Annotated in this window: 59 protein-coding genes and 1 tRNA gene (2 of these 60 running past the window's edge); 47 read left to right on the forward strand and 13 right to left on the reverse strand. The window is 54.5% G+C overall.

Annotated features, from left to right (window positions below; genetic code table 11):
• On the reverse strand, window positions 1–1,363 hold the 5' portion of the coding sequence (gene gndA, locus AINA4_RS01765; RefSeq protein ID WP_281787255.1) for an NADP-dependent phosphogluconate dehydrogenase. Its footprint begins 86 nt before the window's first position; the window shows 1,363 of its 1,449 coding nt (coding positions 1–1,363); it begins with the start codon at window positions 1,361–1,363; its stop codon lies beyond the left edge, outside the window.
• Window positions 1,364–1,653: 290 nt separating this feature from the next.
• On the opposite strand from gndA, the gene AINA4_RS01770 reads away from it, so the two are divergent.
• Genes AINA4_RS01770 through mfd form a run of 4 tightly spaced genes read left to right on the forward strand, consistent with a single transcriptional unit; the run spans window position 1,654 to window position 7,734 of the window.
• A complete protein-coding gene (locus AINA4_RS01770; RefSeq protein ID WP_281787256.1) occupies window positions 1,654–2,367 on the forward strand; it encodes a 50S ribosomal protein L25/general stress protein Ctc in 714 nt (237 codons plus the stop codon).
• 8 nt (window positions 2,368–2,375) lie between these two features.
• A complete protein-coding gene (gene pth, locus AINA4_RS01775) occupies window positions 2,376–2,957 on the forward strand; it encodes an aminoacyl-tRNA hydrolase (protein ID WP_281787257.1) in 582 nt (193 codons plus the stop codon).
• A gap of 42 nt (window positions 2,958–2,999) precedes the next feature.
• Window positions 3,000–4,118, forward strand: a complete 1,119-nt coding sequence (locus tag AINA4_RS01780) for a hypothetical protein (RefSeq protein ID WP_281787258.1) — start codon at window positions 3,000–3,002, stop codon at window positions 4,116–4,118.
• Window positions 4,119–4,137: 19 nt separating this feature from the next.
• Window positions 4,138–7,734 (forward strand): transcription-repair coupling factor, encoded by a 3,597-nt coding sequence (gene mfd, locus AINA4_RS01785; protein WP_281787259.1) that lies wholly within the window; start codon window positions 4,138–4,140, stop codon window positions 7,732–7,734.
• Here the strand turns inward: mfd and AINA4_RS01790 are convergent.
• Both AINA4_RS01790 and AINA4_RS01795 read right to left on the reverse strand, forming a co-directional pair.
• Complete coding sequence (locus AINA4_RS01790) at window positions 7,697–8,857, reverse strand: Na+/H+ antiporter NhaA (RefSeq protein ID WP_281787260.1); 1,161 nt, start codon at window positions 8,855–8,857, stop codon at window positions 7,697–7,699. The two genes, mfd and AINA4_RS01790, sit on opposite strands and share 38 nt — an antisense overlap.
• Before the next feature lie 33 nt (window positions 8,858–8,890).
• Window positions 8,891–10,330: an XRE family transcriptional regulator gene (locus AINA4_RS01795; protein WP_281787261.1), complete on the reverse strand. Its 1,440-nt coding sequence runs from the start codon at window positions 10,328–10,330 to the stop codon at window positions 8,891–8,893.
• A gap of 134 nt (window positions 10,331–10,464) precedes the next feature.
• Here AINA4_RS01795 and AINA4_RS01800 point away from each other — a divergent pair, with 134 nt between their 5' ends.
• From AINA4_RS01800 to AINA4_RS01850, 11 genes are all read left to right on the forward strand, one after another.
• The gene (locus AINA4_RS01800) at window positions 10,465–12,339 is read left to right on the forward strand and encodes a phosphoenolpyruvate carboxykinase (GTP) (protein WP_281787262.1); all 1,875 of its coding nucleotides are present in this window, start codon (window positions 10,465–10,467) and stop codon (window positions 12,337–12,339) included.
• A gap of 102 nt (window positions 12,340–12,441) precedes the next feature.
• Complete coding sequence (locus AINA4_RS01805) at window positions 12,442–12,870, forward strand: hypothetical protein (RefSeq protein ID WP_281787263.1); 429 nt, start codon at window positions 12,442–12,444, stop codon at window positions 12,868–12,870.
• The gene (locus tag AINA4_RS01810; protein WP_281787264.1) at window positions 12,867–13,520 is read left to right on the forward strand and encodes a MazG family protein; all 654 of its coding nucleotides are present in this window, start codon (window positions 12,867–12,869) and stop codon (window positions 13,518–13,520) included. The genes AINA4_RS01805 and AINA4_RS01810 overlap by 4 nt, the downstream gene beginning before the upstream one ends.
• Before the next feature lie 4 nt (window positions 13,521–13,524).
• A complete protein-coding gene (gene hisS, locus AINA4_RS01815; protein WP_281787265.1) occupies window positions 13,525–14,832 on the forward strand; it encodes a histidine--tRNA ligase in 1,308 nt (435 codons plus the stop codon).
• A 57-nt stretch (window positions 14,833–14,889) separates the two neighbouring features.
• Window positions 14,890–16,170, forward strand: a complete 1,281-nt coding sequence (gene eno / locus AINA4_RS01820) for a phosphopyruvate hydratase (RefSeq protein ID WP_281787266.1) — start codon at window positions 14,890–14,892, stop codon at window positions 16,168–16,170.
• Window positions 16,171–16,185: 15 nt separating this feature from the next.
• Entirely contained in the window at window positions 16,186–16,677 is a 492-nt protein-coding gene (locus tag AINA4_RS01825; protein WP_114128613.1) for a septum formation initiator family protein, read from the forward strand.
• A gap of 11 nt (window positions 16,678–16,688) precedes the next feature.
• On the forward strand, window positions 16,689–17,201 hold the full coding sequence (locus AINA4_RS01830; RefSeq protein ID WP_281787267.1) for a DUF501 domain-containing protein: 513 nt from the start codon (window positions 16,689–16,691) through the stop codon (window positions 17,199–17,201).
• Window positions 17,177–18,457 (forward strand): S8 family serine peptidase, encoded by a 1,281-nt coding sequence (locus tag AINA4_RS01835; protein ID WP_348773305.1) that lies wholly within the window; start codon window positions 17,177–17,179, stop codon window positions 18,455–18,457. Before AINA4_RS01830 ends, AINA4_RS01835 begins: the two co-directional genes overlap by 25 nt.
• 16 nt (window positions 18,458–18,473) lie before the next feature.
• Window positions 18,474–19,886, forward strand: a complete 1,413-nt coding sequence (locus tag AINA4_RS01840) for an FAD-dependent oxidoreductase (protein ID WP_281787626.1) — start codon at window positions 18,474–18,476, stop codon at window positions 19,884–19,886.
• A 63-nt stretch (window positions 19,887–19,949) separates the two neighbouring features.
• Window positions 19,950–20,023: transfer RNA gene (locus AINA4_RS01845), tRNA-Leu, on the forward strand.
• A 90-nt stretch (window positions 20,024–20,113) separates the two neighbouring features.
• Window positions 20,114–21,238: a YncE family protein gene (locus tag AINA4_RS01850; RefSeq protein ID WP_281787268.1), complete on the forward strand. Its 1,125-nt coding sequence runs from the start codon at window positions 20,114–20,116 to the stop codon at window positions 21,236–21,238.
• A 22-nt stretch (window positions 21,239–21,260) separates the two neighbouring features.
• Here AINA4_RS01850 and AINA4_RS01855 read toward each other — a convergent pair whose 3' ends face one another.
• The 4 genes from AINA4_RS01855 to AINA4_RS01870 form a co-directional block, all read right to left on the reverse strand.
• Entirely contained in the window at window positions 21,261–21,536 is a 276-nt protein-coding gene (locus tag AINA4_RS01855; protein WP_281787269.1) for a type II toxin-antitoxin system RelE/ParE family toxin, read from the reverse strand.
• Window positions 21,533–21,817, reverse strand: coding sequence for a type II toxin-antitoxin system Phd/YefM family antitoxin (locus AINA4_RS01860; RefSeq protein WP_281787270.1), 285 nt, complete (start codon window positions 21,815–21,817; stop codon window positions 21,533–21,535). The genes AINA4_RS01855 and AINA4_RS01860 overlap by 4 nt, the downstream gene beginning before the upstream one ends.
• A 49-nt stretch (window positions 21,818–21,866) precedes the next feature.
• The gene (locus AINA4_RS01865; RefSeq protein WP_281787271.1) at window positions 21,867–23,795 is read right to left on the reverse strand and encodes an alpha-amylase family protein; all 1,929 of its coding nucleotides are present in this window, start codon (window positions 23,793–23,795) and stop codon (window positions 21,867–21,869) included.
• Between the two features lie 91 nt (window positions 23,796–23,886).
• On the reverse strand, window positions 23,887–25,167 hold the full coding sequence (locus AINA4_RS01870) for an MFS transporter (RefSeq protein WP_281787272.1): 1,281 nt from the start codon (window positions 25,165–25,167) through the stop codon (window positions 23,887–23,889).
• Window positions 25,168–25,264: 97 nt separating this feature from the next.
• Between AINA4_RS01870 and AINA4_RS01875 the strand changes: the two genes are divergently transcribed.
• Genes AINA4_RS01875 through ilvA form a run of 3 tightly spaced genes read left to right on the forward strand, consistent with a single transcriptional unit; the run spans window position 25,265 to window position 28,012 of the window.
• Entirely contained in the window at window positions 25,265–25,834 is a 570-nt protein-coding gene (locus tag AINA4_RS01875) for a LemA family protein (protein ID WP_281787273.1), read from the forward strand.
• Between the two features lie 22 nt (window positions 25,835–25,856).
• On the forward strand, window positions 25,857–26,738 hold the full coding sequence (locus tag AINA4_RS01880; protein WP_281787274.1) for a M48 family metalloprotease: 882 nt from the start codon (window positions 25,857–25,859) through the stop codon (window positions 26,736–26,738).
• A gap of 29 nt (window positions 26,739–26,767) precedes the next feature.
• Complete coding sequence (gene ilvA / locus AINA4_RS01885) at window positions 26,768–28,012, forward strand: threonine ammonia-lyase (RefSeq protein ID WP_281787275.1); 1,245 nt, start codon at window positions 26,768–26,770, stop codon at window positions 28,010–28,012.
• Window positions 28,013–28,064: 52 nt separating this feature from the next.
• Here ilvA and greA read toward each other — a convergent pair whose 3' ends face one another.
• Together greA and AINA4_RS01895 are read right to left on the reverse strand one after the other, a co-directional pair.
• A complete protein-coding gene (greA, locus tag AINA4_RS01890; protein ID WP_281787276.1) occupies window positions 28,065–28,556 on the reverse strand; it encodes a transcription elongation factor GreA in 492 nt (163 codons plus the stop codon).
• Between the two features lie 10 nt (window positions 28,557–28,566).
• The gene (locus AINA4_RS01895) at window positions 28,567–28,974 is read right to left on the reverse strand and encodes a DUF4307 domain-containing protein (RefSeq protein ID WP_281787277.1); all 408 of its coding nucleotides are present in this window, start codon (window positions 28,972–28,974) and stop codon (window positions 28,567–28,569) included.
• Between the two features lie 96 nt (window positions 28,975–29,070).
• Here AINA4_RS01895 and AINA4_RS01900 point away from each other — a divergent pair, with 96 nt between their 5' ends.
• Window positions 29,071–29,277: a hypothetical protein gene (locus tag AINA4_RS01900; protein ID WP_096381996.1), complete on the forward strand. Its 207-nt coding sequence runs from the start codon at window positions 29,071–29,073 to the stop codon at window positions 29,275–29,277.
• A gap of 12 nt (window positions 29,278–29,289) precedes the next feature.
• The gene (locus AINA4_RS01905) at window positions 29,290–29,628 is read left to right on the forward strand and encodes a TipAS antibiotic-recognition domain-containing protein (protein WP_281787278.1); all 339 of its coding nucleotides are present in this window, start codon (window positions 29,290–29,292) and stop codon (window positions 29,626–29,628) included.
• Here AINA4_RS01905 and AINA4_RS01910 read toward each other — a convergent pair.
• Window positions 29,625–30,311, reverse strand: coding sequence for a hemolysin III family protein (locus tag AINA4_RS01910; protein ID WP_281787279.1), 687 nt, complete (start codon window positions 30,309–30,311; stop codon window positions 29,625–29,627). The two genes, AINA4_RS01905 and AINA4_RS01910, sit on opposite strands and share 4 nt — an antisense overlap.
• An 87-nt stretch (window positions 30,312–30,398) precedes the next feature.
• Between AINA4_RS01910 and AINA4_RS01915 the strand changes: the two genes are divergently transcribed.
• The 5 genes from AINA4_RS01915 to AINA4_RS01935 all read left to right on the forward strand — a co-directional run bounded on the left by AINA4_RS01915 (window position 30,399) and on the right by AINA4_RS01935 (window position 34,852).
• Window positions 30,399–31,175: an isoprenyl transferase gene (locus AINA4_RS01915; protein ID WP_281787627.1), complete on the forward strand. Its 777-nt coding sequence runs from the start codon at window positions 30,399–30,401 to the stop codon at window positions 31,173–31,175.
• A gap of 88 nt (window positions 31,176–31,263) precedes the next feature.
• Window positions 31,264–32,625, forward strand: coding sequence for a PhoH family protein (locus AINA4_RS01920; RefSeq protein WP_096381988.1), 1,362 nt, complete (start codon window positions 31,264–31,266; stop codon window positions 32,623–32,625).
• A gap of 102 nt (window positions 32,626–32,727) precedes the next feature.
• The gene (locus AINA4_RS01925) at window positions 32,728–33,231 is read left to right on the forward strand and encodes a prepilin peptidase (RefSeq protein WP_281787280.1); all 504 of its coding nucleotides are present in this window, start codon (window positions 32,728–32,730) and stop codon (window positions 33,229–33,231) included.
• A gap of 13 nt (window positions 33,232–33,244) precedes the next feature.
• Window positions 33,245–34,027, forward strand: a complete 783-nt coding sequence (locus AINA4_RS01930; RefSeq protein WP_281787281.1) for an alpha/beta fold hydrolase — start codon at window positions 33,245–33,247, stop codon at window positions 34,025–34,027.
• Window positions 34,028–34,036: 9 nt separating this feature from the next.
• Window positions 34,037–34,852 (forward strand): CoA ester lyase, encoded by an 816-nt coding sequence (locus tag AINA4_RS01935; protein ID WP_281787282.1) that lies wholly within the window; start codon window positions 34,037–34,039, stop codon window positions 34,850–34,852.
• Here the strand turns inward: AINA4_RS01935 and AINA4_RS01940 are convergent.
• On the reverse strand, window positions 34,849–35,091 hold the full coding sequence (locus AINA4_RS01940) for a hypothetical protein (RefSeq protein WP_281787283.1): 243 nt from the start codon (window positions 35,089–35,091) through the stop codon (window positions 34,849–34,851). The genes AINA4_RS01935 and AINA4_RS01940 overlap by 4 nt on opposite strands.
• 93 nt (window positions 35,092–35,184) lie before the next feature.
• Between AINA4_RS01940 and AINA4_RS01945 the strand changes: the two genes are divergently transcribed.
• The 11 genes from AINA4_RS01945 (at window position 35,185) to AINA4_RS01995 (ending at window position 46,186) form a co-directional block, all read left to right on the forward strand.
• Entirely contained in the window at window positions 35,185–35,691 is a 507-nt protein-coding gene (locus tag AINA4_RS01945; protein WP_281787284.1) for a hypothetical protein, read from the forward strand.
• Between the two features lie 121 nt (window positions 35,692–35,812).
• Window positions 35,813–36,580 (forward strand): IclR family transcriptional regulator, encoded by a 768-nt coding sequence (locus AINA4_RS01950; RefSeq protein ID WP_197702051.1) that lies wholly within the window; start codon window positions 35,813–35,815, stop codon window positions 36,578–36,580.
• 139 nt (window positions 36,581–36,719) lie between these two features.
• Window positions 36,720–37,946: a cytochrome P450 gene (locus AINA4_RS01955; protein ID WP_281787285.1), complete on the forward strand. Its 1,227-nt coding sequence runs from the start codon at window positions 36,720–36,722 to the stop codon at window positions 37,944–37,946.
• Window positions 37,947–37,955: 9 nt separating this feature from the next.
• Complete coding sequence (locus AINA4_RS01960; protein WP_096381970.1) at window positions 37,956–39,026, forward strand: PEP/pyruvate-binding domain-containing protein; 1,071 nt, start codon at window positions 37,956–37,958, stop codon at window positions 39,024–39,026.
• 74 nt (window positions 39,027–39,100) lie between these two features.
• On the forward strand, window positions 39,101–40,948 hold the full coding sequence (locus AINA4_RS01965; RefSeq protein ID WP_281787286.1) for a PEP-utilizing enzyme: 1,848 nt from the start codon (window positions 39,101–39,103) through the stop codon (window positions 40,946–40,948).
• Window positions 40,949–40,973: 25 nt separating this feature from the next.
• The gene (locus AINA4_RS01970; protein WP_281787287.1) at window positions 40,974–41,687 is read left to right on the forward strand and encodes an HD domain-containing protein; all 714 of its coding nucleotides are present in this window, start codon (window positions 40,974–40,976) and stop codon (window positions 41,685–41,687) included.
• Window positions 41,687–42,445 (forward strand): 3-oxoacyl-ACP reductase family protein, encoded by a 759-nt coding sequence (locus tag AINA4_RS01975; protein ID WP_096381965.1) that lies wholly within the window; start codon window positions 41,687–41,689, stop codon window positions 42,443–42,445. The genes AINA4_RS01970 and AINA4_RS01975 overlap by 1 nt, the downstream gene beginning before the upstream one ends.
• Window positions 42,446–42,482: 37 nt before the next feature.
• Window positions 42,483–42,803, forward strand: a complete 321-nt coding sequence (locus tag AINA4_RS01980; RefSeq protein ID WP_096381963.1) for a 2Fe-2S iron-sulfur cluster-binding protein — start codon at window positions 42,483–42,485, stop codon at window positions 42,801–42,803.
• A 5-nt stretch (window positions 42,804–42,808) separates the two neighbouring features.
• Window positions 42,809–44,053: an FAD-dependent oxidoreductase gene (locus AINA4_RS01985; protein ID WP_281787288.1), complete on the forward strand. Its 1,245-nt coding sequence runs from the start codon at window positions 42,809–42,811 to the stop codon at window positions 44,051–44,053.
• Window positions 44,054–44,064: 11 nt separating this feature from the next.
• The gene (locus tag AINA4_RS01990) at window positions 44,065–44,721 is read left to right on the forward strand and encodes an HD domain-containing protein (protein ID WP_281787289.1); all 657 of its coding nucleotides are present in this window, start codon (window positions 44,065–44,067) and stop codon (window positions 44,719–44,721) included.
• Window positions 44,722–44,728: 7 nt separating this feature from the next.
• Window positions 44,729–46,186, forward strand: coding sequence for an aldehyde dehydrogenase (locus tag AINA4_RS01995; RefSeq protein ID WP_281787290.1), 1,458 nt, complete (start codon window positions 44,729–44,731; stop codon window positions 46,184–46,186).
• Between the two features lie 7 nt (window positions 46,187–46,193).
• Here the strand turns inward: AINA4_RS01995 and AINA4_RS02000 are convergent, their stop codons facing one another.
• Entirely contained in the window at window positions 46,194–46,484 is a 291-nt protein-coding gene (locus AINA4_RS02000; RefSeq protein WP_281787291.1) for a DUF2218 domain-containing protein, read from the reverse strand.
• A gap of 79 nt (window positions 46,485–46,563) precedes the next feature.
• Window positions 46,564–47,757 carry a 4-hydroxybenzoate 3-monooxygenase gene (locus tag AINA4_RS02005; protein WP_281787292.1) on the reverse strand — a complete coding sequence of 398 codons (1,194 nt, stop codon included), beginning with the start codon at window positions 47,755–47,757 and terminating at the stop codon, window positions 46,564–46,566.
• A gap of 111 nt (window positions 47,758–47,868) precedes the next feature.
• On the opposite strand from AINA4_RS02005, the gene AINA4_RS02010 reads away from it, so the two are divergent.
• From AINA4_RS02010 to AINA4_RS02060, 11 genes are all read left to right on the forward strand, one after another.
• Window positions 47,869–48,630: an IclR family transcriptional regulator gene (locus tag AINA4_RS02010; RefSeq protein ID WP_281787293.1), complete on the forward strand. Its 762-nt coding sequence runs from the start codon at window positions 47,869–47,871 to the stop codon at window positions 48,628–48,630.
• 65 nt (window positions 48,631–48,695) lie between these two features.
• A complete protein-coding gene (locus AINA4_RS02015) occupies window positions 48,696–49,181 on the forward strand; it encodes a nucleotidyltransferase family protein (protein WP_280799184.1) in 486 nt (161 codons plus the stop codon).
• A complete protein-coding gene (locus AINA4_RS02020; RefSeq protein ID WP_281787294.1) occupies window positions 49,178–49,510 on the forward strand; it encodes a HepT-like ribonuclease domain-containing protein in 333 nt (110 codons plus the stop codon). Before AINA4_RS02015 ends, AINA4_RS02020 begins: the two co-directional genes overlap by 4 nt.
• A 9-nt stretch (window positions 49,511–49,519) precedes the next feature.
• Window positions 49,520–50,308, forward strand: coding sequence for an IclR family transcriptional regulator (locus AINA4_RS02025; RefSeq protein WP_281787295.1), 789 nt, complete (start codon window positions 49,520–49,522; stop codon window positions 50,306–50,308).
• Window positions 50,309–50,407: 99 nt separating this feature from the next.
• Window positions 50,408–51,088 carry a 4-carboxy-4-hydroxy-2-oxoadipate aldolase/oxaloacetate decarboxylase gene (locus AINA4_RS02030; RefSeq protein WP_096381943.1) on the forward strand — a complete coding sequence of 227 codons (681 nt, stop codon included), beginning with the start codon at window positions 50,408–50,410 and terminating at the stop codon, window positions 51,086–51,088.
• Window positions 51,085–52,185, forward strand: coding sequence for a 4-oxalomesaconate tautomerase (locus tag AINA4_RS02035; protein WP_281787296.1), 1,101 nt, complete (start codon window positions 51,085–51,087; stop codon window positions 52,183–52,185). Before AINA4_RS02030 ends, AINA4_RS02035 begins: the two co-directional genes overlap by 4 nt.
• Window positions 52,182–53,201 carry an amidohydrolase family protein gene (locus AINA4_RS02040; protein ID WP_281787297.1) on the forward strand — a complete coding sequence of 340 codons (1,020 nt, stop codon included), beginning with the start codon at window positions 52,182–52,184 and terminating at the stop codon, window positions 53,199–53,201. Before AINA4_RS02035 ends, AINA4_RS02040 begins: the two co-directional genes overlap by 4 nt.
• A complete protein-coding gene (locus AINA4_RS02045; RefSeq protein ID WP_281787298.1) occupies window positions 53,198–54,085 on the forward strand; it encodes an amidohydrolase family protein in 888 nt (295 codons plus the stop codon). Before AINA4_RS02040 ends, AINA4_RS02045 begins: the two co-directional genes overlap by 4 nt.
• Before the next feature lie 2 nt (window positions 54,086–54,087).
• The gene (gene ligA, locus AINA4_RS02050) at window positions 54,088–54,486 is read left to right on the forward strand and encodes a protocatechuate 4,5-dioxygenase subunit alpha (protein ID WP_281787299.1); all 399 of its coding nucleotides are present in this window, start codon (window positions 54,088–54,090) and stop codon (window positions 54,484–54,486) included.
• A complete protein-coding gene (locus AINA4_RS02055) occupies window positions 54,486–55,331 on the forward strand; it encodes a class III extradiol dioxygenase subunit beta (protein WP_096381930.1) in 846 nt (281 codons plus the stop codon). The genes ligA and AINA4_RS02055 overlap by 1 nt, the downstream gene beginning before the upstream one ends.
• Window positions 55,332–55,333: 2 nt before the next feature.
• Window positions 55,334–56,202 carry the 5' portion of a Gfo/Idh/MocA family oxidoreductase gene (locus tag AINA4_RS02060; protein ID WP_281787300.1) on the forward strand. 82 nt of this gene lie beyond the right edge of the window, so the window shows 869 of its 951 coding nt (coding positions 1–869); the start codon lies at window positions 55,334–55,336; the stop codon falls past the right edge of the window.

Below are 56,202 nucleotides of genomic sequence, written 5' to 3' on the forward strand. Positions count from 1 at the left end.
AGGTGTGTGCACCAAAGAAGTCACGCTGACCCTGAACCACCGAAGCAGGCAGACGCTCAGCACGAAGTCCGTCGTAGTAGGACAGCGAGGAAGCAAAAGCAGGGATGGGGTATCCAGCTAGTGACGCACCTGCAACAATGCGACGCCATGCACCTAGTGACTTCGCAACAGCATCAGTGAAGTAGTCATCGAGCAGGAGGGAGAGCAAGTTTGCGTCCTTACCATAAGCCTCAGCAATGCGGTTGAGGAACTGTGCACGAATGATGCAACCACCGCGCCAGATCTTGGACACAGCACCGAGGTCAATGTTCCAGTTGTATTCCTTAGCACCGGCGCGAATCGCGTCGAAGCCCTGAGCGTAGGCAACAATCTTGGATGCGTAGAGTGCGCGGCGAACGTCCTCGACAAATGCGGCCTTGTCGGCGACGTTGTAAGCAACAGTGTCTCCAGGCAGGTTGTTGGCAGCATCGCGCTGTGCGCGCTGTGAAGACAGCGAACGAGCGAATACTGCCTCGGCAATACCGGAAACAGGAACGCCCAAGTTCAGTGAGGTCTGCACAGTCCACACGCCAGTGCCCTTGGAGCCTGCCTCGTCGAGGATGACGTCAACCAGTGGCTTACCGGTCTTGGCATCCACCTGCTTGAGAACCTCAGCGGTGATCTCGATGAGGTAGGACTCGAGCTCGCCCTTGTTCCATTCGGTGAAGATGTCTGCGATCTCTGCTGGAGAGAAGCCACCAATGTTGCGCAGCAGGTCATATGCCTCAGCGATGAGCTGCATGTCTGCATACTCAATACCGTTGTGAATCATTTTCACAAAGTGACCAGCACCGTCGGTGCCGACGTGGGTCACACAAGGCTCACCCTCTGCAACAGCTGCGATGGAAGAAAGGATGGGGCCAAGGGTCTTGTAGGACTCTGCAGATCCACCAGGCATGATGCTGGGGCCTTTAAGCGCACCCTCTTCACCACCGGAAATACCAGCACCGACGAAGTGAATTCCGGTGGGGGAGATAGCTGCCTCGCGGCGAAGAGTGTCGGTAAATAGAGCGTTACCGCCATCGACAATGATGTCACCGGGCTCGAAACGTTCAGCGAGCTGGTTGATTACAGCATCAGTTCCAGCACCGGCTTGAACCATGATGATGGCAGTGCGGGGCTTAGCCAGGGAGGCCACAAAGTCGTCGATAGTCTCAGAAGCAATGAAGCCTGCTTCAGGGTGCTCGGTGATGAGCTGTTCGGTGCGTGCATAGGAGCGGTTGTAGACAGCAACGGTGTTGCCTTCGCGGCTGGCAAGGTTACGTGCCAAGTTTGAACCCATAACGGCGAGTCCTACGACTCCGATGTTTGCCTTCGCGCTCACGAATGCGTCTCCTAGCTTGAGAAATGAAAAAGGTGGGAAAAGGTAGAGAAAAAGTCGTCTCAAAGAAAAAGTCTCTGAGCTCAATCGTACCCGAGTTGAGTAAGCCTTCTTCCTCGATTTCGCGCTGTTACGGCTTTCCCGCTACAGTAAATACGTACTTCGGCGAGGGATATCTCTTGGATATCCGTTATCGACGCGGTGGAATGTGGCTCTTGCCGTTTCCTCACGCTGACATGCGTTCGAGTTGAAAACACGAGACGAGGCCACGGCCTCACGAGAAGGAGGCCATCATGGCTGAAATTGATAACAAGGTTCCTGCAGAGGTCCGTACACAGTTCGGCAAGGGTTTTGCTCGCCGTCTTCGTGCAGCTGGCCAGATTCCTGCGGTTGTATACGGTCACGGCTCAGAGGTTCTGCACGTTGCTCTTCCTGCACGTCAGGTATCTCTGCTTCTTCGTAAGAAGAACGCAGTTCTCGACCTGCAAATTGATGGCAAGAGCCAGCTCGCACTGGTGAAGGATGCTCAGAAGGATCCCGTACGTCAGATCATCGAGCACATCGACCTCGTTGTCGTCACCAAGGGTGAGAAGGTTGTCGTTGACGTCCCCATCCACATTGTTGGCTCTCAGCAGTCTGGTGCAACCCTTGAACTCGACGCCAAGTCGGTTCACCTTGAAGCTGAAGCAACTCACATTCCTGAGTTCATCGAGGTCAACATCGACGGTGCTGTACCTGGATTCCGCGTAACCTACGCTGACCTGAAGCTGCCAGCCGACGTTGCTGTTTCTGGTGACTCAGACCGCCTCGTTGTTCACGTCCACGGCGCTAAGGCACGTGACCTTGCAGAGTCTGGTGAAGAACTGGCAGCAGAGCTCGCTGATGAGGCAGCTCACGCTGAGCACAAGGCAGAAATTCACGCTGAGCAGCACGAGGCAGAGAAGGCTGAAGCACTCGCTGACGCTGAGCTCTCTGGTGCAGCTGCAGCAGCTGAGGCTGCTGAGTAATTACTCCAGTGAGTAATTCCTGGCTTGTAGTCGGGCTCGGTAACCCCGGGCCCGACTACGCCGGCCATCGCCACAACGTGGGCCAGATGGCATTGTCGCAGTTAGCCAGCGACATTGGGGCAACGTTCAAGTCCCACAAAGCCAACGCGCTTGTTGCAGAAGGTTGGGTGCGCCCCGGAGGCCCCAAACTGATTCTGGCCAAGCCCAACACCTTTATGAACCTCTCGGGTGGACCAGTTGCCAACCTGCTGAAGTTTTATGGCATCGAGCCATCGAATCTCATCGTCCTACATGACGAACTCGACATTGATTTTGACGTGGTGCGCCTGAAAAGCAATGGCGGCCACGGCGGCCACAATGGCCTCCGAGACATTATTGCCGCCATTGGCACGAACGAATTTGACCGCGTCCGCATCGGCATTGGGCGTCCGCCTGGACGCCAGGATGCCGCCGATTTTGTGTTGTCTAACTTTAATTCCTCTGAGCGTGAGGTGTTGCCACACGTTTTAGCGCACGTCTGTGATGCGGTGGACATGATTGCTACCGAAGGAATTCTTGCCGCGCAGCAGCGCTTCAATTCCCCGGCCTAACTTTTCAGGCCACACAAAGCTTCACCGTTTACGCTTAACGCCGTGAAGTTCTCAGCCCGCACCCAAATGATTGCCGCGTTGGCAGTCAGCGCTGTGCTGATTGGTTCCACTGCAAGCTGGGGTTCCCAGGTTTATGCAGAAACCCGAGCTTCTGCACTGAAACAAACCCAGCAGGTTATCTTTTCCGGCAACGAGCAGATTAATGCCCTCACTGAACGCGCTGCTGATCTTGAATTGGCCATCTCCAATGCCACAACCATCCTGAATGACTCCAGCGGGAAAGTTCTTGATGAGAATGCACGGCAGGTCCTAGAAAAGAGCATCTCAACTGCCCAAGCGACACTTGTGGCAAATAAAAAGACTGTGGCAAAGCTAAAGTCTCAACTGAAATCGCTCTCCAGTGGCGATATGTGGGAAGAAATACTGCCAACGCTTAAACGTGACCGGGCAGAAAACTCGGTCAGTATCAATAAAAAAGATGTTGAAGCCCTTGCCAATAACGTCATAGCACTGGGTCAAGGTATTCAAGCCGTTCAGGCAACACAGGCAGCGTGGCAGGCAGAGCAAGACCGTATCGCGGCAGAAAAAGCAGCTGCTGAAGCTGCTGCGGCAGCACAAGCTGCAGCTGCAGCCCGACGAGCTGCACAGGCAAAGACCTTGGAAAAAAATGGTGGATCAACAACCCCCACTGCTCCGGCCCCTCCGGTAACAGCTGCTGCTGCGGCACCGGTTACTCAAGGCTTTAGCGCAGAGGCCTACATCGCAGCCTTAGCTCCCAACGCCTATGTGGTGTGGGATAGCGGAATGTGTGCACGTCAGTTCGGCCCCAATGTGTATTTGTGCGGATTTGCCACGGTTAACTTGGCAGGTAGCAATACGGATCGTGTACCTATCACCCTCGACAGCAGTTTGACTGAACGCTATTCCAACAGCGTGGGAGTTTCCGTGCTTGTTCATGAAGCGGCACATGCCAGGCAGTGGTGGAAGTATGGGCCTTCCATCATGACTGCCTACAACGCGCTCGTTCCAGGTCAAACCGGATCCATGCCTGTGGAGTGGATGGCTGATTGTGCCACCATCGTAAAACTGGGTTACAGCACCGGTGCCTACACACGTAGCTGCACTGCTGAACAGTTAGCTGAAGCCGCCACCCTCTGGTGACCTGCGTAAACTAGCTTGCATGGTATTTCACGGGCTTTCGCGCGCCCTTTCGCGTACCCGAAATATCGCTGAGGCTCTGAACTACGCCAACAAAGATGCGGATTTTTCTCTTGTAGAAGGTCTCAATGCTCCTCTGCTCACCTCCTTGATTGAGGCCCGCATTGTCCGCGGCGAGCCACCTGTGGTCTTGGCTGTCACCGCAACTCAGCGTGAATCTGAACGACTTGCTGCCGCTTTAGGAAGTTTGCTTCCTCACGCGATGGTGGCGGAATTCCCTGCCTGGGAAACCCTGCCCCATGAGCGTCTGAGCCCCAGCCCAGAAATTGTGGGTCGACGTTTCGATGCCATTCGCCAGTTGCGGGATTGGGACGGCAATACTCCGCTTGTCATGATCACCTCAGTCAGAGGTGTGCTGCAACCAATCGCCGACAATCTCGCCGAAGTGGACCCCATCCTTGTCACGGTGGGCTCACGCGGAAATGATCTGCACGAGATTGCCTCACGCTTAGTGGACCTTGCTTATGTCCGGGTTGACATGGTCACCCGTCGAGGTGAGTTTGCCGCGCGCGGGGGCATCTTGGATGTTTTCCCCCCGGTGGCGGACCATCCCATTCGTGTGGACTTCTTCGGTGATGAGATTGACAGCATTCGGGCATTCTCTGTCGCTGACCAAAGATCCCTCGACGGTGATCTGGACACTGTCGCGCTGCCACCCAGTCGTGAACTTCTCCTGACTGAACCCGTGCGTCAACGTGCCCGGGAGATGGAGCACGAATTCCCGGGTATATCCCAGATGCTCTCCAAGATTGCCGAGGGCATTGCGGTGGAGGGAATGGAGTCCCTCACCCCAGCACTGGTAGACAACCTTGTGCCAATGACGAACTATCTGCCCAAGGGTTCCGCTATCGCACTGCTGTCACCAGAACGCATCGCCACTCGTGCCATCAACCTCACCGAAACGAATCGTGAATTCCTCGATGCGGCATGGAATGCAGCAAGTGCGGGCGCACAAGCACCCATTGATCTTTCGGCGGGAGATTTCCTCACCATCACACAACTGCGTGAACACTACTCGGGCGGTCCCTGGTGGACATTCAGTGCCTTCCAACACGGTCCTGAAGCGTCAGAACCTCTGCCTGAAGAGCTCGACCTTGATGAGATCCTGGCTGTGCGGATCAATGCTGAAGCTGTCCCCAGCTTTGCCGGGAACATTGATGGTGCTGCTGAACACGTGGAGTCCTTACTCAAGAACAACTGGACCGTCATCGTAGCGGCCGAAGGTCACGGACTCGTTGAGCGCGCAGGTCAGGTTTTAGCTGAACGAAATCTTGCTGCCCGCATGGTTGAGCAGCTTCCTGGCGAGCTCGAACCCGCGGTGGCATACCTCGTTCAAGCATCTGTGGAGGCAGGGTTTGAGCTCGAGGAAGCCAAGCTTGCCGTTATTTCCGAATCAGAGTTTTATGGCCGCGCTGCCAGCTATGACGCCAGAGCTCCTCGCAAACTGGCCAGCAGGCGCAAGAACGTGGTTGACCCACTCAAACTTGAAGCTGGCGACATTGTGGTTCACGAAACTCACGGAATTGGTAAGTTCCTTGAGCTTGTTCAGCGTGAAGTTTCCACCGGTGGACGAAACGCCGTGAAGACGATGCGTGAGTACTTAGTAATTGAGTACGCACCCAGCAAACGAGGTTATCCCGGCGACAAACTGTATGTCCCCACAGATCAGCTTGATCAACTCACTCGTTATGTTGGCGGAGAGTCTCCCGCGCTCTCCAAGATGGGTGGAAGTGACTGGGGCCAAGCCAAGAATAAAGCACGCAAGGCTGTCCGCGACATCGCGGTTGAGCTCGTCAAGCTCTACAGCGCACGCATGGCAAGTAAAGGTTTTGCGTTCAGCCCGGATACCCCCTGGCAGCGCGAACTCGAAGAAGCCTTCCCCTATGTGGAGACAGTCGATCAACTCACCACCATCGACGAAGTCAAGGCAGATATGGAGCGGCCCATCCCCATGGACCGTCTTATCTCAGGTGATGTGGGTTTTGGTAAAACAGAAATCGCGGTTCGCGCAGCGTTCAAGGCTGTCCAAGATGGCAAGCAAGTTGCCATCTTGGTGCCCACCACGCTGCTGGTGAAGCAACACTTCGAGACCTTCCAAGAACGCTTTGCCGGATTCCCCGTTCACTTACGTGCACTGAGTCGTTTCCAAACGGATAAGGAAGCCAAAGAAACCTTGGCTGGCATGGCCGAGGGCACCGTGGACGTGGTCATCGGAACTCACCGCCTCTTAGCCCAGGGAGTTACCTTCAAAGACCTTGGCCTCGTCATCATTGACGAAGAGCAACGCTTTGGTGTGGAGCACAAGGATGCGCTCAAGAAACTCAAGACCAACGTTGACATTCTTGCCATGAGTGCGACCCCCATACCTCGCACACTCGAAATGGCTGTGACCGGTATTCGTGAAATGTCGACCCTGGCAACGCCGCCTGAGGATCGTCACCCTATTCTCACCTTCGTGGGGCCCTACTCCGAGAAGCAAGCCGCCGCTGCAATCCGACGAGAAATCCTGCGCGAAGGCCAAGTCTTTTTTGTGCACAATCGTGTCTCCAGCATCAATAGAGTCGCTGCGCAGATAGCAGAGCTTGTTCCCGAAGCGCGCGTGGGCGTTGCTCACGGTCAACTCTCCGAACACCAACTCGAGCAAGTCATTATCGACTTTTGGGAACGCAAATTCGATGTGTTGGTCTCTACCACCATCATTGAGACCGGTCTTGATATCGCCAATGCCAACACGCTCATTGTTGATCGAGCAGATAAATATGGCCTGAGCCAATTGCATCAGTTGCGTGGTCGTGTTGGCCGTGGCCGAGAACGTGCCTATGCCTATCTGTTCTATGACGAAACAACGCCCCTGAGTGAAACAGCCCACGACCGGTTGAACGCGCTCGCAGCCAATAACGAACTCGGCTCCGGAATTCAGATTGCTCTCAAAGACCTCGAGATTCGTGGTGCCGGTAACCTTCTCGGCGGAGAACAGTCAGGCCATATTGCAGGTGTGGGCTTCGACCTCTACCTTCGCATGATTGGCGAAGCGGTCTCTGCCTTCCGCGTCGACGTCGCAGAAGGCCAGACAGAGCTTCGCCTCGAACTGCCGGTTGATGCTCGCATTCCTGATGATTATGTCAATTCAGAGCGTTTGCGTCTGGAGGCGTATCAGAAGCTGTCGGTTGCCAGTGGTCCCCTCTCACGTGAAGAACAGATTGATCAGGTCTTCGAAGAACTCTCTGATCGCTATGGTGAACCACCAGCCCAGGTTCACAACCTGATAGCTATTTCCAGGCTTCGTCGCAGGGCTCACCAGTCCAGCTTGAGTGAGGTTGTTGTGATGGGTTCCAACCTGCGCATTACCCCGGTTGATCTTCCGGACTCGCTGCAGGTGAGATTGGCGAGGATGTATCCAGGAGCAAAATATGTTCCCGCTGCTCGGGTGATGACTGTTCCTCTTCCTGAGGATGTTGATCTGATTGCCTGGACAGGGAACCTGCTCGAGGCTATCTTCCCCGTTCCAGCAAAGTCAGATGCTAGTTCTTCTTCCGATAGTGACGAGAGCGCCACATAACCAAGCTTCCACCGATCACGATGGAAATTGCAGATCCAATTAAGACACCCAATACACCTTCATCTCTGATGAGGGCATTGTCGGCAAAGGCTAGTTCGTTCATCAAGAGCGAGACGGTGAAACCAATACCAGCCACTGCAGAGACAGTGACCACATCCCAGCCTTTGACGATTGTTTCGGTTGCTTCACCGCGCTGAATAATCGCGGCAACGATGCTGCCAGCAAGAGTAATTCCAATAATCTTCCCCAGCGGCAAACCAACAGCGATACCCCAGAACGCAGGACTGAGCTCACTGGGTGCAAGATCGGGAATCACTACCAACGCGGAGACGAAGGCAAAGAGGGGGAGTATCACAGCATTTGTTGTTGGCTGCAGGGCGTGAGCGGCTTTACCAGCCAAGCGAGGTTGAAGGACCAGACCTAGGGCAACTCCAGCGATGGTGGCATGCACGCCGGAAAGGTAGGTGAAATACCACGCAAACAACGCAACAACGACCAACAAAGTTGCTTGAAGCTGTGAATTCATTCGCCCTTGGCAACTAATGAACCGGAACAAGTACACGGCGATAACAGCCATGCCTAAAGCAATGAAGTCAATGCTGGATGTAAAGAACACGGCGATGATCAAGATCGCGATGAGGTCATCAATGACGGCCAAGGCAAGTAGAAAGACTCGCAGACGCCCGGGGAGACCTCGCCCCACAAGTGCAATGAGCCCCAATGCAAAAGCAATATCTGTCGCGGTGGGGATTGGCCAGCCTCGGGCATATTCTGCTCCAGCGATGGCGAAATAAACAGCCGCAGGGATAAACACTCCGCCTAGAGCCGTAATTCCTGGAGCGAGAGCTTTTTTGAATGAGCTCAGTTCGCCCACGGTTAATTCATGTCGAAGTTCAACAGCAATGATGAAAAAGAACACTGCCAGCAAAGCATCAGTAATCCAGTGAGCGATGCTCAGCTCAAGCCCAATGGCAGGAAAACCGACGTAGGAGTGGCTCAGTTCAATGAGTCCAGGGCCTGCCAATGAATTGGCCAGAAATAAGCCCAGCGCTGCGGCACCAGCAAGAGAGATGGCGGCATAGCGTTCGGATCTGAAGATCGTCTTCATGCTGACTCTGGCCATGCATCAAGACTACCTGCCGTGAAAAATAGCCGACTATGCCCCAGCGTTGGCGTGCTTTTCCAAGAACGCAAACAGTTCTGTCTCCTCCACACCGGGGAAGGTTCCTGAGGGCAGGGGAGAGAGCACGTGAGCATGCATGCGCGCACTGGGCCACGCTTTCCCGGACCAGCGCTGGGCAAGTTCGTCACTCGGAACACGGCAGCAGTTCTCATTGGGGCAGGTCGATACTTCACGGCGTTCGGTGTCGCGACCTCGGAACCACTTTGCGTCGTCGAATGGAACGCCGACGCTGATGGAGAATTCTTCCTTTTCCCCAGTACCTGTTTGGGTGGAGTCCCAGAAAGTTCCGCCAGGGGTATCGGTGTATTGATAAAACTCGTTTGTGCGGTTGGTGCGCTCGAACGCCATTCGTGCTGGCCACTTCCTGCAGATGACTTGGCCTTCGATCGAACCGTTCACATCCGCGGGAATCCGCAGACCATCGTTTTCGTAACCTCGGAAAAGACCCTCACCCTGGTTGACTCTGAGGAAGTGTGTGCGCAAACCAAGATGTTCTGTTGCCAGGTTGGTGAAGCGCAACGCAGCTGCCTCGTGAGTAACACCAAAGGCATCTCTAAAGTCTTCAATCGCAATGTTGCGGTCCTTTTTGGCATTTTGTAAAAACGCTACAGAGCGTGAGCGAGGCATGAGAGCCGCGGCTGCAAAGTAGTTGATTTCCAGGCGCTGCTGCAAGAATTCGGCGTAGTTCGAGGGCTTCTGATGGTTGAGCAATCTATGTGCGATGGCCTGCAGTGCCATGGCACGCAACCCGTGACCACCCGGGATGGACGCAGGGGGCAAGTAGATACGACCATTGGCGAGGTCAGTGATGGAACGAGCTGAACTGGGAAGGTCATCCACGAAGATGAGTTCAAACCCGACAAGGTTCGCCATCTCTGCCACCGTGCGGTGCATGAGAGCACCACTTTCGTGGCCTGCACGTTTGACGAGATCTTCAGCGAGCTCATCGAGTTCAGGAAGGTAGTTGTTTTTCTCGCGCATCACCGCTTGCAATTCGGTGTTTGCGCGACGGGCTTCCTCGGGCGTGGCAATGGAGAGGCGTTCGCGCCGCTCCATTTCTTTGTGTAGTCCCACGATGGCCTCGAGAGCTTCATCGCTAAGCCCTTTAGTGCTGCGGACAGCTGGCAATTGCAAGGAAGTGTACAGCTCAGATTGCTGGAGTCGTTCAAGTTCAATCTCGAGTTCCGAGCGGCGGTCTGGGGCCTCGGTGCTCAACAGTTCTTGCACGCTCACACCTAAGGTGGCGGCGATGGCATTAAGGAGTGAGAGCTTGGGCTCACGCTTACCGTTCTCAATGAGGGAGAGTTGGCTGGGCACAACCCCCACGCTGTCCCCGAGTTGTTCGAGGGTCATTCCCGAGTTGATACGGAAATGTTTGATGCGTTTGCCTAAAATCATCATGTCTGCGGCCATTTCTTTACAATACGAGAAAAAGCTCACTTTTTTCTAGTGAAATTTGTGAATGTTTCTCTTATCTCTCCTCAATACTTGAAATATCACCAAGTTTTTTCTTCCCTCGAGACTTGGATGAGACAAAGGAGACTCAGATGTCGATCGCAGACCTCACTCGTACCGAGCCCATCGCTCAGCCTGAGGTGCCCATCGCTACTGAACTCAACGCACCTCCCTTTGTCACTCAGCGTGCCCTGCTGCACTGGGTTGCAGACATTGCCAAACTAACCAAGCCGGAACGAATTGAATGGTGCGACGGTTCGGATGCCGAATGGCACCGCCTGACAAAGCTCCTCGTTGAGGCGGGATCCATGATTCCTCTCAATGCAGAGAAGCGCCCCAACTCGTTCCTGGTTCGCTCTGACCCAGATGATGTTGCACGTGTTGAAGACCGTACGTTTATTTGTTCCGTCAAGAAAGAAGATGCAGGTCCCACAAACAACTGGCGTGACCCAGATCTGATGAATGAAGAACTGCGTGGACTCTTCGATGGGTCTATGCGCGGACGCACTATGTACGTTGTCCCCTTCTCAATGGGTCCCTACGGCGGACCTATCTCGCAGGTCGGCATTCAGCTCACGGACTCTCCCTACGCTGTGCTCAACCTGCGCATCATGACCCGCATGGGTTTTGATGCTCTGGCTCAAATCGATGAAAAGACCCCCTGGGTTCCTGCGGTTCACTCGGTTGGTATGCCACTGGTTGATGCAACCGGTCGTCGCATCGAGGACATTGCTTGGCCTTCAAACCCCATCAAATACATCTGCCACTTCCCAGAAACTCGCGAGATCTGGTCCTTCGGTTCTGGTTACGGCGGAAACGCTCTTCTCTCTAAGAAGTGCTTCTCGCTGCGGATTGGTTCCTACATGGGTCTGCAAGAGGGCTGGCTCGCTGAGCACATGCTCATTCTCAAGCTCACCTCGCCTGAGGGTAAGGCGTACCACATGGCTGCTGCGTTCCCTTCAGCGTGTGGCAAGACCAACCTAGCCATGCTGCGCCCCACCATCCCCGGATGGAAAGCAGAAACCATCGGTGATGACATTGCCTGGTTGCGCCAGGGAGCAGACGGCCGCCTCTACGCCATCAACCCTGAAGCAGGTTTCTTCGGTGTCGCACCAGGAACTGGTGAAAAGACCAACCCTGTGGCGATGGACACCGTCAGTGGCAACACCATCTTCACCAACGTGGCGCTCACCGATGACGGCGACGTCTGGTGGGAGGGTATGACCGAGAGCGTTCCTGAGCACCTCATCGATTGGCGGGGCAACGACTGGACTCCTGATGCAGGACGCCCAGCGGCTCACCCCAACTCACGGTTTACTGTTCCAATTCAGCAGTGCCCCACCCTCTCAGATGAGTGGTACGAAACTGCTGGTGTACCCCTGGACGCCATCATCTTTGGTGGACGACGTGCAACCAACATTCCATTGGTCGCTGAAGCCTTCGACTGGCAGCACGGTGTGTTCATCGGTGCAACGATGTCGAGCGAGCAGACCGCGGCAGCAGAAGGTGTTGTCGGTGATCTTCGCCGCGATCCTTTCGCCATGCTTCCCTTCTGTGGCTACAACATGGCTGACTACTGGGGTCACTGGCTCGAGATTGGCAAGCAACTTGGAGACAAGGCCCCTGCAATCTTCCAGGTCAACTGGTTCCGTAAAGACGCTGACGGTTCATTCCTCTGGCCAGGGTTCGGAGAGAACTCTCGTGTCCTGGAGTGGATTGCACGCCGCGTAGATGGCGACGTGGCAACCGAAAACGCCCCCATGGGTCGTGTTCCCGCAGCAGGAACACTCAACCTCGATGGCGTGGATGTCTCAGAGGACGCCCTAGAAAAGTTGTTCCATGTTGATCGCAATATGTGGACTGCGGAGTGTGACCTCACCGAGGAATACTTCGAACAATTTGGTAACCGTGTTCCTGAAGCACTAACCGAAGAATTGGCTCAGCTACGAGGACGTCTCACCACGTAGAGTCCTGAGCCAAAACCGACAATTTATTGTCGGACGAGTGAACCGGGTCTGTGTCTCTCAGTCTCGGTGAGAAGATGGGGTTGTACATCTGGAGGGAAACTGATGACCAACCCCATCTTCTCCTCACTTCGTGAAGTGAAAAGCCCGCGCTATCTTGCAGCGATATGGGTTTCTCGCATCCTTGCGTTAGCCGTCGCCGCCCTCTACTTCACTGCATGGTGGGATGAGTCACAAGCACGGCAAGAACCCATGCTTGGGGGAGCATCCAACCCCAGCTTGATCTATACCTGGGCAGTATTCACTCACCTCCTGCCGGCTGTTGCTCTCGTATTCTTCATCGTTGTGGGCTGGAATAAGCCTGGAATATCTGGAATTGGGTTTGCCCTTTTCGCCTTCCTACAGGCATTTACTGTGGGCGGAGAATTCGCTTACATCCCCATCGTTGTTGCCCCCGCACTCATCGTGGCCCTTGCCTATGTGACCGCATATCGCTGGGGTATTCGTGAGAAGTTCCTCAAGAGCAAATCATGAGCGAAGAGCAGAAAGACCAATCCAAACTCGATGAGCTCATCGAAGTCATGGCCGTGTTGCGGGCACCAGGGGGCTGCCCTTGGGATGCCGAGCAAACTCACGAGTCCCTGATCAAATACCTCATCGAGGAAACCTACGAACTCATTGACGCTATTGAGTCGGGTGACCGCGACGCCATGATCGAAGAGCTCGGGGATGTGCTCTATCAAGTCATCTTCCACGCTGATCTTGCCTCCACCACACCAGGTGAAGAATTCGATATTCAAGATGTTGCCGCCCACATGACCGCCAAGATGGTTGGGCGCCACCCACACGTCTTCGGCGAGAACAAACTCGAAACTGCTGACGAAGTCATTCAAGTCTGGGATGAACTCAAGAAGGCAGAAAAGCCCGGAAGAACCTCCACGCTCGACGGCATCCCAAAATCCATGCCCGCCCTCGCGCTTGCCGAGAAACTTCTGGGCAAAGCTGAAAAGGTCGGTTTAGAGAAGCAGCACCTGCCTGATCCGCCCATCTGGGAAAGTGAAGACGAGGTGGGCAGTATTTTGCTGAGCATTGTCTCTTCTGCCCGCGAGCAAGGTATCGACGCTGAGAAAGCACTGCGTGTGCGGCTGCGTGAACTGCAGGAAGACATTCGAGAGGCAGAATAGATACATGGCTCGTGACGTTTCTCCTCCCCGTGGAATGCGGGATTTCCTTCCCGCAGATAAGGCCAAGCGCGAACGCGCTTTGCGCATCATCCGGGATGTGTACTCCAGCCACGGTTTTGAAGAAATCGAAACTCCAGTCGTCGAAGATTTTGAACGTTTGCACTCAGGTCTGGGCGGAGATAACGAAAAGCTCGCCTTCAGCGTGCTCAAGCGCGGACTCGACCGTGAGGCGCTCGAGGCTGCAGCACAATCTGGAGATGCGCACGACCTGGCCGATTTGGGTCTGCGATTTGATCTCACGGTTCCTTTGGCCAGGTTCTATGCCAGCCACCGCTCAGAGCTCCCCACTGTTTTCCGCGCCATCCAAATAGCTCCCGTGTGGCGGGCAGAGCGACCCCAGAAGGGCCGCTACCGCCAGTTCGTCCAGTGCGACATCGACATCATCGGTGATGGAACACAACTAGCTGAGGTTGAACTCATCACGGCAACCTCCGCAGTTCTCTCCACCCTCGGACTCCAGGGCTGCACCATTCGCATCAACGACCGTCGTATTTTGTCAGGCATTCTTGACTACTGCGGTTTTGCCCCAGAGCGCTTTGGTTCCGCTCTGATCTCTATCGACAAACTCGACAAGATTGGCGCCGAGGGTGTCGTCAAAGAACTGTCAGAAACCGGCCCTGATGCCGCCGCAGTACTGGGCGGACTGCTGGAGCGCATCGAACCGCACCTGGCTTCAGGCGGGGTTCCAATGACCACTGCAGATATTCTTTCTGTTCTGCCCGAGGGCATTGATTCCGATGCTGTGGCAGATCTGGAAACCTTGGCGCAGGCACTTACACAATTGCCTTCCGGTGTTGAGGTGCGCTTTGATCCCACTTTGGTGCGCGGCATGGGTTACTACACTGGCACCATCTTTGAGATAGCTCACCCTGAATCTGGATCTTCAGTTGGTGGCGGCGGACGCTATGACGGCATGATTGGCCGATTCCTTGGTCAAGACGTTCCCGCGGCGGGTTTCTCTATTGGTTTTGAACGCATCGTTGATCTCATTGAAGTTGATGCCTCAGGTGCACAAGACAGTGTCGTGCTGGTTCACGATGCCGTCTTGGACAGCGCTGATCTGAGTCTTTCAACATTGATGGGGATTAAGAGCGAGCTCATTGCTGCTGGCAAGCGTGTTCGCCTTGAGAAGCGTGCGAAAAATCTCACACCCGTGCTTGATCGTGCTCGCGAGGCAGGATTTGGCTCCTTTGCCTTTGTTTCTGCTGAGACTACGAGTGCCAAGGACCTGGTCTTCAAGGACCTCGCCTAGAATTAAGACTGTTTCCCTCCCTCTTTACTTATAAAACAAACATCACAAGGAGATACTGTGGCACTGATTGACGCCATTGGCGCACGCGAAATTCTTGACTCTCGCGGTAACCCCACCGTCGAGGTTGAGGTTCTGCTCGAAGATGGCGTGCTTGCCCGCGCTGCAGTTCCATCGGGTGCATCCACCGGAGCTTTCGAAGCATATGAGCTTCGTGACGAAGACAAGAACCGTTACCTCGGTAAGGGTGTTCAGAAGGCAGTCGACGCTGTCATCGACGAAATCGGTCCCGCAATCGAAGGTTTCGATGCCGCTGACCAGCGCCTGATTGACTCCGCCATGATCGAGCTCGATGGCACAGAGAACAAGAAGCGTCTGGGTGCTAACGCCATCCTCGGTGTTTCTCTGGCTGTGGCCAAGGCCGCTGCAGACTCCGCAGATCTTCCTCTCTTCCGTTATGTTGGCGGACCCAACGCACACACCCTTCCTGTTCCCCTGATGAACATCATCAACGGTGGGGCTCACGCAGACACCGGCGTTGACATTCAGGAATTCATGGCTGTTCCCTATGGTGCAGAAAGCTTCTCTGAAGCACTGCGCTGGGGTGTTGAGATTTACCACTCACTCAAGTCACTGCTGAAGAAGAACGGTATGGCTACTGGCCTCGGTGACGAGGGTGGTTTCGCTCCTGACCTGCCCAACAACCGTGGTGCACTCGAATTCATTGTTGGTGCTATCGAGCAGGCTGGCTTCAAGCCCGGCAAGGACATTGCCCTTGCTCTGGACGTTGCTTCCTCCGAGTTCTTCAAGGATGGCGCGTACCACTTCGAGGGTCAGAAGCGCTCCTCTGAAGAGATGACTGCCTACTACGCCGAGCTCGTTCGTGACTTCCCACTGGTCTCCATCGAAGACCCACTGGACGAAGACGACTGGACCGGCTGGACTCACATCACCGCTGAACTCGGCGACAAGCTCCAGCTTGTTGGTGATGACCTGTACGTAACCAACCCTGTCCGTTTGCAGAAGGGTATCGACCTCAAGGCCGGTAACTCCATCCTCGTGAAGGTCAACCAGATTGGTACCCTCACCGAAACCCTCGATGCTGTATCGCTGGCTCAGCGTCACGGCATGAAAGCCATCCTCTCTCACCGTTCCGGTGAGACCGAGGACACCACCATTGCTGACCTCGCGGTTGCAACCGACTGTGGTCAGATCAAGACTGGTGCACCTGCACGTAGCGACCGCGTCGCGAAGTACAACCAGCTTCTTCGTATCGAGGAAGAACTGGGAGAAGCAGCCGTCTACGCAGGACGCAGCGCTTTCCCCCGTTTCTCCGCCTAGGAGTAGCACGCCGACATGGCCAAGAAAAACGTCCGCGTTCGTAAGGTTCCGGTGGCTTTGGTCACCGGAACCACGAAAGCAGGCGTCTGGCTTGGCAGTATTCGTGTTTCTGGTTTCACCATCTTGGTCATGTCCTTGACCTTGCTGGGTGTGGGCATTTTGGCCCCGCAGCTGAAAATCTTGATCGAACAACGCCAAGTTGTTGCAGATCTCCAAGCAGAGGCGGCCCAGAAGCAGGCTGATCTCACCGAACTAGAAAAGCAGCGTGCTCGCTGGGATGACCCCGCCTATGTTCGCGCCCAAGCCCGTGACCGCTTGTACTACGTGATGCCCGGTGAGATTAGTTACCTCGTGATTAACGACACGCAGGTGGAAGACCTCAAGCGGGAGAAAGCAACTGCTGAACTCCAAAACACCCAAACAGACTGGGTTACTGGCCTGTTGAAGTCTTTCCTCATCGCTGGGCTGGGAACACCCACTCCTGACCAAGTTCAGCCAGTTCAGTAAGAAAGTTTTTCATGCGTCCCCCCTTTGATCCCGTCAGTGACGAAGACATCCGGATTGTTTCGGCACAACTGGGCCGCCAGGCACGTGATGTGGTTGGTATTCCGGCCCGTTGTGTGTGCGGTGCGCCCACCGTGGTGGCTACCTCGCCCCGACTTTCTGATGGAACACCGTTTCCTACCTTCTACTACCTCACACACCCGGCAGCCACTGTCGCCATGAGCGATCTTGAAGCAACCCAGGTGATGGCTGAATTCACTGAGGTGTTGAACGCGGACCCTGAGATGCAAAAGCAGTATCTTGCCGCGCACGAACAGTTCATTGCGGACCGTGAAAGCTTTGGAGTTGTTCCAGAAATTGACGGGATATCTGCTGGGGGAATGCCGGTGCGCGTGAAGTGTCTTCACGCGCTGGCCGGCCATGCCCTGGCAGCAGGACCGGGAGTCAATCCCATCGGGGACCTTGCTCTAGCCCGTTCGAGTTGGTCTCCTGAGGTGTGCCAGTGCGTCGTCTACGACGAGGACTAATTCTTCTTGCAACATTTGCCGTCACCATGATGACGGTATTGCAGGCTGTGCCTGCCCGGGCTGACTACATCCGTGACATGGAGTATTGGCTTTCGGATTACAACTTCTATCAAGCCTGGGATATCACCCGCGGTGAGGGCGTCCTGGTTTCTGTCATTGACTCCGGTATTGGGTATGCGCCAGATATCAATGCTGCTGTGGTCGGCGGAGCAGATTTTTCCGGCATTGGGTCCCCAGATGGTCGTACTCCGGTGGGCGCCTCGCCTGATCACGGAACGTTAGTGGCTTCTGTTCTTGCAGGCCGTGGCACCGGAGGAAACAACGGAATTTTAGGCACAGCACCGGCTGCACAGCTTCTTTCGGCTTCGGTCGCCTTCGGTGTAGACACGGCTATCCCTTCGGACGAGCAGATAGCCAATGCCATCAAATGGTCGGTGGATCAGGGCGCCAAAGTAATCAACATGTCCCTGACCAGAAACTCACTGGAATGGCCAAAGAGCTGGGACGAGGCATTCCTTTATGCCTTCGAGCATGATGTCGTGATTGTTGCTGCTGCGGGTAACCGTGGCTCTGGTACCAATGAGGTGGGAGCACCGGCAACAATTCCTGGAGTCTTGACCGTTGCCGGGTTGGATGCCAACGGAGAAGCCAGCTATGACGCTTCCAGCCAGGGAATCACCATCGCGGTTTCTGCCCCCAGTGAGGCACTCGTGGGTGTTGCCCCGGGCGGCCAATACATGAAGTGGTCTGGCTCCAGTGGTGCAGCCCCCATCGTCTCTGGACTGGTGGCATTAGTGCGAGCATCACACCCTGAACTTGATGCCAACAATGTGATTCAGCGCGTTATCGCTACCGCCACGCCTGTTGGTGAGGTTCCGAGCCCTATTTATGGCTTTGGAAAGATCAACGCCTACGCTGCCGTGACAGCAGAGGTGGCACCCGTGAAAGCAAACCCACTGGGTGATCTCACCGAATGGATCAAGTTGTATCGGCGCGGAAGTTCCACCTCAACTCCCATCCCATGGGATACCTCGACAGCAACCCCCGCTCCCTTGCCCTTCGACAGCGGCAATATTGCGGGTCTTCCCACGCTCTATCAGCTGACCACCGTGGGTGTTCCGTTACTGTTTTTCGCTGGATTCGGTACGATTGTAGTTATCGGGTACATCGGAGTTACTCGAAGACTTCGTCCTGTTGTTCCCCGTGATCATTCCCGTCACGAAACAGACGAGACGCCCCAACCCCCCAATGTCTAGCTGGAGACGTATTACTGTGCCCAAGATTCTGATTGTCGGTGCTGGTTACGCTGGTTTCTATACCGCGTGGAAGCTCGAAAAACTCCTCCGTAACGGAGAAGCAGAAGTCACCATTGTTGACCCATTGCCCTACATGACTTATCAGCCCTTCCTTCCCGAAGTTGCTGCAGGTTCCATCGAGCCTCGCCACGCAGTTGTTGGTCACCGCTCTCACCTGCGTAAGACCCGAGTTATCTCCGGCAAGGTCGTAGGAATCAATCACGCCAAGAAGACTGCCACCATCGTTCCTAACGCAGGTAAGCAGTTCGACGAGAAGTATGACCAGGTTATTTTCACCGCTGGTGCCGTCTCCCGTACCTTCCCCATCCCAGGTATTGCTGACAACGCTATTGGTTTGAAGACCATCGAAGAGGCTGTTGCCATTCGCGACCGCCTGCTCTCTAACTTCGACAAGGCAGCACAGCTTCCTGCAGGTCCTGAGCGTGACCGCCTGCTCACCGTCACCGTTGTTGGTGGTGGATTCGCAGGTATTGAGGTTTTCGCTGAGCTTCGCTCACTGGCTTCCGACCTCATCAAGGACTACCCAGAGCTCACCTTCGATGACACCCACTTCCACCTCATTGAGGCTATGGGTCGCATCATGCCTGAAGTTTCGCTGGAGACCAGCAAGTGGGTTCTGAACAACCTCGCAACCCGCGGTGCTCAGGTTCACCTGGACACTCAGCTTCAGTCAGCAGAGAACGGTGTTATCCAGCTCTCCACCGGTGAAAGCTTCGAATCCGACCTCATCATTTGGACCGCAGGTGTCATGGCTAACCCCATGCTGCGTGCAACTGACTTCCCCCTCGACGAGCGTGGACGACTGCGTGTGCGCGCCGACCTGCGTGTTGAAGGTGACAAGGGAGTTATCGAAGGCGCCTGGGGTGCAGGAGATGCAACCGCATGTCCTGACCTTTCCGGTGGCGGCGTAGGTGGCTACTGTGTTCCTAACGCTCAGCACGCAGTCCGCCAGGGCAAGCTCATGGCACGCAACGTTGTTGCCGTGCTTCGTGGCGAAGGACCCACTGACTACTTCCACAAGAACCTGGGTGCTGTTGCAGGCCTCGGTTTGAACATCGGTGTATTCCAGTCCGGCAAGATCGCCCTCAAGGGTTACATCGCATGGCTTGCGCACCGTGGCTACCACGGTCTGGCTATGCCATCCTTCGAGCGCAAGTTCCGCGTCATCTGGGGATGGTGGAACAACTTCTGGCTCGGACGTGACATCGTCTCTCTCGAAGCTCGTGAGACTCCTCGCGCCGCTTTCGAAGAGTTTGCTTCACGCCCTGCAGCTCCAGCTAAGGCAGCAGCGAAGCCTGCTGCTAAGAAGGTTGCTGCAAAGCCAGCTGCAAAGAAGGCTCCTGCGAAGAAGCCAGCAGCCAAGAAGTAAAACTTCTTTCACAAGGGAGGCCGTCCGCGGCCTCCCTTGTGCTTTGCTAGCCTTGAGAGGTACGCCCCCATAGCCCAATCGGCAGAGGCAATCGACTTAAAATCGATCCAGTGTGGGTTCGAGTCCCACTGGGGGTACCGTGAAAATCAAACACATAAACCACGCCTGAAGATAGGCTGAACACATCGCCGGAAACCTGGCTTTATTCACCCAACACTGGAGCAACGTTGCTGACTAAGTCCACATTCCGAGCTGGCCTCACCTCGTTGCTTGCTCTTTTCCTGGTTTTCTTTGTTACAACACCAGCACACGCGACTATTGATAACGTCGTTGCTACCATTGCCGTCGGCGATGAGCCTTGGTCAGTTGCAATAACACCTGATGGCTCGAAAGCTCTCGTGGCAATCTCTAATGCCAATCGTGTGGATGTCATAGACACAGCAACAAATACTGTGCAAACTTCCATCACAGTCAGCGGCAGCCCTACAGACATTGCCATCAATTCGCTGGGAACATATGCCTATGTTTCCAAAAACACAGGTGACGCAGTTGCCGTAATTAGGCTTTCTGACCTTACAGTGGTTGCTACTGTAAACGTTGGTTCTGCTCCACTCGGTATTTCTGTTTCACCAGATTCCAGCAAAATTTATGTAGCCAATGTGATTAGCAACACCTATTCCGTTATCAGAGCTAGCGACAACACTGTTACGAACACCGTTTCAACTGCGACGAGCCCTCTGATGGTTGCTGTTTCGCCAGATGGTAGCAAGCTATATGTCACCAATTACGCTGCGAGTTCATTACAGGTTTTCACTACATCAAACAACACTCTCGCAAACACCATTTCAATCGGTGCTGAGTCCCGCTCCATGGCCTTTAGTCCAGACGCTTCGAAGCTTTATGTGGTGAACAAGGGCCCTAACACTGTCAGCGTTGTAAATACTGCGACTAATACAGTCACTGACACAATCAGTGTTGCAAGCGGTCCTATGGGCATGGCAATCACCCCTGACGGAGCAAAGCTCTACGTTGCCTGTTTTGATACAGGTCAGGTTCAAGTCATTGACACTGCGACCAAGGCAGTGATCTCCACAATCAACGTTGCATCCGGTATGACCGGGATTGCTGTTACCCCGAATGGACGTAGCGCCTATGCCACGTCGCTGTTGAATGACACTGTGAGTGTCATCAACTTGGTCGAACCAACTCCTACACCTACCCCGACTCCGCAGGAACTTGCAAAAACTGGTAGCTCCTCTGAGGCAGGTGCTGTTCTCTCTGTCGTCGCAATAATTTCCTTATTTGGCGGAGCCCTTTTCCTGAGAAGAAAAAACTCACTCAGCACACGTTGAGATAAGACGCAACCGTACGCGTTTATCGACGCATATATGCTGTGCGTCGATGCGACACCAGCACAATCTCGATCATGATTTCATGATCGAAGATTTCATAAATCACTCGGTATTCTCCGCGCCTGGCAACCATCATTCCCGCCAGGTCTCCGCGCAGCTGTTTACCTAGTCGGTGAGGGTTTTGTGCAAGTGGGCCATAAATGAACTCGATCACAGCGGAAGCAACTTTTTGAGGTAATTGAACCTCAATTGCTGTTCGTGCGGCAGGAAGAATGTTGACGGTGTAGGGCTGATTCATTCGGGCATTCTGGCAGCAACGCTCGCAAGGAGTGTTTCTTTATCCACAGCAACGCTCATGCCAGCTTTTTGCTGGGCCAAAGCTACGCGAAGTTGACTCATCGTTTCTTCATCGCCCAGGATGTCGATGGTCTCGATGAGGGAGTCATATTCGTCAGCGCTCATGAGAACTGCGTCACGATTTCCGTTACGAGTAATCTCAAATACTTCTTGGGTGGTGACAGCTGCCTCTACCAGCTTTGAGAGGTTAGCTCGTGCTTCAGCGAGGGAAAGAGTCGTCATGTACAGAATTCTAGCGTCATAGAATCCAGCATGACAGGGCTGTGAATATCTACGCCTTGCTGAACCAGCGCACTTCATAGGGTGCTAACGGAACACCGTTACCTATCTCGAAGGTGTGCCCGGTGAGGTGGTCTGTCACTTTCCCAGTCATTCCACTGAGTTCTTGTGAACCGAGCCATCGTGAAGATTCGGAGAGGTTGTAAACCTCGATGAGATCTCCGGCAGGGTGCTTGCGGTCAAAAATGACCACTCCCTTACCTGACCCAGCTCTTACCGTTGTGGCAACGCTGGCATGCAGAGAAGGAAGAGACTTTCGAACATCAATGACGTGCTTGATGCGGTTGTAGATTCGCCCAGCAGGTTTGTCATCGAGTTCCCCGGCAGCCGCCGCGTCTGCCACGCGCCAGTTCATCTTGGGGCGGTGAATCCAGCGGTTATCTTCCTTCTTGGTTTCGTCTTTGAGATAACTGTGGTCGTTCAGCAGACCAATTTCATCTCCCATATAGAGCAGGGGGATACCGGCGAAACCAAACACCATTGTGTATGCACACAGATATCGATCAATGGCTTGGTTAAGGAGCTTCTCGTCTTTGAGCTTGATGGCTTTTTCGATGCCAGCGAGGCTGGCGCCGGTGCCAGAGGTGCGACGTTCCCCATTGACCGGGTCTGGCATGAAGGGTTGCCCTGTTGCCAAAGATCCAAAGAAATTTCCTTCAAAATACTCTGCAAGGAACAGGCGGTGATCGTGACCGTTGAGGCCAACTTCGTGGGCATCAGTGTCATCGATTGCCCACCCAATATCGTCGTGGCAGCGCAAATACACACCCCAGGCAGTGGTGTTGGGTAGTCCACTAAACCGTGACATGGTGTGCACCATGAGGGAGGTGTCCTTGGCGGCAATCGCCGACCAAATCTGCACCATCAAACTGTTGTGATACGCCAGATCGGAGACTTTTCCTGCGTGCTGTCCCTCACCAAAGTAGGCGCCCACTTGGGCTGGCCCCACAATCGCTTCAGCTTTGAAAATCATCGAGGGACACAGTATGCGAGCAAAGGCGCGCAGTGCTTGGGTGATGACGTGAACTTCTGGTTCACCCTGACAGATTGTTCCCATCCGCTTCCACATGAATGCAATTGCATCTAAGCGGATGCAGTCAACTCCGTGATTGGCCAGGTTGGCAATGATGTCGGCGTATTCGCAGAACACGGCAGGGTTCGACCAGTTCACATCCCATTGATAGGAGTTGAACGTGGTCCACACCCAGCCTTGCAGCTTGTCATCCCAGGTGAAGTTTCCCGGAGCAAAGTCCGGAAAAACTTCCAGGAGAGTTTTTTCAAACTCATCAGGGATGGTGCGGTCGGGATAAACATAGAAGTAGTCGCGATACGTGGGATCTCCAGCACGAGCTTTTTCAGCCCATTCGTGTTCCTGCGCAACGTGGTTGAGAACGAGATCGAGCGTGAGCGAGATTCCTGAGTCATGCAGCTTGTCTGCTGTTGAGCGCAATTCCTTCATGGAGCCGAGGTCTTCACGAAGAGCGCGATAGTCCATGACGGCATAGCCCCCGTCGTTAGCGCCTGGCCGGGGCTTCAGAATGGGCAACAGATGGAGATAGGTAATCCCTAAATCTTTGAGATAGGGAATGCGTTTGTTGATGCCTTTGAGATTTTTCGCAAATAGGTCAGCGTAGGCAACATAGCCAATAGTTTTTTCAGACTGGAACCAGTCCTGTTCTAGAACACGCTCACGATCGCGCTGCTGGAGCTCTTCATCACGGTGAAGGTGAGCTGCGGCCATCACTTCAATAAGTTGAGGCAGTGCTGTTTCGATGGGGTAGAGCTGAGCAAACGCTTCGATGAGGTCGTGGCCCCAGCGATCAAAACGATCGAGGAGATCTTGGGCACCACGAGTACTCGTGCCAATGAGGCCCTGCAGTTGTGCTCTGGCAGCAGCAGTTAGTTCGGGAATTGCAAGCATTGCAGTGACTCCGTTGTCTCTGACCCCGTTCGTCTCTTAACGGTTGTAGATAGTGTATTCCTCTGCTGAACCTGCAGTGAATTTCGATTTCCTAATCAACAGGTGCGGGGGCTTTTCGTATCCGGAAACTCACCCACGCGGCGACGGCACACAAGCCCGCTGCTCCAAACCATGCCAGGGTGTATTCGCCGGTGAGGTCTCGCACAGTTCCGGCAGCGATAGCTGCTACAGATGCTCCTACCTGGTGGGAGGCAAAGACCCAACCAAAGACGATGGATCCCTTATTGCCAAACATCTCATTACAAATAGCGATGGTGGGGGGAACTGTGGCCACCCAGTCCAAACCATAAATCACGATGAACAGAATCAGGCTGGGGTGGATGGTGGCCGAGAGGAGAACTGGCAACAACATCAGAGAAATGCCACGGCCAAAGTAATAAATCGCCAGCAAGATTCGTGGGTTGACGCGGTCGGTGAGCCAACCAGATGCAATGGTGCCAAAAATGTCGAAGATGCCCACTGCGGCAAGCAAGCCCGCAGCAGTAGTTTCGGGCATGCCGTGATCATGCGCTGAGGGAATGAAATGCACACCAATCAAACCGTTGGTGGTGGCACCACAGATGGCGAAACCGACAGCTAGAGCCCAGAAAGTTCGAGAGCGTGAAGCTTCCTTGAGAACCACTAGAGCATATTTCGCGGGGTTTCCCCGAGGAGGTTCTGCCGCAAGTTGTGCCGCGGCTATCTTGGCTTGTTCCTCACTTTCGCCGTAGCGACGCACACCAAGATCAGCGGGGGAGTTACGCATGAACAGCAAAATCAGCGGCACCACCGCCAAGGCGGCTGCCGCTATCAACAGCGATGCTGAACGCCACCCTGTCGTGGTGACCAGATTGGCCATCACGGGAAGGAAGATCAGTTGACCTGTAGCGCTTCCTGCCGAGAGAACACCGGCAACAAGTCCTCGGCGGGCAAGGAACCACGTGTTGGTGATTGTGGCAGCAAAGACCAATGCCATCGAGCCGCTACCGAGCCCAATCAAGACTCCCCACGTCAACACCAAAATAATCGGGTTCGTGGCAAAAATGCTCAGCGCGCTTCCAGCAGAAATAAGAAGCAATGCGCCGGTGGTGACTTTGCGTAGTCCGAAACGACTCATTAACGCTGCCGCGAACGGGGCAGTGAGGCCAAAGAGCAGAATATTCACGCCGATTGCGATAGAGATTGTGGTGCTACTCCAGTCAAATTCCTCCTCGAGAGGAACCATCATTACACCTGGCGCGGATCTAAAACCGGCGGCGCCAACCAGTGCTAAAAATCCAACCCCAGCAACAAGCCATGCAGGGTGGATTCTGCGTGTGCGCGGGGAAGACATGGGTTTAGCTTATTGAGATTTGTGCCCGAACGAACAAGTTGCTTTATTCATGAATCTCTCGGCATTCATCCAGCATTCTCGTCGTACCATTGGAGCTATGGATTTACTGCTCCCCATTCTCGGCATTGTTGTAGTGCTTGCTGTCATCGTCGGCATCTACCTCTGGGCAACCTACAACAGCCTTGTTACGCTCAATGTTCGAGTCGAAGAGGCGTGGAGTGATATCACCGTTCAACTCAAGCGTCGAGCGGATCTGATTCCCAACCTCATCGAGACCGTCAAAGGATATGCATCCCACGAACGCGGTGTGTTCGAGGCAGTAACGAAGGCTCGAGCGGAAACGCTCACTGCGGAAACACCGGCGGCTGCCGCTGAGGCTGAAGGCCACATGCAGGCTGCGCTCAAGAGCATCTTTGCTGTGGCAGAGGCATATCCCCAGCTCCACGCCAGTGAAAACTTCCTCCAGCTTCAGGGCGAACTAGTTGATACTGAAGACAAGATTCAAGCTGCTCGCCGGTTCTACAACGGTGGCGTGCGCGAATTCAACACCAAGATCTTGTCCTTCCCGAACAACATGTGGGCAAACAAGTTGAAGTTCGACAAGCGCGACTTCTTCGATGTTGCCGACGCTGCAGCTATTGCAGAACCTCCACGCATCCAGTTCTAAATCTTTCTGAGCAAGGGCTCTGATGTATTCCGCAATCGCGAAAAACAAGCGCAACACCGTCGTCATTATGGTGTTCTTCTTGCTGATCATTGGCGGCTTGGGTTGGCTTGCTGGGTACATCTACAACGACATCACCATAACCGTGATGACCATCGTGATTGCCTCTGGATATGCCCTGTTCCAGTACTACCTGGCAGGGTCTCAGGCACTCTCTATCGCCGGAGCGATAGAGATTCAAAAAGCGGACAACCCGCGTTTGTATCGAATTGTGGAGAACCTTTGTATCGCCACAGGTACACCCATGCCCAAGATTTACATCATCAACGATCAGGCGCCCAATGCGTTTGCTACTGGTCGTGACCCTCAGCATGCTGCCGTCGCAGCAACGTCAGGTCTTCTTGATTTGATGGATGACGCAGAACTTGAAGGTGTGATGGCGCACGAACTCGGTCACGTTCGCAACTATGACATCCGTGTTTCCATGATCGTGTTTGGTCTGGTCGTGGCAGTGGGCTTCCTTTCCGACATGTTATTGCGCATGTCCTTCTTTGCCCCTCGGCGCGACTCCAACGGTGGTGGTAACCCCGTCATGTTGGTGCTGGGTTTGGCCGCCATGATTATTGCGCCACTAGTTGCAACGATGGTCCAACTAGCTATCTCTCGACAGCGAGAGTATCTGGCAGATGCTACAGGGGCATTAGCAACCAGGCACCCAGAGGCACTAGCTAGTGCACTCCAGAAACTTGCCGCTTATGGTCGCCCCCTGCAAAAACAAAACTCCAGCATGGCCCACATGTGGATTGCGGATCCAGTGAAGCCGGGCATTGTCGACCGCATGTTTGCCACCCACCCACCTATCGAAGATCGGGTTCAACGACTACACGAAATGGGCGGCAAGTTTTGAGCTTTAGAACTCTCCTCTAAACTTTGGATATGACCTCGAAGCCTATAGCTGGACCTAGCCTGTCCGAGTTCGAGGCCGCCCGCGCAACCGTGGGCAAAGTGGCGCAGTCCACTCCGATGGAAACTTCCCGCTATCTGAGCAAAGTGCTCGGCTCAGAGGTATTCCTCAAGTGTGAAAACCTCCAACGTACCGGTAGCTACAAGCTTCGCGGCGCATATAACCGTCTATCTCAGCTTTCTGCAGATGAGCGTGCCAAGGGTGTTATTGCTGCCTCTGCCGGTAACCATGCACAAGGTGTTGCTCTGGCAGCTCGCGAGCTCGGCATCAAGGCAACCATCTTCATGCCGCTGGGTGTTGCCTTGCCTAAGCTCGAGGCAACCCGTGAATACGGTGCCGAAGTTGTTCTGACTGGAAATATCTTCAACGAATCACTCAAGGCAGCCAAAGAATTTGCGGCTGAAACTGGCGGTATTTTTATTGCCCCCTTCGACCACCAAGATGTCATCATCGGTCAGGGAACCCTAGGTCTTGAGATCTTGGAAGAAGTCCCTGATGTGGACACCATCATCGTGCCCATCGGTGGCGGCGGACTCATCTCTGGTGTCGCCTCTGCGGTGAAGCAACAAGCTGCCACCCTCGGACGCACAATCAGAATCATTGGTGTTCAGGCCGAAAACGCGGCGGCTTACCCTCCCTCGTTGGAGGCGAAAGAACCCGTCACAGTCGACGTGCATCCCACCATCTGTGACGGTATTGCTGTTGCGCGTCCTGGAACGCTGAACTTCGAGATCATCAAGGACACTGTGGACGAGGTTGTTACCGTTTCAGATGATGACACTGCCCGTGCACTGGTCATGTTGCTCGAGCGAGCCAAGCTTGTTGTTGAACCTGCCGGTGCTGTCGGCGTTGCCGCCATCATGGCGAAGAAGATCAAGAAGACAGGGAAAACTGTCGCCATCCTCTCAGGTGGAAATATTGACCCACTGCTGTTGCAGCGCATCGTGGGTCACGGCTTGGCTGCCTCAGAACGTTATCTCAAGCTTCGAGTCATGCTTCCTGACCGTCCTGGTCAGTTAGCCCGCACGGCAGAGATTGTTTCCGAGCAGAACGCGAACGTTGTTGAGGTGCTGCACACCCGTCATGGTCGTGGCCTCCAGATCAGTGAGGTCGAACTCGAACTTCACATCGAGACTCGTGGCAAGGAACATCGCAAGCAGGTCATCAAGGCCCTGCGCGATGAGGGATTCAAAGTCCGCATCAGCGACGACATCTAACACTTAACGAATAAAGCCTCCCGACAAGGGAGGCTTTATGGTGTGGTTTGAGTTAGCCGGTGAACGTTTCCACGTTGATGACCTTAACCTCAATGTCTTTACCGTTAGGTGCAGTGAAGGTGGTCTTTTCGCCGACCTTGAGGCCCAAGATGGCAGCACCCATGGGGCTGCTCTCGCTGTAGACGGTGTAGTCGGTTCCGGCAGCAATTTCGCGGTTGCCGAGTAAGAACGTTGCTTCATCGCCGGCAATAGTGGCGGTAATGACTGTTCCGGTTTCGACAACACCAGAACTTTGGGGAGCTTCGCCTACCTTGACGTCCTTGAGCAGAGCAGTCAGGGTGCGAATGCGAGCTTCGATCTTGCCCTGCTCATCTTTAGCAGCGTGGTAGCCACCGTTTTCTTTGAGGTCACCCTCTTCGCGGGCAGCTTCAATACGCTTGGCAATCTCTTCACGACCGGTGGTGGACAGGGTGTCGAGTTCCGCCTTGAGGCGGTCATATGCCTCTTGGGTGAGCCATGTTTCTTTGATTTCTTCGCTAGCCATAGGGTTTAGCCTAGGTGAGCCAACATTGGTAAACCAAACCGGTTGTGGCGGGTTGGCTCGTGGTGATGGTCTCTTTAATATCGCGGATGCGCTGCTGCGAAGGGGGATAGATAAACACCTTCCAACCCACAATGGCAAAGCTGGTGTTGAGAGCCTGCACAGCACAGGCAACTTCATGTCCAGGAGTTGCCGTGAGCTCAAATTCCACGGTCACGCTTGTCTCGGTGAGGTCCTCAAACCCCAGATCGCGTGCGGAGGTCTGCGGGCCAAACCCCAGAGCATCAGTAAAGATGACCCAGCTCACGAGACCAACAATGATCACCGACGAAACAATGATGACACCGAGATTGCGGCGGATAGGTCCGCGGTCATCGCGTGATCGTCCGTAGCGATCTGCGAGGTTGTCTTCGGTACTCATGGAGCTCCTTGGTGGCCCGTCGTGACGGACGAATTCTCAGCTTCGCCCAGTACTCTATTTATAAGGCTATTAGCTTAAAAACCATTCGGAGGAACCGTGCTGTTTGCAGAAGAGACAATTGACCCACAGCTGGTCTCTCCTGGCGTGGTGGGATTCGTTGCCACAATCCTTGTCACCATTGCGACCGTGCTTCTTCTGATCGACATGGTTCGTCGCATGCGCCGAGTGAACATGCGCGCAGAGATCAACAAGAAGCTCGATGCTGAGCAGGCTGCTGACACCAGCGCAGCCGAGTCGAAGTAGTCACTTTCCCTCATGTCCAACCAGTTCGGAATGTATTCCGAGCAGTACACCAACGACTACTCGAAAGAACAAAATGAGCAGTTCACTGCTGCTTTTGATGCGATTACGCAGCAATTTGTTGCAGGCCTGAACGAGGGCGTGCCAGCAGACGCGGCATCCATCCAGGATGCTGTGCGTCAGCATTACGAGTTTTGCTCTCAGTTTTGGAAGCCCACTCGAGAGGCCTACAAGAGCCTCGCTTTGAGTTACATCATGCCTTCGCCCTATCGGGACACCTACGAAGGGATAGCCAAGGGCTTAGGGAAGTATCACTACGACGCGATTGTCATCTGGGCAGATAAGAACCTTTAGGCGTTGTAAGCAGGGTGCATGGCAATGAGCAAAATTGCCGTCCAGTGGCACATAAACGCGATAACCGTGAGTGTGTGGAAGATTTCATGGAAACCAAACACACCTGGAATGGGGTTGGGTTTCTTCATTCCGTAAATCACTGCTCCGGCGGTGTAGGCCAAACCACCTACGATAACCAGCACCATCATGGCGATGTTTGCTTGGAAGAGATCAACCACGTACATCATGGCTGCCCAACCGAGCAGGATGTACAAAGCTACATACAGCCACCGCGGGGCATGCACCCAAAACACTCGGAAGAAAATGCCCAACAGCGCACCGCTCCACACCATCACCAACAGGAGAACACCCTTGCTGGGTGGGAGAGCCAACACTGCCAAAGGCGTGTAGGTACCGGCAATAAGTAAGAAAATGTTGGCGTGATCAAAACGTTTGAGCATCACCTTGGTCTTAGGTTTCCAGTTGATGCGGTGATACAGCGCCGAGATGCCAAAAAGCAGCAGTGAGGTGGTCATGAAGACCGCAGAACTCCACTTAGCTGCGGGACCATCAGCCAGAACAATGAGCACAACTCCGGCTGCGATAGCCAAGGGGAAAGTGCCGGTGTGAATCCATCCACGCCACGAGGGCTTCACCTCCACGTGGGGGTGAGACTCGGCATCCTCGATTAGCGGCAAGCTCATTTAAACAGCGTACGCCAGTTTTATTGTGCGCAAGCTGGGCGTAACACTGCTCACCAACGCCTAACCTTCGGTAAAGTCATGGACGTGATGTCGCGCGCGAATAAGACAGGTCCGCTCTATGGCCTGTATCAAAAACGCCTGCGTCGGGGGCTCAACAAGGACAATCTTCCACACCACATTGGAATGATTGTTGATGGCAACCGTCGCTGGGCCAGAGAGCGCTTCTTGGAAAACCCTTCTCACGGCCACCGCGCAGGCGCTCAGAAAGTTCCTGAGTTCCTGGTCTGGTGTGATGATCTAGGCATCAGCATGGTCACACTGTATTTGCTCTCCACCGATAACCTCACCGGGCGCGATAAGTCTGAACTCACCGAGTTGTACAACATCATTGCGGAGCTTGCCGAAGGGCTATCTCACTTCCGTAACTGGAAAATCAATCACGTGGGCAAAGACGATGTACTTCCTCCAGAGTTGTTAGCAACACTGCTGGATGCAGAAGAGCGAACCAAAAACAACACTGGTCTCCACGTAAACCTTGCCATCGGATATGGCGGCCGTGCCGAGATTGCCGATGCCGTGCGAAGCATCATCTCTGAGCACCAAGCACACGGTGGCAATCTCGATGACTTGGCCGACAAGCTCACACCAGAACTGATCAGCGACCACCTCTATACCGGTGGACTACCTGACCCCGATCTCGTCATTAGGACATCTGGAGAACAGCGGCTTTCTGACTTTATGCTCTGGCAAAGTGCCCACTCCGAGTTCTATTTCGTGGAAGCCCTCTACCCAGATTTACGCGAAGTGGACTTCTTGCGAGCCATGCGTGACTACTCACGCAGAGAGCGTCGTTTCGGCGGATAAAGCCTCTGTGATGACATCCCGATGACACTTAGATGAACATCGGGCGTGTCGCCACGAAAGTCGGTGGCGAGGGTCGTACTTTCATGACATGAGCCCACAAAGTAGTGGCGCTAAGACTGGTCAATCCGGTCAGCGCCAGAAGTCCACTTCCTCATCCACAACCGAGCGTGTCTATGTCATAGATACCTCGGTTTTGTTGTCTGACCCCCAGGCACTGTTCCGCTTCGCGGAGCATGCCGTGGTCATCCCGGTGGTGGTGATTAGTGAGCTGGAAAAGAAACGTCACGATCCCGAGATCGGTTACTTCGCTCGTCAGGCGTTGCGCATTCTTGATGACTTACGCATTAAGCACGAACGTTTAGATTTCCCCATCCCCATCGGGGAGGGTGGTTCGCTCCGAGTCGAACTCAACCACTCCAACCAGGCAGTGCTTCCATCTGGATTGCAGCTGGGAGACAACGACAGTCGCATCCTGGCTGTGGCCATGAACCTCGCCAACGATGGTCTCAATGTCACCGTGGTCTCCAAAGATCTCCCCATGCGTGTCAAGGCTTCTTCTATCGGCATGAACGCTGAGGAATACCGTGCCGAGCTCGCCGTAGACAGCGGTTGGATGGGGCATGAGGAGATCGACCTCAGCGCTGACGACATGGCCATCTTGTATGAAGATGAGGTGCTGCGCACCAGCGCTGTCAAAGACACCCCCATCAACACAGGCCTCATTATTCACTCAGACCGTGGCTCAGCTCTGGGCCGCGTGGTGCATAAAGGTGAGATTGCTCTGGTGCGTGGAGACCGTGACATCTTTGGTCTTCACGGCCGTTCGGCAGAACAGCGTCTGGCGATCGACATGCTGCTCGACCCCAGCATGGGAATCATCTCACTGGGCGGCTCTGCCGGTACTGGAAAGTCGGCGCTGGCATTGTGTGCCGGGCTTGAGGCCGTTCTCGAGCGTCAGCAGCACAAGAAGATCATCGTCTTCCGCCCGCTTTACGCAGTCGGTGGTCAAGAGCTGGGCTACCTCCCAGGAGATAAAGAAGAAAAGATGAACCCCTGGGGTCAGGCAATCTTTGACACCTTGGGCGCGCTTGTCTCTGACAACGTCATGAATGAGGTTGTCGATCGCGGAATCCTCGAGGTTCTGCCACTGACTCACATCCGTGGTCGCTCACTCCACGATGCGTTCGTCATCGTGGATGAGGCGCAGTCTCTCGAGCGCAACGTTCTGCTCACAGTGCTTAGCCGTATTGGCCAAAACTCTCGAGTAGTTCTCACGCATGACGTGGCTCAGCGAGACAACCTGCGAGTGGGTCGCCACGATGGCATCGCCAGCGTGATTGAAAGCCTCAAGGGACAGCCACTCTTCGGTCACATCACCCTGACCCGTTCCGAGCGCTCTGCTATTGCGGCGCTCGTCACCGACCTCCTGGAACGCCAGGAAGTCCTCTAGACGCCACGCGAATAGCTGGGGAGGAGAGTACTCGTCGTCAGCTCACCCGCGGACTGTGGATAGCCCTCGCACTGCGAGGGCTATCTGCATTAGCGTGAGCACATGACGTTGTGGCAAATCATTCCACTGGCCTATCTGGCGGTCGTGACCATTCCACTGGTGCGCATTGATTGGCGCACTCACCGACTTCCTAATGCCTGGGTGATGCCGGGCTATGCAGCAATAGCAATTGCCTGGATCGGCGTCTGGATCAGCACGGGGGAGTATCCACTCATTCCTGCCATTTCTGCGGCAGGCTATTTCGGATTCCTTCTCATCTTCAGCTACGGCGGAGGAATGGGTATGGGGGATGTGAAGCTTGCTGGTGTTCTCGGCGGTGCTGCCGGGTTGATTGGAGCACCCACGGCCATTCTGTCTCCAGTTTTTGCATTTATCTTTGGAGGCCTTGCCTCACTTGTTGTGTTGATTCTCACTTTGCTGAGGAGAAAAGATCTTCCCTTCTCTCAAGCTTGGGCGGTGACGAAAGAAACCCGGATTCCATTTGGACCCTTCATGTTCCTGGGGTTCTGGGTTGCGATGGCGCTTACCGCATTGTTTGCGAGCTGAGTAAAGTGGGGCTATGGCCGTCCCACAGATTTACACCGTCTCAGATACTGCTGCTGAAGAACTAGCCTCAGCCGACAACGTTTTATTTCTCGGCAATGCCCTCGGCACTGATATTCATTTGTGGGAGAGAGCGATGCCTGCTCTCTCAGCGCACTATTCCATCGTGCGCTTTGATATGCCAGGGCACGGAAAATCACCTGTCCCCACCGATTCCTACACTCTTGAAGAAGTCGCAGATGCCGTCATTGCTTCGGCAGACAAACTCGGAATTCAGCGTTTCGACTTTGCCGGGGTCTCGGTTGCTGGGGCCGTAGCTCTCGAGATTGCTCACAAATACCCTGACCGCATCAAGCACTCAGTCGTTGTGTGTTCTGCTCCCTATATGGGTGGCCATGAGGGGTGGAGTGAGCGTATTGCTCAGGTCGAAGCGCAAGGAACAGCCTCGCTCGTTCCTGCACTGCCTGCGCGCTGGTTCTCTGATGATTTCATCACCAAAGATCCTGGTGCGGTGAAAGCTCTCTTGGATATGGTCGCCTCGACCGATGACACCAGTTACATCAAAACGTGTGAAGCACTCGGAGCTTTTGATGCCCGCGGTTATCTGGCAGACATTCGTGTGCCCATTTTGGTGATCTCGGGAGAGATCGATCCTGGTTCTCCACCCGCAGCAGGGACAATAATTGCGGAAACCGTGCCCGGTGCTCAGCAGGTCATTATTGCCGGTGCATCACACCAGGCAGTTGTCGAAGCACCTCTCGAGGTTGCCAAGGCAATGACGACCTTTTTGTCCAAGTAGTCTTTATCTATGATTTCTGCAGAAATATCGCGCTCATGGCTGCTGGTTAACGGGGCAAAAACCGAAGAGTTTGACGTTGCTGCTTCATCTAAAGCAGACCAGATTGTTCTCGATATTGAAGACGCGGTAGACCCTTCGCAGAAGAACGTTGCCCGCGATGAAGTGGCAAAGTGGCTTGAAACGAAGCAAGCCTGGGTTCGCATTAACGACCGTGCATCAGATTTCTGGTCAGACGACATTGACCAGCTTCGGGACGTACCCGGTTTATTGGGTGTCATGCTCGCGAAAACCGAAGACGGCTCACACGTCACTGAAACTTTCGATCGCCTCGGTGGCAAGACCCGTGTGCTTGCCCTCGTAGAATCCGCATTAGGTATTGAAGAAGCTCGTGAGATTGCCTGCGCTCGCGGAGCCTTCCGTCTCGCCTTTGGCAGTGGTGACTACCGTCGCGACACCGGAACCAGCGTGGAAGATATCGCCATGGCCTATCCTCGCTCGCGCCTGGTTGTGGCAAGTCGTATTGGAAACCTTCCTGGCCCCATCGATGGCCCCACGGTGGGATCCAGCTATGGAATTCTGCGTGAGAAGTCAGAGCACGCTGTTGCATTGGGAATGACCGGAAAACTGTGTTTGCACCACGACCAAATTCCGGTCATCAACGAAGCAATCAGCCCCACCCAATCCGATGTGGCGTGGGCAAGATCATTCCTTGCAGACTTCGAAGCGCGTGGACGTGTTGTCCGCGACGGTAGTGACCTGCCACGTTTGGGCCGTGCTGAAAAGATTGAGAAGTTGGCTGTTGCCTTCGGCATCAACCCTTCTTAGTGCGTGTTTGAGTTTTTCTTTGAGCTGAGCTTGACATAGAGCCCTAACAACCGGGGCACAATGACATAGACCGCGAGCGGAACCACAATCAGCGTCAAAACGAATGCCTTAAATACTGGGTGGGTATTTCCCAGTGCGGGAATCAGAAAGGTTATTCCCAGCGCAACAAGAGGGAAAATCGTTAACCACGTAATGAAAGCGCGGACGTGAATTGAAACCTGTTGTGTTGGATGAGCCATACCTCTCACGTTAGGGCAATTCATAAACTTCTCTCAGCCCACTCATAAGTTCGCTCGATACAGTGAGAGCACATCCCCCTTATTGGAGTAATCATGGCCGCGTCCACCCCAGAAACTTTTGACCCTGCTCAAGAGCCGAAGTCGTCCAAAGCAAAGACCGCTGCTTCCGCCTTGAAGCCTGCTGTGCAGCCCAGTGCCGCCGTCGCATCCTACCCGGGCCAGACTTTGGGAATAGTTGCTCTGGTGTTTGCTTTCTTTATGCCGCTTCCTGCGCTAGCGCTGGGAATCATCGCCTGGGTGTGGTCCAACAAGGCGGGTAAGAATAATGTTTTGGCGAAGGTTGCTGTCTTTGTCAGCGGCGCCCTTACCATCATCGGAATCTTCCTCTTGGGTATGTGGGTCGCATTTACCGCGGCGGTCTTCAGCGGGCCATTTGGGCCAGCGTATCCAGCGGGAGAAGTTCACATTTCAGGTGGCGGCGGTCACATGATGTTCGACGGTGACATGATGCACGAATTCGACCAATTGGAAGGGGAGATGAAGCACATGCTTCCTGCCCCGGGAGACCTGCCTCAACTTGAAGCACCACAAAGCAACTAGTTCTACCAGTGAGCGCGATGCCCCCGGTCAATCCGGGGGCATCTGTGTTCACTCCGCTAACTCCCCGTGAGGGGATTGCGTTGGGTAACATGACCATGAGGCACTCAACGAGGTGGTGATGGTGGCACACAACAAAGCTGAAACAGCTGAATCCAGCAGTGTCACCTCGCGTGCACTGTCGGTGCTCTCTGCTTTTGAGAATTCTCCTGGCGCACTCTCTGTTGCCCGCATTTCTCAGCGCTCTGGTTTGCCCCTGTCCACCACCTACCGTCTCGTGCACGAGCTTGAAGAGTGGGGCGGTCTGGATAAGACCTCCGATGGTAAATATCAGGTGGGAATGCGCATCTGGGAGTTGGGCCAGTTAGCTGGTCGTCGTTTACGCGACCGTGCTCACCCTTTCTTGCAGGATCTTTTTGATCTCACTCACGAGAACGTACACATGGCTGTGCGCGAGGGAACCCAGACGCTCTATACCGACAAGATTTATGGCTCCCGCAAAGTTCCCCTCATTTCACGCGTGGGCGGCAGGCTGCCCCTGCATGCCACGGCCGTAGGCCGTGTGCTGTTGGCAGCCCAACCTGAATGGTTTATCGAGGCCTATTTCGAGCGTGAATTGGAAACTCCCACACCGAAAACGGTGGTCGACCCTGAGATTCTTCGTGCCGAAATAGATGAGGTACAGCGCACCGGGTATTCCATCACGATTGAGCAAATGCGTGTGGGGCAGTTCTCTCTGGCGCTGCCGGTCATTGTTGAAGGCCAGACCATCGCTGCGGTGGGTATGGTGCTCGATAAGGCAAAGATTGGTGAGGTGCGCCGCTTGATGCCGTTGATGCGAGGAACGGTCGAAAGCATACAATCTTCGATGTCTGGCCGAACAATTCGCTAACTATTTTCCTACCTTTTCCGCGTATTTACGGGGGTGAGGAAAATTCTTTCAATGTCATTCTCATTCAGTGAGAAACATGTCTATCTGTTTACCTCCGACAGGTCGACTATGTAAATAAGCAGTTCAAGGAGGAACGCACATGGGTGCAACCACATACCACGGATACGAGCCCTTCGACATGAAGGATCCCTTCCCCGCTTATGCTGAGCTTCGCCGTGAAGAGCCCGTGATGTATGACGACCGCATCGGATACTACGTTGTCTCACGTTATGACGACGTGAAAGCAGTTTTCGAGGACTGGGAGAGCTTCTCCTCTGAGAACGCTCAGGCTCCTGTTCGCCCTATGGGTGCACCTGCCAAAAAGATCATGGAAGAAGGCGGCTTCACCGCCTACTCCGGATTATCCGCTCGCATTCCGCCAGAGCACACCCGTATTCGCTCCATCGCCTCCAAGGCGTTCACTCCTCGCCGCTACAAAGTTCTCGAACCAGCTATTCGCGAAAACGTCGACATCATGATTGACAAGATGCTCGCCGCGGGAGAACCCGGAGACATTCTCAGCGACATCGCCAACGACCTGCCCACAATCACCATCCTGACCTTGTTTGGTGTTCCCATTTCTCGCATTCCTGAAATCAAGAAGTGGTCGGGTAGCCGTGCCTTAATGACGTGGGCAGAGCTCACCGATGAAGAACAGATTCCTCACGCACACAACCTCGTTGAGTATTGGAACTTCTGCCAGGAAGTTGTGGCCAACAACAAGGCAAACCCCGGACAAGACAACCTCGCTGCAGACCTGTTGAAGCTTCAGGCTGAGGGCAACGACATCTCTGACCACGAAATTGCATCCCTGCTGTACTCGATGCTCTTCGCTGGCCACGAAACCACCACCACCTTGATCTCAAACTCACTGCGCATGTTGCTGTCGAACCCTGAGACCTATCAAGCTCTCGTGGAAGACCCCGAGAAGATTCCAGGCGCCATTGACGAGGTGCTGCGCATGGCAGGAAGCATTGTGGCTTGGCGTCGCAAGGCAACCCGCGATGCAGAAATCGCCGGAGTCAAGATTCCTGAAGGATCTGGTGTTCTTCTGCTCATGGGCTCGGCAAACCGCGATGCCAGCGTGTTTGAGAACCCCGATGTATTCGACATCGGCCGCGAAAATGCCCGTAACCACATGTCTTTCGGTTACGGAATCCACTTCTGCCTCGGAAACCTCCTTGCGAAACTGCAGGGCAAGGTTGCTTTGGAAGAAATCACCAAGAAAATTCCAACCCTGCGACTGATGCCAGGAGCAGACATTAACTTCATCGAAAACCTCTCCTTCCGGGTACCAACGTCGGTACCAGTTGAGTGGACCAAGTAAAGGAAAACCATGGGAAAGTACACCTTCGCTTTTGACAGCACAGAAACTCCAGAACACGACCGTCTAGGCGGCAAGTGCACCAGCCTGGCCATCATGACCAGCGCAGGTATGCCTGTCCCTCCCGGGTTCGCCGTGACCACTGACGCATTTGATGCAGTGATGAACCAGACCACACTGCGCGATCACATTGTGAAACACCTCGAAGGCCTTGACCCCAACGATGTGACTGACGTAGACACCCGGGCAGCTCACATCCGCGAACTGATCATGACCCAGGAAGTTCCTGCTGATGTGCGCGATGAAACCATCGCTGCTTACAAGAAGCTCATGGACTTGTGTGGTGGCGAAGTACCTGTCGCCGTACGCTCCAGTGCTACCGCTGAAGATCTGCCTGACGCAAGCTTCGCTGGACAGCAGGACACCTACCTCTGGATTATTGGCCAAGAGGCTGTCATGCAGAAGATTCGTGAATGCTGGGCATCGCTGTACACCGCGCGTGCAATCACCTACCGCATGGCAAACAACATCCCCGATGAGGGTCTGTCAATGGCTGTTGCTGTTCAGAAGATGGTCAACTCTCGCACTTCCGGTGTAGCCATGACCATTGACCCCAGCAACGGTGACAAGTCCAAGATTGTTGTCGACTCCAGCTGGGGCCTGGGCGAGATGGTTGTCTCTGGTGAAGTCACCCCAGATAACTTCCTTATCGACAAAGTCATGATGCACATCATCAACCGCACCATTTCAGACAAGCACGAAGAACTCGTGCCTTCAGGTCACGGCACCGTGATTCGCAAGGAAGTCGACGCTGAGCGTCGCAACAGCCCCAGCCTCAGCGATGAAGAGCTGATTCAGGTCGCAACTTTGGCTAAGGCTGCGCACAAACACTACGGAACAGTTCAGGACATTGAGTGGGCCATCGACGCCGACCTTCCTGCAGGTTCCAACGTTCTCCTTCTGCAAAGCCGCCCCGAAACGGTGTGGTCGCAGAAGAAGCAGGAAGTGAAAATCACTTCCACCGGTTCCGGTATTGAAGCGATCACAAAGTCGCTGATGGCCCAAATCGGAGACCGCAAGTAAAGCCCCACAACAACGGCAACACCTGCACCACAACCCTGTAACACCAGTCTCGACGATGAGAAAGGCACCACCACATGTTCGGAAAGAAGGCAAAAGCAATGACGCCTAGCGCTGCTCGTAAGAGCTTTGTCTCGCCTTATGACCTGCCAGCGCCCAAGGGCGCTGAAGGTTGGCAAGACCTCTACCCATACAACCTTGTATTCCAGGAGAACCTGAAAGACAAGGAAAACGCGAAGTTCTGGTTCTGCGACTCGCAGCACTGGCCCAACGTGTTCAAGCCATTTGAGACCGTCGGTGTGGAATTCGCCGTACGTTGCCTCGGTGCGTACAACACCCGCCACTACATCATCCCTCCAGCAAACGGTATTGAATTCCGTATTCACAACGGTTTCTGCTACATGAGCCCCGTTGCAGTTGCACCTGAGCTCATCGGTGACCGTGTACCTCACTTCATGGAGCGTGCAGGCTACTACTTCCAGAACTGGAACACCCTGCTCGAAAACTGGAAGAAGAAGGTTCTTGCAACCATCGAAGAGATGGATGCCATCAACTTCGAAGCTCTTCCAGACATGGTTGACATTGAGGTCATCACCAGCGGTGCTGGTATTGACCCCACCGCCAAGATGATGGCTGACTACGACCGTCTGATCCAGCTGGCATACAAGAACTGGGAGCACCACTTCGAGTTCCTGAACCTCGGTTACGTTGCCTACCTGGACTTCTTCGGCTTCTGCAAGGAATCCTTCCCCGGCATCCCCGACTTAGCTATCGCCAAGATGGTGATGGGTGTGGACTCGGTTCTCTTCCGTCCTGATGACGAGCTCAAGGATCTCGCTGAGCTCGCTGTCAAGCACAACCTCACCGCTGTTTTCGCAAAGAACAACGACGCTGCAGCTACTCTGGCTGAGCTCGAAGGCTCTGCAGATGGCAAGAAGTGGATTGCTGCGTGGGAGAAGGCTCAGGAGCCTTGGTTCAACTACACCAGCGGAAACGGTTTCTACGGTTCCGACATTTACTGGCGTGACAACCTAGACCTGCCTATGGGCTACATCCAGGACTATGTTGTTCGTGCTGCAAAGGGCGAACAGCTTCACCGCCCCAAGGATGAGCTCATTGCAGAGCGCGACCGCATCACCAGCGAATACGCTGAACTTCTCGATGGCGAAGCCCTCGAGACCTTCAACGGCAAGCTCGGTCTTGCACGCACTGTGTACCCCTATGTAGAAGACCACAACTTCTACATTGAGCACTGGACCATGGGCGTCTTCTGGCGCAAGGTTCGTCAGCTGTCTCGTCTGCTTCACAGCTACGGCTTCTGGACCGAACCAGATGACCTGCTCTACCTGACCCGCGACGAAGTACGTCCCGTACTGTTCGACCTCGCAACCGGTTGGGGTGTTGGCGCAGACTGCATCGCACCTACCTACTGGCCAGCTGAGATCGAGCGTCGTCGCAAGATCGTAGATGCTCTGATGACTGCACGCCCCGAGCCTGCATTCAACGAGCCTCCTGCAGAAATCAACGAGCCATTCACCATCATGCTCTGGGGTATCACCACCGAGCAGGTTCAGCAGTGGCTTGGCGCTGAAGAGGGCGACCCCAACCAGCTCAAGGGTATGGCAGCATCCCCTGGTGTTGTTGAGGGTAAGGCTCGCGTCATCATGGGACCTGAGCAGCTCGATGAGCTCCAGCAGGGTGAAATCCTTGTTGCACCAGTAACCGCACCGAGCTGGGGACCTGTCTTCGGCAAGATCAGCGCAACTGTGACCGACATCGGTGGAATGATGAGCCACGCGGCTATCGTTTGCCGTGAGTACGGCCTTCCCGCCGTTACCGGTACCGGTTCTGCTTCCACCAAGATCAAGACCGGTATGAAGCTTCGAGTCGATGGCTCGAACGGTACCGTCGAGATCATTGGCTAAGTAAGCAGCCACTAAGGAATAAACCATGTCGTCCCCATCCCACTCACCAGTTGTCAATCACCTGGGCCGCGATGTCACCGGAAAAATTCCGGACGCATCTCGAGTCCCCGGGATGATTGAAATGAACGAGCGGGATGGGGCGATTTGGTCCCTGGCGAAGGATTTCCTTCGCACACGCGATAACGATGCGCACAGCCTGTATGCATATTCGATCGCCCAAGCTCTGCTCTCACAAATTCCTGAAGCCGATGAAAACATCGTGCTTCCCGCAATTCTTTTGCACGACACTGGCTGGTCAACGGTGGATGAGCGCCTCGCCCTCGAAGCTATTGCTCCCGGAGCCGATGGTTCCCTCGATCACCTCATCATTCAGCATGAGAAAGAGGGTGCACGCATTGCTCGTGAAATCCTCGAGCAGGTTGGTGTCCCCGAGGAGGACATCGTCCAGATTGTGGACATCATTGATGGCCACGACACCCGCCTTGTAGCGATGAGCACAAACGACGCCGTCGTGAAAGACTCCGACAAGGTCTGGCGCGTCACCCCACACGGTCGCCGTGTCGTGATGGACTGGTTTGGCATTGATGCCGAGCAGTCGCTGCGGTTGTGTGCCTACCGCGCATATAACGAACTTTTTACTGACCAAGCCAAAGCCATGTCCAGGGTTCTCGTCACCACAGCGTGCATGGACTATATGGATGAACTGGCTAATACGTACACCCGAGAGGACCTCGCCTAATGGCCACAGATCAATTTGAGGGCAAAGTTGTCATCGTCACCGGTGCAGCTGGCGGCCTCGGTCGCGCATTTGCGCAGGGTTTTGCTGCCGAGGGTGCACAGCTTGTTGTGGCTGATATTGACCTCGCTGGTGTGGAAGAAACTGCAGCGATGCTGACCGCCTCTGGCGCAGCAGCAATCGCTGTCAAGGTAGATGTCACCAACAAAGAATCCACCGATGCCCTCGCTCAGGCAGCCATCGATGCTTTTGGTCGCATTGATGTGCTCATCAACAACGCGGCCATCTATGCAACATTGACCCGCAAGCCTTTTACCGAGATTGACCCCGCTGAATGGGATCGCGTCATGAACGTGAACGTCAAGGGCGCGTGGCTGTGTTCGGCCTCGGTATATCCACGGATGACACAACCAGGTGGCCGCATTGTGAACATTGCCTCCGCCACCGTCTTCAGTGGCTCACCTTTATGGATGCACTATGTCGCATCTAAGGGTGCCGTGATTGGTATGACCCGCGTCATGGCACGAGAGGTTGGACCCCAGGGTGTCACCGTTAACGCCATTGCACCCGGCTTTACGCTCACCGAAGCAAGCCTCAGCCTGATGGAAGACGCTGAAACCTATGGTGTTGACCGCGGAGCGATCAAGCGTGCCAGCCAGCCTGAAGACATTGTGGGAACCGCAATTTTCCTCGCCGGCGAACAGTCCGGATACATCACCGGTCAGACCCTCGTGGTCGATGGCGGCAAACAATTTATCTAAGAACTCGTACGACAGAAAGAGACAACAGGAGTTAGACATGCCTCACGTAACCTACATTTCCCCCGACGGAACCGAGACCACCCTCGAAGCCCGAGACGGTGACTCCGTGATGGAGATCGCTGTCAAGAACGGTGTCAAAGGCATCGTCGCAGAGTGCGGTGGCGCATGCTCATGTGCAACCTGCCACGTCTACGTCGATGACGCATTCGTAGATGCTGTCGGTGAAGTTTCCGACCTCGAGGACGACATGCTCGATGGTGCTGAGTCTGAACGCCTTCCTGTTTCCCGCCTGTCTTGCCAGATCAAGATGTGTGCAGACCTCGACGGTCTCAAAGTCCGGATCGCCCCTAAGCAGTAATCATCATGAAAGAAAAGATTCTCATCATCGGTGCCGGCCAAGCCGGCATGCAAATAGCCTCGTCGCTGCGCGACGAAGGCTATGCCGGTGATGTCACCATCGTGGGCGAGGAAGCATATGCTCCCTATCAACGCCCACCGCTGTCAAAGGCCTATCTGGCCGGCGAGATGGATGAGGAATCTTTAGAGTTCCGAAACGAACACTTCTATGTTGAGAACAACATTGGCGTGGTGACTGGCGAGCAGATCGAGCATGTTGAGTTTGGTCCCAACGGGGGAGTAGCCACCGGTCGCTCAGGTAAAACCTACGCATTCGACAAGCTTGCTCTCACCACTGGTGCAGATCCGCGCAAGCTAAAAGTCGACGGAGCAGATCTTGACGGGGTGCTGTACATGCGCCACCTCGACGATGCCAAAGAGCTCAAAAAGCGCTGGGATTCCATTACGCACGTCGTTGTTCTCGGCGGAGGCTTTATTGGTCTCGAGGTTGCTGCCGTTGCGCAAAAGCATGGAAAGAACGTCACCGTGCTGCAATCCGGTAGCAGGCTCATGGGCCGTGCAGTCTCACCTATCGTGAGTGACTTTTATAAAGCAGCCCATGAAAAACGTGGCACAACCGTCACTCTCAATGCTCAGGTGTCTCACCTTGTTGGCGAAAACGGCATGGTAACCGGAGTGCAACTGGCTGACGGTTCTGTCGTTCCAGCAGACATCGTCATGGTGGGTATTGGCGTTACCGCACGCGGTGAACTGGCCGACCAGCTGGCACTCGAGATGGAAGATGGCGTCATCGTTGTCAATGAATACGCCGAAACTTCCAACCCCAATGTTGTTGCAGCCGGCGATGCAGTAATTTTGCCTCACCCTCTTGGCCACGAAGGTCAGGTTCGACTCGAATCTGTTCAGAATGCTGTTGATCAAGCCAAGGTTGCAGCGAAAACCCTCATGGGAATTCGCGAGCCATACCGCGCTGTTCCCTGGTTCTGGTCCGATCAAGCAGATCTCAAACTCCAGATTGCAGGCTTGTCTTCTGGATATGACCAGACCGTTATTCGCGGCGATATGGCCGCGGAAAAGTTCTCCGTTCTGTATTACAAGAACGGTTCCCTGTTGGCTATCGACGCTGTCAATGACGTCAGCGACTACATGGCCGTTCGCCGCGCACTCACTGCAAGAGCAAACATTCCTGCAGAAGCGGCAGCAGACTCCACCATTGCACTCAAAACGCTCATCACGGGCGGGGAAGCGTAAAGAAAATGACGATGGAATACACGCATGTCCTTGGAGACATCCCGACCCTCGCTAATGGGGCAAGCCCCCGCGGTCAATGGGAAAACCTTGATGCAGTATGGGTGGCAGTTCGCCCCTACCTGCGCACTCGTGCTAACGACATTCACCTGCCACTGTCGTTCAACTTTGCTGAGCTACTCCTGGACCACCACCCTGAGGCAGATTCACTAGTGACTCGTCTTGCGATACTTCTGCACGACACGGGCTGGGCTCGTGTGGATGAAGATCGAATTATCTCTGAGGGTTTCCGTAGTGAGAATGCCATGCAGTCCGATGTTCGTGTTCTGCACGAGATCGAGGGTTGCAACATTGCCCGTGAAGTCCTGCCTCCCCTCGGATATAGCGAAGAAGTTGTCGAAGCTGTCTGCAAGATCATTGACGGCCACGACACTGACCCCAACCATGACGGCATCGAAGATGCCATCATGCGTGATGCTGACCGCCTTTGGCGTTTCCAGCCCACAGGTATGGCCTTCTCTGCACTGTGGTTTGGTAAGACACCACAGGAGATTCGCCTCCGTCTGGAAGACACCATCTACGGCCAGCTCATCACTCCCGAGGCGCGCGCCATCGCAGAAGTAGAACTTGCTCGTTCCATCGAACTGCTCAAACTCGACGTTATTCAGTAAGGACATCATGACCACGCTCCAGGAATACCACGACGATAACTTCATCAACGGAGATTGGGTTAAGTCCCTCTCTTCCACGAAGATCGAAGTTGTCGATCCTTCCACTGAGGAAGTATGGGGAGCTGTTCCTGCCTCAACCGTTGAAGACATTGACCGTGCTGTTCAGTCAGCGCACAATGCTTTCCGAGGCTCAGGATGGAGCGATATTGGTGCTCCCGCACGTGCAGAGATGATGATTCGTCTTGCCGAGGAGTTTGAAGCACGCGCTGAGCGCCTAGCCATGATCATTACGAGTGAAAACGGCACTGGCATCACCGAAACACGTCAGGCTGCAGGTCACGCCGGCAAGCTCCTGCGCTACTACGCCGGCCTTGCCGACTATGTCGACCAGGTTGATGAGCGTCCTTTCCCCGGCGTTTCTGACCAGTTCACCGAAGTTGTTCGCCAGCCTCGTGGTGTTGCTGCCTTGATAGCACCTTGGAACTTCCCTGTTGCTCTCGTGATGGTCAAACTTGCTCCCGCACTCATTGCCGGCTGCACAGTGGTCATCAAGCCTGCATCAGAAACCCCTTTGGATCTGCGCATCCTGATGGAAGCAGCTCAGGCTGCAGGTATTCCTGAGGGTGTGCTCAACCTCATCACCTGCAGTCGTGATGTTGTTGGTGCCCTGGTAGAACACCCGCTCGTGGCCAAGGTTGCTTTCACCGGTTCCACAGGCGTCGGACGCCTGCTCGCTGAGCAGTGCGGACGCCTACTTCGCCCGGTCACTCTTGAACTTGGTGGAAAGTCAGCAAGCATCGTGCTTCCTGATGCCAACTTGGACTACTTCGCCTCCATGCTCAACCGCACGTGTCTGCGTAATACTGGCCAGACCTGCTACAACTCGACTCGTATTCTTGCGCCACGGTCGATGTATAACGAGGTTGTCGATGCTGTTGCAACCGTCGTGGGAAACACCATCATTGGGGACCCTTTCGACCCTGCGACTGTGTATGGACCTTCTGCTTCAAAGAAGCAGGCAGCCACTGTTGCTGACTACATCCGCATCGGGCAGGAAGAAGGCGCTCGAGTTGCTGTGGGTGGTTCGGGAATGCCGGAGGGCATCACTCGTGGCTACTACAACAAGCCCACCGTCTTTGCTGATGTGAACAACCAGATGCGTGTGGCCCGTGAAGAGATTTTTGGCCCCGTGCTCGTTGTCATTCCTTACGAGGATGAAAATGACGCCGTGAGCATCGCCAACGATTCGCCGTTTGGTTTGGGTGGCTCTATCTTCACTGAGGACCCCGAGCACGGCGCTGCACTAGCTCGCCGCATTGAATCAGGTTCTGTGGGTATCAACTTCTACGGATCTAACCTTGCTGCCCCATTTGGTGGCTGGAAAGATTCAGGAATTGGTATGGAATATGGCCCCGAGGCCATCGGCGCCTACACGCGCATGAAGTCCATCCACCGCAAGCGCTAAGAACGGGTCACTGCCACTGAATGTCCAGTGGGTCTAGCTTGGACGCAAACTTTCTTAGGTGACGCTCCAGGACGTCTTTGACAATGACAAGGGTGTCTTGGTCGTGGGCGCGAGCTTCAAGTACGAGAACACCGCTGCCGGGTAACACTTTGCCTTCACCATCGCGGATCAGGAGTTCCCATCCTTGACTTGTTTCCGTCATGGGGCACTTGTGAGACAGATGTGAGGCAAGTTGTTTGCCATATCTTTCAGGGCGCTCAATAACAACCTCTGCGCGTTCAACAAGTTCGAAGCTCATGTGCTCATTATCCAGTGTTAAGGTGAAAATGTTCGAGGCCCCCTTACTGCTGGTCCGGGGGCCTCGAAGTTTTGTGTGGTTATGAACGCCAGTCGTCAGCGTCGTAATCCCAGCCCACATAACCCTCAGCGATAAAGGTCTGTCCTGCCAGAGACTCGGTGTGTGAGTAGAGGTCTGCAACTTGACGGTTCTTATCGAACTCGGTTGCATCCGGTGCGATGTGCAGCATGGTGGTCATCATGTAGGAGTAGTTGGCGGCCTTCCAAATGCGCTTGAGGGCGTCTTCTTGGTACGTGTCCAAGTACTTTTCAGAACCTGAGCGGTAGTACTCACGCAGTGCTCGGTTGAGCCACAGCACATCACTAAAGGCGAGGTTGAGGCCCTTGGCTCCGGTGGGAGGAACGGTGTGTGCGGCATCACCCATCAAGAAGACCTTGTTCTTGCGCAGGCTGTCGTGGACGTAGCTGCGGAACTTGAGTACGTCCTTGCGGAAAATAGGTCCGCGCTTGAGTTCGTGGGTCGCCACACCAGCTTGGAGCTTGTCCCAGATCTGCTCATCGTTGACGGCATTGACATCCATGTTGGGGTCGCACTGGAAATACATGCGCTGGATGTGTTCGTCACGGGTGGAGATGAGTACGAAGCCTTCTTCGGAGCGGCTGTAGATGAGTTCTTCAGAGCTGGGTGGTGCTTCCACGAGGATTCCATACCAACCGAAGGGGTATTCACGAGCCATACCGCTGAACTTGTTGCCGGTGACATATTCGCGGGCGATGCTCATCGAACCGTCAGCACCGATAACAAAATCCGCTGAGATTTCGAATGCTTCACCGGTGGCAGTCTTGCCCACAATCATGGGGCCGTTGGGGCCGTCAACTACTTTGTCGGCGAGGTGCTCAAACAGGGGAGAGACACCTGCGTTGACGCGGGCCTTGATTTGGTCCTTGAGTACTTCGTGTTGGGGATAGAGATAAACGCCCTTGCCGGTGAGCGCGGGGAAATCAAAGCGGTGAGCGTGGCCGTCAAAGTGGAACTCGATGCCATCGTGACGCATGGTTTCAACATGCTCACGTGAGACAACGTCGGTGTCGACGAGAACCTCAACGGCAGGGGATTCAAGAATTCCTGCCTTGACAGTTCCTTCAATGTCTTCGCGGCTGCGGCCGTCGATCACTACCGAATCGATGCCGGCGCGCTGGAGGAGGTGTGCAAGCTGGAGTCCTGCGGGGCCAGCGCCCAAAATGCCTACCTGGGTGCGAATACTTGTGGTCATCTTTGAGCCTTTACTTCTTCAGGGGAAACATCTGTGTCTATTCAGGCCTGTTCGCCACAGTGAAACAAGGATAAAGTTTCATGAGATGGAATTTTCAGAAGGGACAACCTGATGAGCCCTGCACGGGTTGAAAGTGGTGCACCCACAGCGCTGCTGGAGCGAGCCATGGAAATACTTGGATGCTTTGACTCCAAGCACAGCGCCCTCACCCTGACGCAGATCGCAGAGATTACGAAGCTTCCCATGTCGACCTGTCACAGGATTGTGGGCACACTCGAACAAGGTGGCTTCCTGAGCAAGGGTGGCGATCGTCGTTTCCGGGTAGGGACCAAGCTCTGGACCATTGCCCAGCATGCGCCATTGAGCGAACGTTTACGTGAAAGCGCACTTCCCACCCTGGCTCGACTCTATGAAGAGACGGGGGAGAACGTCACGCTTGCCGTTCTCGACCGCGGGCAGGCTCTCTATGTTGACCGTCTGGTTGGTGAGCGCAGTATCCCCACCATCAGTCGAGCCGGCGGCCACCTTCCGCTGCACACAACGGGTGTGGGCAAAGTATTGCTTGCCTATCAATCCGAGAAAGCTATTGAGCAATATCTGTCTCAACCACTTCCTAAGCCCACCCCACAATCCATTACTAACCCGGAAGCCCTGCGAAAAGACCTGGCTGAAGTTCGCAAGAACGGCTACTCGATCACTCGTCAAGAAATGACGCGTGGAAGTGGCTCTATCGCTGTTCCCATCGTGCGCAAGGAGAAGTGTGTTGCCGCAGTTGGCGTGATTGTTCACCTCAATAGGCTCGACATCAATCGTTTGGTTTCCACCCTGAAAGATGCGGCAGCTTCCATCGCTGCTGAACTCGAGGGTCACTAAACCGCTGAGGTTCCATGTCATGAGCGCCTTGTCTGCAATTGTGTATAACTGATAGCATTTGCTATATGTCATCCGTTTCATCATTTGAGCAACTGCAGGCTGAAGCCCGCGCTGCGGATCTGCTCTATGCCAGATCACGAAAGATGTTGGTGGATGCCGTTCGCGCGGGAGTCAAGGCTGGGCTGAGCCAGCGAGACATCGCAGCTGCCGTAGGTAGGAGCCAACCAGAGGTTTCGAGACTGGTTCGGTTTCAAGGCCAGACCCCCCTCGGTAAAAAACTTCGTCAGCACCGCAGTGAAGTCATCAAGATTGCCAAATCTCACGGCGCTCGAGATCTCAAAGTCTTTGGCAGTGTGGTGACGGGCAAGGATCATGAAGGCTCAGATATTGACCTGTTAGCAACTTTCGACCCCAGTGTTGACCTTTTCGATATGGTTCGCCTGGAGTTCGCACTCGGCGAATTGCTAGGAGTTGAAGTAGATGTTGTTCCAGAGAAGTCGCTCAGACCGTTCCTTAGAGACAGAGTCCTCAGTGAGGCAGTACCACTGTGAGTAGAACCGATGAAGAACTAGTCCTCGATGTGCTTGACCACATTCAAATTCTGAAATCACACCTCACAAGGACTTATCTGGAGCAAGTCATCATTGTTGATGCGGTCAATATGCGGCTTTCGGCCGCAATTGAATCGCTTGCTCAAACCTCTCCCGAATTCCGGGCACAGTATTTCGCAGAAGAGTGGAAACTGATGAAAGCCACCAGGAATCGAATTTCACATGGCTATTCCTTCGTGGATCAGTCAATAATTCAACAGACCGTTGTTAATCGTTTGCCGGGTTTAGAACAACAACTTCGTACTGCACTAGTTGAGCTCTCAACCTAGGCTGTAGTTATGAGTGAAACGACAGGCACGCGTACCGTCACTGGTCGCGCGCTCGCCGTCCTCGACACCTTCGATGCCAAGCATCGACGTCAGTCACTAGCTTCCATAGCCAGGCGCGCTGACCTTCCCCTGACGACAACCCACCGTCTCGTTCACGAGTTGGAGAAGCAGGACGCCCTAGTTCGTGGTTCCGACGGGGATTATGAAATCGGAAGCAAAATCTGGCGATTAGGAATGCTTGCTTCGGTTCACGCAGATCTGCGTGAAGTCGCGCTTCCCTACATGGAAGATGTGTATCAACTCGGCAGTGATGCGGTTCAAATAGCAGTGCTTGATGGTTTCCGCTGTTTGATTGTGGACCGTATTGCTGGCTCGCGAAGCCTGGAAGTCATGAGTAAGCCTGGTTCCAGGCTTCCTCTTCACGCCACGGGGGTGGGCAAAGTTCTTCTTGCACACGGAGGCTCAGAACTGCAGCATGCAGTGTTCAACTCTCTGGATAAGTTCACGGATCAAACCATCACTGATCCGGGTTTATTGGATTCCCAACTCAAATCGATTCGCACTCAAGGCTTCGCGTGGACGCGTGAAGAACTCGCGGAGGGAGCAATCTCCATTGCTGTGCCCTTGCGCGGCAAGGGCGGCAACGTGATTGCGGCGCTGGGAATTGTGGCTCCCAGTGATGGACGCGACTTGGGCAAAATGGTGCCGGTCATGCAGGTCACCGGTGCCGCTCTGTCGCAAAAACTAGTTGAGGCAGGTCTGGGCGAGACGGTTCGCCCTCAATCCGAGCTAAATTAGCCTTCCACTATCCGGAAGACTCCTTGGATTTCTGCGCCACAATGCAGTTGTCTGGATACAGGCTTTATTGCTTTTATTCAGAGTTTTCAAGGGAGAATCATGGCACGCGTTGTTCGAGGAACACCACGAACCCCACTCGAGATTGTTGACGGCCTTGCCGCACTCGGATCCGCAACCGTTCATGAGGCCCAGGGCCGTATTGGTCTGTTGAACCGTCGTCTGCGTCCCATTTTCCCCGCCATGATTGCCGGAAACGCGCTGACCTGTGAAGTTGCCCCCGGCGATAACTGGATGATTCACGTCGCCGTTGAGCAGGCTCAGCCTGGAGACATTCTGGTTGTCACTCCCACCAGCCCCTGCGACGATGGCTACCTCGGTGACCTTCTCGCCGAGAGTCTGATGGCTCACGGCGTGCGCGGTCTCGTCATTGACGCCGGTGTGCGCGACGTGGCAACACTGACCGAAATGGGCTTCCCTGTTTGGTCCAAGACCATCAGTTCGCAAGGAACCGTCAAGGAAACTATTGCAAACGTGCAGACTCCCATCTTGATGGCAGATCAGCTTGTTCGCCCGGGGGATGTCATCGTGGCTGACATTGACGGCGTCTGCTTGGTCAAGCGCGAAGATGCCGAAAAGGTTCTCAAGGCTGCTCAAGAGCGCGAAGCAATGGAAGCCGGCAAACGCAAACGTCTGGCTGCGGGTGAACTCGGTCTCGATATTTACAACATGCGCGAGAAGCTCGCGGCTAAGGGACTTGTTTACGAGGACTACCAGGGATGACCAACACTCAAGTAGCCGTCGACTGCGCAGTCATGCGCGGAGGAACATCCAAAGGACTGTTCTTCCTCGCGAGTGATCTGCCAGCAGATCGCGCTGCCCGAGATACTTTCCTGTTTGCCGCGATGGGGTCACCAGACGTGCGCGAGATTGACGGCATGGGTGGCGGACACCCGCTCACCTCCAAGGTTGCCGTTGTCTCGAAGTCTGAGCGAGACGGCATTGATGTGGATTACCTGTTCTTGCAGGTGTGGCCTGACCGCGCTGAGGTCAGCGACCAGCAGAACTGCGGAAACATCCTGGCAGGTGTGGGCCCCTTTGCTATTGAAAAAGGTTTGGTCCGCGCAGCAGATGGTGTGACTCCCGTTGCCATCTACATGGAAAACACTGACTCCAAGGCGACTGCTTTTGTCGAGACTCCCGGTGGAGTCGTGAACTATGCCGGCACCGCACGGATTGACGGAGTTCCTGGAACTCACGCCCCGATCACCATCAACTTTGAAGATGTTGCTGGATCCAGCTGTGGTGCTTTGCTGCCCACCGGCAACATAGTGGATGAGGTTCTCGGTGTGCAGGTGACTTGCATCGACAACGGCATGCCTGTTGTCTGCCTGAATGCTTCCGACTTCGGCATTACTGGCTATGAAACTCCAGCTGAGCTCGAGGCAAACGCAGAACTCAAGGCCCGTGTGGAAGCGGTTCGCTTAGAGGTTGGTCCGCTCATGAACTTAGGTGATGTCACCAACAAAACCGTGCCCAAGATGAGCTTGCTAGCGCCAGCCCAAGACAGTGGCCTCGTCTCTACCCGCACCTTTATTCCTCACCGTGTGCACGAAAGCATCGGTGTTCTCGGTGCTGTCTCTGTTGCGACCGCGTGCATGCTCGAAGGAAGCGTTGCTGCCCAGATTGCTGGCCTAGACGCAGTGGGCTCGAGCATGGAGATTGAGGTTGAACACCCCACCGGTTTCTTCACCGTCCAGATGGAAGTCGATAACTCCTCGGGCACACCTGTTGTGACAAAGTCTGCGCTGCTGCGCACCGCCCGCATGCTCATGCAGGGATCAGTTTTTGTACCTCAAACCGCGTGGGAGAACGCATGATTATCGACATTCACGGCCACTACACGACAGCTCCCGAGCTGCACAACCAGTGGCGTATTGACCAGCTTGCCGCCTATGCTGCTGGTCAGCCCAGCCCTGAATACCCTGAAATCTCCGATGAGGTAATCAGAGAGACCATTGAGCAGAACCAACTCAAGCTCATCAAAGAGCGCGGCTCGGATCTGACCATCTTCTCTCCCCGCGCTTCGGCCATGGGGCACCACGAGGGAGACCAGCGCATCAGCCTGGAGTGGACTGTTGCTTGCAACAACCTCATCAAGCGCGTTGTTGACCTTTTCCCTGAAGACTTCGTGGGTGTTGCTCAGCTGCCCCAGTCACCTGGTGCTGATCTGACCGAGACCATCAAGGAAATGGAACGCTGCATCAATGAACTGGGCTTCATTGGTGTGAACCTTAACCCTGACCCCTCCGGTGGTCAGTGGCAGACCGTTCCATTGACGGATAAGTTCTGGTACCCGCTCTACGAGAAGATGGTCGAACTTGATGTTCCCGCCATGATTCACGTCTCTGCCTCGTGTAACCACAACTTCCACGCCACCGGTGCTCACTATATGAATGCAGACACGACGGCGTTTATGCAGTTGCTCCAGGGCAACCTGTTCGCTGACTTCCCCACACTGCGATTCATCATTCCTCACGGTGGTGGAGCTGTTCCCTACCACTGGGGCCGCTACCGTGGTCTGGCAGACATGCTCAAGCAGCCCAGCGTGGACACCCACCTCATGAACAACGTGTTCTTCGACACCTGTGTTTACCACCAGCCAGGTATTGATCTTCTTGTCGATGTCATCGACAACAAGAACATCCTCTTTGGTTCGGAAATGATTGGTGCCGTTCGCGGAATCGACCCACAAACCGGTCACTATTTCGATGACACCAAGCGTTACATCGACGCAGCGAAGATCTCCGACGAAGAACGTGCCAACATCTTCTCCAAGAATGCCCGTAAGGTATTTCCTCGCCTTGATGCCAAGCTGACGGAGCGTGGAATGTGAGCGCATTCGTAAAAGATGCTGACTGGCTCGACTGGCACCCCAACCCCAGTAGACCTAAGTTTGTGGTGCCAGCAGGTGCCGTAGACGCCCATTGTCACGTGTTCGGTCCCGGAGATGTGTTCCCCTTCGCACCCGAGCGCAAATACACTCCGTGTGATGCCAGCTGGGAACAGCTCTTTGCTCTGCGTGACTTCCTCGGCTTCGAGAAGAACGTCGTGGTGCAGGCCACCTGCCACGGCTCAGACAACTCAGCCTTGCTGGATGTTCTTGAGCGTGCCAATGGTAAAGCCCGTGGTGTGGTCACGGTGAAGCCCGACATCACGGTTGAAGAACTGCAGCGCATGCACGATCTGGGTGTGCGCGGGGTTCGCTTCAACTACGTCAAGCGATTGGTTGATCCCAAGCCCGATGACTACTACCGCGAGATCATCGAGAAGATCCGCCCTCTGGGCTGGCACGTTGTGCTCTACTTCGAGCCTGCAGACCTGAAGGAAAAGAAGGAATTCTTCAACTCGCTGAACATTCCACTCGTGATTGACCACATGGGTCGCCCTGATGTCACCAAGCCTGTCGACAACGAAGAATTCGAGATGTTCCTTGATTTCATGCGAGGCAACAAAGACATCTGGTGCAAGGTCAGCTGCCCAGACCGCCTCACCAAGAGCGGTTCACCTGAGTACGCAGATGTTGTTCCCTTCGCGAAGAAGATTGTCGAAGAGTTCCCTGATCGCGTTTTGTGGGGCACGGACTGGCCACACCCCAACATGAAAACCGAGATGCCCGATGACGGCATCTTGGTTGACTATGTTCCTTCGATTGCAGTGACCCCAGAGCTGCAAGAGAAATTGCTTGTAACGAACCCCAACACCCTCTACTGGAGCTAATCATGAAGCCCAACTTTGAGCAGTACAAGGACATTCCAGGAACGACCATCTTCACTATTGAGTTGGCTCGTCAAGGTTTCCACCTCAACCAGTTCTGCATGAGCCTGCGTACTGAAGAAAACCGCAAGCGTTTCTTGGCAGATAACCGTGCCTACCTCGACGAGTGGGACATGACCGAAGAGCAGAAGCAGGCGGTCGTTGACCGTGACTTCCAAAAGATGCTCGACCTGGGCGGAAATGTCTACTTCCTGTCCAAGATTTTCGCGTCAGAAGGACTGTCCTATGTTCAAGCCGTCAGCACAATGACGGATATGAACGTGGAGGAATACCAGCAGATGATGCTGGACGGCGGCCGCAATATTGAAGGATGGCGTTCAAAGAAGGAACGAGGCGAAGCATAATGGCCAAGATTGTTGCAGGTATTGCGACCAGTCACGTCCCCGCCGTCGGCCACGCCGTCGACTCGGGAAAGACCCAAGATGCCTATTGGAAGCCCATGTTTGATGGCTACGAATTCTCCAAGCAGTGGGCCAAAGACAACCCTGCTGATGTTGCGATCATCGTGTACAACGACCACGCGTCTTACTTCGGCATGGAAATCATGCCCACCTTCGCTATTGGTATCGCCGATAGCTACGCCATCTGCGACGAAGGCTATGGCCCTCGTCCCGTGCCCGTCGTAGAAGGTGCACCCGAGCTGGCAACCCACCTTGCAGCTTCGCTGATCACGGATGATTTCGATATGACCGTGCTCAACGTTCTCGAAGTTGACCACGGACTCACCGTGCCCATGTCGTTGATGTATGGCACTCCCGACAAGTGGCCGACCAAGGTTATTCCATTGCCCGTTAACGTGGTGATGAACCCACAGCCCTCCGGTGAGCGTTGCCTTGCCCTGGGCAAGGCAATCCGCCGCGCTGTTGAACAGTTCGATGGTGACCTCAAGGTTGAAGTGTGGGGAACCGGTGGCATGAGCCACCAGATCCAGGGTGCACGAGCAGGTTTAATCAACCTGCCCTGGGACATCCAATTCATGGATGACCTCATCAACCAGCCTGAGGTGCTGCAATACAAGCCACACCTGGAATACATGATCGAAGCAGGTTCGGAAGGCGTTGAGCTCATTATGTGGCTCATCATGCGCGGAGCTCTCGGTGACAAGGTCAACGAGGTTTACCGCTTCAACCACGTTCCTGCCTCCAACACCTCAGTTGGACACCTCATCTTGACCCCGAAGGAAGACTAAGAATGACCGTCAATATTGCCGTCGTAGGTTTGGGTGCCTTCGGTCAGAAGCATCTGGATGCTCTGGCCAACATCGCTGATGCCAACATCAAATACGTCGCTCACAGCCGCCAGAACGTGGCGGATGAAATCGCTGAGAAGTATGGGGCAGAAAAGGGCTTTGACAACTACACCGAGCTTCTGGCCCAGCCAGACCTTGACGGTGTGATCCTTGCCACCCCGACCCAGATGCACCATGACCAGACCATTGAGGCTCTGCGAGCAGGAAAGCACGTCATGGTGGAAATCCCCATGGCAGATAACCTGCAGGGTGTTCAAGAAATCGTGGACGTTCAGCAAGAAACCGGCTTGATCGCCATGGCTGGTCACACCCGCCGTTTCAATCCGTCACACCAGTGGGTTCACAACAAGATCACCGCCGGAGAATTCAACATTCAACAGATGGATGTGCAGACCTACTTCTTCCGCCGCACCAACATGAACGCACTTGGTCAGCCACGTTCGTGGACTGACCACCTGCTGTGGCACCACGCAGCCCACACGGTGGACCTGTTCCAGTACCAAACAGGCGAGAAAATCGTGAAGGCGAATGCCATTCAGGGTCCTAAGCACCCTGAACTCGGTATTGCCATGGATATGTCCATCCAGTTGGCCACCGAAACCGGCAAGATTTGCACCCTGTCACTCTCGTTCAACAACGATGGGCCATTGGGAACCTTCTTCCGCTACATCGGAGACACTGGCACCTACATTGCCCGCTATGACGACCTCGTCACCGGTAAAGAGGAAGTCATTGACGTCTCCAACGTCGATGTGTCCATGAACGGTATTGAGCTTCAGGACCGTGAATTCGTGGCAGCGATCAAGGAAGG

The organism is Aurantimicrobium sp. INA4 (genome assembly GCF_027924525.1).
GTDB lineage: Bacteria > Actinomycetota > Actinomycetes > Actinomycetales > Microbacteriaceae > Aurantimicrobium.

Excerpts from the sequence above, each read along its gene's own strand:
- AINA4_RS01790 (WP_281787260.1), bottom strand. The coding sequence starts at position 8,857 with ATGGCCAGAGTCAGCATGAAGACGATCTTCAGATCCGAACGCTATGCC.
- AINA4_RS01955 (WP_281787285.1), top strand. The coding sequence starts at position 36,720 with ATGGGTGCAACCACATACCACGGATACGAGCCCTTCGACATGAAGGAT.
- AINA4_RS01910 (WP_281787279.1), bottom strand. The coding sequence starts at position 30,311 with ATGAGCTTGCCGCTAATCGAGGATGCCGAGTCTCACCCCCACGTGGAG.
- AINA4_RS01805 (WP_281787263.1), top strand. The coding sequence starts at position 12,442 with ATGACCAACCCCATCTTCTCCTCACTTCGTGAAGTGAAAAGCCCGCGC.
- ilvA (WP_281787275.1), top strand. The coding sequence starts at position 26,768 with ATGACCTCGAAGCCTATAGCTGGACCTAGCCTGTCCGAGTTCGAGGCC.
- AINA4_RS01800 (WP_281787262.1), top strand. The coding sequence starts at position 10,465 with ATGTCGATCGCAGACCTCACTCGTACCGAGCCCATCGCTCAGCCTGAG.
- AINA4_RS01865 (WP_281787271.1), bottom strand. The coding sequence starts at position 23,795 with ATGCTTGCAATTCCCGAACTAACTGCTGCTGCCAGAGCACAACTGCAG.
- AINA4_RS01830 (WP_281787267.1), top strand. The coding sequence starts at position 16,689 with ATGCGTCCCCCCTTTGATCCCGTCAGTGACGAAGACATCCGGATTGTT.
- AINA4_RS01895 (WP_281787277.1), bottom strand. The coding sequence starts at position 28,974 with ATGAGTACCGAAGACAACCTCGCAGATCGCTACGGACGATCACGCGAT.
- AINA4_RS02025 (WP_281787295.1), top strand. The coding sequence starts at position 49,520 with ATGAGTGAAACGACAGGCACGCGTACCGTCACTGGTCGCGCGCTCGCC.
- AINA4_RS02040 (WP_281787297.1), top strand. The coding sequence starts at position 52,182 with ATGATTATCGACATTCACGGCCACTACACGACAGCTCCCGAGCTGCAC.
- greA (WP_281787276.1), bottom strand. The coding sequence starts at position 28,556 with ATGGCTAGCGAAGAAATCAAAGAAACATGGCTCACCCAAGAGGCATAT.
- AINA4_RS02055 (WP_096381930.1), top strand. The coding sequence starts at position 54,486 with ATGGCCAAGATTGTTGCAGGTATTGCGACCAGTCACGTCCCCGCCGTC.
- ligA (WP_281787299.1), top strand. The coding sequence starts at position 54,088 with ATGAAGCCCAACTTTGAGCAGTACAAGGACATTCCAGGAACGACCATC.
- AINA4_RS01980 (WP_096381963.1), top strand. The coding sequence starts at position 42,483 with ATGCCTCACGTAACCTACATTTCCCCCGACGGAACCGAGACCACCCTC.
- AINA4_RS01825 (WP_114128613.1), top strand. The coding sequence starts at position 16,186 with ATGGCCAAGAAAAACGTCCGCGTTCGTAAGGTTCCGGTGGCTTTGGTC.
- AINA4_RS01965 (WP_281787286.1), top strand. The coding sequence starts at position 39,101 with ATGTTCGGAAAGAAGGCAAAAGCAATGACGCCTAGCGCTGCTCGTAAG.
- AINA4_RS01920 (WP_096381988.1), top strand. The coding sequence starts at position 31,264 with ATGAGCCCACAAAGTAGTGGCGCTAAGACTGGTCAATCCGGTCAGCGC.
- AINA4_RS02010 (WP_281787293.1), top strand. The coding sequence starts at position 47,869 with ATGAGCCCTGCACGGGTTGAAAGTGGTGCACCCACAGCGCTGCTGGAG.
- AINA4_RS01810 (WP_281787264.1), top strand. The coding sequence starts at position 12,867 with ATGAGCGAAGAGCAGAAAGACCAATCCAAACTCGATGAGCTCATCGAA.
- AINA4_RS01880 (WP_281787274.1), top strand. The coding sequence starts at position 25,857 with ATGTATTCCGCAATCGCGAAAAACAAGCGCAACACCGTCGTCATTATG.
- AINA4_RS02000 (WP_281787291.1), bottom strand. The coding sequence starts at position 46,484 with ATGAGCTTCGAACTTGTTGAACGCGCAGAGGTTGTTATTGAGCGCCCT.
- AINA4_RS01940 (WP_281787283.1), bottom strand. The coding sequence starts at position 35,091 with ATGGCTCATCCAACACAACAGGTTTCAATTCACGTCCGCGCTTTCATT.
- AINA4_RS01795 (WP_281787261.1), bottom strand. The coding sequence starts at position 10,330 with ATGGCCGCAGACATGATGATTTTAGGCAAACGCATCAAACATTTCCGT.
- AINA4_RS01860 (WP_281787270.1), bottom strand. The coding sequence starts at position 21,817 with ATGACGACTCTTTCCCTCGCTGAAGCACGAGCTAACCTCTCAAAGCTG.
- AINA4_RS01945 (WP_281787284.1), top strand. The coding sequence starts at position 35,185 with ATGGCCGCGTCCACCCCAGAAACTTTTGACCCTGCTCAAGAGCCGAAG.
- AINA4_RS01905 (WP_281787278.1), top strand. The coding sequence starts at position 29,290 with ATGTCCAACCAGTTCGGAATGTATTCCGAGCAGTACACCAACGACTAC.
- hisS (WP_281787265.1), top strand. The coding sequence starts at position 13,525 with ATGGCTCGTGACGTTTCTCCTCCCCGTGGAATGCGGGATTTCCTTCCC.
- AINA4_RS01975 (WP_096381965.1), top strand. The coding sequence starts at position 41,687 with ATGGCCACAGATCAATTTGAGGGCAAAGTTGTCATCGTCACCGGTGCA.
- mfd (WP_281787259.1), top strand. The coding sequence starts at position 4,138 with ATGGTATTTCACGGGCTTTCGCGCGCCCTTTCGCGTACCCGAAATATC.
- AINA4_RS01985 (WP_281787288.1), top strand. The coding sequence starts at position 42,809 with ATGAAAGAAAAGATTCTCATCATCGGTGCCGGCCAAGCCGGCATGCAA.
- AINA4_RS01990 (WP_281787289.1), top strand. The coding sequence starts at position 44,065 with ATGGAATACACGCATGTCCTTGGAGACATCCCGACCCTCGCTAATGGG.
- AINA4_RS01930 (WP_281787281.1), top strand. The coding sequence starts at position 33,245 with ATGGCCGTCCCACAGATTTACACCGTCTCAGATACTGCTGCTGAAGAA.
- AINA4_RS01935 (WP_281787282.1), top strand. The coding sequence starts at position 34,037 with ATGATTTCTGCAGAAATATCGCGCTCATGGCTGCTGGTTAACGGGGCA.
- AINA4_RS01960 (WP_096381970.1), top strand. The coding sequence starts at position 37,956 with ATGGGAAAGTACACCTTCGCTTTTGACAGCACAGAAACTCCAGAACAC.
- AINA4_RS01770 (WP_281787256.1), top strand. The coding sequence starts at position 1,654 with ATGGCTGAAATTGATAACAAGGTTCCTGCAGAGGTCCGTACACAGTTC.
- AINA4_RS01870 (WP_281787272.1), bottom strand. The coding sequence starts at position 25,167 with ATGTCTTCCCCGCGCACACGCAGAATCCACCCTGCATGGCTTGTTGCT.
- AINA4_RS02035 (WP_281787296.1), top strand. The coding sequence starts at position 51,085 with ATGACCAACACTCAAGTAGCCGTCGACTGCGCAGTCATGCGCGGAGGA.
- AINA4_RS01855 (WP_281787269.1), bottom strand. The coding sequence starts at position 21,536 with ATGAATCAGCCCTACACCGTCAACATTCTTCCTGCCGCACGAACAGCA.
- AINA4_RS01915 (WP_281787627.1), top strand. The coding sequence starts at position 30,399 with ATGTCGCGCGCGAATAAGACAGGTCCGCTCTATGGCCTGTATCAAAAA.
- AINA4_RS02005 (WP_281787292.1), bottom strand. The coding sequence starts at position 47,757 with ATGACCACAAGTATTCGCACCCAGGTAGGCATTTTGGGCGCTGGCCCC.
- AINA4_RS01875 (WP_281787273.1), top strand. The coding sequence starts at position 25,265 with ATGGATTTACTGCTCCCCATTCTCGGCATTGTTGTAGTGCTTGCTGTC.
- AINA4_RS01995 (WP_281787290.1), top strand. The coding sequence starts at position 44,729 with ATGACCACGCTCCAGGAATACCACGACGATAACTTCATCAACGGAGAT.
- AINA4_RS01925 (WP_281787280.1), top strand. The coding sequence starts at position 32,728 with ATGACGTTGTGGCAAATCATTCCACTGGCCTATCTGGCGGTCGTGACC.
- AINA4_RS02030 (WP_096381943.1), top strand. The coding sequence starts at position 50,408 with ATGGCACGCGTTGTTCGAGGAACACCACGAACCCCACTCGAGATTGTT.
- AINA4_RS01970 (WP_281787287.1), top strand. The coding sequence starts at position 40,974 with ATGTCGTCCCCATCCCACTCACCAGTTGTCAATCACCTGGGCCGCGAT.
- AINA4_RS02015 (WP_280799184.1), top strand. The coding sequence starts at position 48,696 with ATGTCATCCGTTTCATCATTTGAGCAACTGCAGGCTGAAGCCCGCGCT.